Source organism: Bacillus sp. FSL R5-0576 (assembly GCF_038004765.1).
GTDB classification, from domain to species: domain Bacteria; phylum Bacillota; class Bacilli; order Bacillales; family Bacillaceae; genus Bacillus; species Bacillus subtilis.
In genome coordinates, this window is sequence record NZ_JBBORU010000001.1 from 758186 (window position 1) to 815856 (window position 57671).

58 protein-coding genes (2 of these 58 running past the window's edge) are annotated in these 57671 nt (G+C 45.0%); 40 read left to right on the forward strand and 18 right to left on the reverse strand.

Features of this window, described 5'->3' with window-relative positions:
• From acoL to NX903_RS03830, 3 genes are all read left to right on the forward strand, one after another.
• Positions 1-1108 carry the 3' portion of an acetoin dehydrogenase complex dihydrolipoyl dehydrogenase gene (acoL, locus tag NX903_RS03820; RefSeq protein ID WP_086343582.1) on the forward strand. The gene continues 269 nt to the left of window position 1, outside the view, so the window shows 1108 of its 1377 coding nt (coding positions 270-1377); its start codon lies beyond the left edge, outside the window; the stop codon is at positions 1106-1108.
• 114 nt (positions 1109-1222) lie between these two features.
• The gene (acoR, locus tag NX903_RS03825) at positions 1223-3040 is read left to right on the forward strand and encodes an acetoin dehydrogenase operon transcriptional activator AcoR (RefSeq protein WP_086343583.1); all 1818 of its coding nucleotides are present in this window, start codon (positions 1223-1225) and stop codon (positions 3038-3040) included.
• A 52-nt stretch (positions 3041-3092) separates the two neighbouring features.
• The gene (locus tag NX903_RS03830) at positions 3093-3272 is read left to right on the forward strand and encodes a small acid-soluble spore protein H (protein ID WP_024573066.1); all 180 of its coding nucleotides are present in this window, start codon (positions 3093-3095) and stop codon (positions 3270-3272) included.
• 35 nt (positions 3273-3307) lie between these two features.
• Here NX903_RS03830 and NX903_RS03835 read toward each other — a convergent pair whose 3' ends face one another.
• From NX903_RS03835 to NX903_RS03860, 6 genes are read right to left on the reverse strand one after another with little or no spacing between them, the layout of a single operon-like run.
• Positions 3308-3637 carry a YnfA family protein gene (locus NX903_RS03835; RefSeq protein ID WP_010886445.1) on the reverse strand — a complete coding sequence of 110 codons (330 nt, stop codon included), beginning with the start codon at positions 3635-3637 and terminating at the stop codon, positions 3308-3310.
• 49 nt (positions 3638-3686) lie between these two features.
• Complete coding sequence (locus NX903_RS03840) at positions 3687-4229, reverse strand: YfjD family protein (RefSeq protein ID WP_166668902.1); 543 nt, start codon at positions 4227-4229, stop codon at positions 3687-3689.
• A gap of 9 nt (positions 4230-4238) precedes the next feature.
• Positions 4239-4796 carry a YfjD family protein gene (locus NX903_RS03845; RefSeq protein WP_003244496.1) on the reverse strand — a complete coding sequence of 186 codons (558 nt, stop codon included), beginning with the start codon at positions 4794-4796 and terminating at the stop codon, positions 4239-4241.
• A gap of 31 nt (positions 4797-4827) precedes the next feature.
• On the reverse strand, positions 4828-5595 hold the full coding sequence (locus NX903_RS03850; RefSeq protein ID WP_086343584.1) for a hypothetical protein: 768 nt from the start codon (positions 5593-5595) through the stop codon (positions 4828-4830).
• A gap of 11 nt (positions 5596-5606) precedes the next feature.
• Positions 5607-6830, reverse strand: a complete 1224-nt coding sequence (locus NX903_RS03855) for a hypothetical protein (protein WP_086343585.1) — start codon at positions 6828-6830, stop codon at positions 5607-5609.
• 5 nt (positions 6831-6835) lie between these two features.
• Positions 6836-7150: a WXG100 family type VII secretion target gene (locus NX903_RS03860; RefSeq protein ID WP_042978114.1), complete on the reverse strand. Its 315-nt coding sequence runs from the start codon at positions 7148-7150 to the stop codon at positions 6836-6838.
• A gap of 335 nt (positions 7151-7485) precedes the next feature.
• On the opposite strand from NX903_RS03860, the gene glvA reads away from it, so the two are divergent.
• The 13 genes from glvA to lnrN all read left to right on the forward strand — a co-directional run bounded on the left by glvA (position 7486) and on the right by lnrN (position 24528).
• Positions 7486-8835 (forward strand): maltose-6'-phosphate glucosidase, encoded by a 1350-nt coding sequence (gene glvA, locus NX903_RS03865; RefSeq protein ID WP_086343586.1) that lies wholly within the window; start codon positions 7486-7488, stop codon positions 8833-8835.
• A 64-nt stretch (positions 8836-8899) separates the two neighbouring features.
• Positions 8900-9664, forward strand: a complete 765-nt coding sequence (glvR, locus tag NX903_RS03870; protein ID WP_024571963.1) for a MurR/RpiR family transcriptional regulator GlvR — start codon at positions 8900-8902, stop codon at positions 9662-9664.
• Between the two features lie 14 nt (positions 9665-9678).
• Positions 9679-11262, forward strand: coding sequence for a PTS maltose transporter subunit IIBC (gene malP / locus NX903_RS03875; protein ID WP_086343587.1), 1584 nt, complete (start codon positions 9679-9681; stop codon positions 11260-11262).
• Positions 11263-11384: 122 nt separating this feature from the next.
• Positions 11385-13718 (forward strand): peptidase G2 autoproteolytic cleavage domain-containing protein, encoded by a 2334-nt coding sequence (locus NX903_RS03880; protein WP_144486841.1) that lies wholly within the window; start codon positions 11385-11387, stop codon positions 13716-13718.
• A gap of 414 nt (positions 13719-14132) precedes the next feature.
• Positions 14133-15854 (forward strand): ABC transporter ATP-binding protein, encoded by a 1722-nt coding sequence (locus tag NX903_RS03885; RefSeq protein ID WP_086343588.1) that lies wholly within the window; start codon positions 14133-14135, stop codon positions 15852-15854.
• Positions 15848-17662: an ABC transporter ATP-binding protein gene (locus NX903_RS03890; protein WP_042978122.1), complete on the forward strand. Its 1815-nt coding sequence runs from the start codon at positions 15848-15850 to the stop codon at positions 17660-17662. The genes NX903_RS03885 and NX903_RS03890 overlap by 7 nt, the downstream gene beginning before the upstream one ends.
• 153 nt (positions 17663-17815) lie before the next feature.
• The gene (gene catD / locus NX903_RS03895) at positions 17816-18220 is read left to right on the forward strand and encodes a DoxX family oxidoreductase CatD (protein ID WP_003244204.1); all 405 of its coding nucleotides are present in this window, start codon (positions 17816-17818) and stop codon (positions 18218-18220) included.
• Between the two features lie 17 nt (positions 18221-18237).
• Positions 18238-19095 (forward strand): catechol 2,3-dioxygenase, encoded by an 858-nt coding sequence (catE, locus tag NX903_RS03900; RefSeq protein WP_003233597.1) that lies wholly within the window; start codon positions 18238-18240, stop codon positions 19093-19095.
• Positions 19096-19212: 117 nt separating this feature from the next.
• Positions 19213-20415, forward strand: a complete 1203-nt coding sequence (lnrJ, locus tag NX903_RS03905; RefSeq protein ID WP_086343589.1) for a two-component system sensor histidine kinase LnrJ — start codon at positions 19213-19215, stop codon at positions 20413-20415.
• Positions 20412-21074 carry a two-component system response regulator LnrK gene (lnrK, locus tag NX903_RS03910; RefSeq protein WP_015252530.1) on the forward strand — a complete coding sequence of 221 codons (663 nt, stop codon included), beginning with the start codon at positions 20412-20414 and terminating at the stop codon, positions 21072-21074. Before lnrJ ends, lnrK begins: the two co-directional genes overlap by 4 nt.
• A gap of 143 nt (positions 21075-21217) precedes the next feature.
• Positions 21218-22153, forward strand: a complete 936-nt coding sequence (lnrL, locus tag NX903_RS03915) for a linearmycin resistance ATP-binding protein LnrL (protein WP_086343590.1) — start codon at positions 21218-21220, stop codon at positions 22151-22153.
• Between the two features lie 12 nt (positions 22154-22165).
• A complete protein-coding gene (gene lnrM / locus NX903_RS03920; RefSeq protein ID WP_086343591.1) occupies positions 22166-23356 on the forward strand; it encodes a linearmycin resistance permease LnrM in 1191 nt (396 codons plus the stop codon).
• Between the two features lie 14 nt (positions 23357-23370).
• Positions 23371-24528, forward strand: coding sequence for a linearmycin resistance permease LnrN (gene lnrN / locus NX903_RS03925; RefSeq protein ID WP_086343592.1), 1158 nt, complete (start codon positions 23371-23373; stop codon positions 24526-24528).
• Between the two features lie 86 nt (positions 24529-24614).
• Here lnrN and padR read toward each other — a convergent pair whose 3' ends face one another.
• Positions 24615-25163, reverse strand: coding sequence for a transcriptional regulator PadR (gene padR, locus NX903_RS03930; protein ID WP_086343593.1), 549 nt, complete (start codon positions 25161-25163; stop codon positions 24615-24617).
• Positions 25164-25438: 275 nt separating this feature from the next.
• Between padR and estB the strand changes: the two genes are divergently transcribed.
• The 3 genes from estB to bstA all read left to right on the forward strand — a co-directional run bounded on the left by estB (position 25439) and on the right by bstA (position 28026).
• Complete coding sequence (estB, locus tag NX903_RS03935) at positions 25439-26071, forward strand: esterase EstB (RefSeq protein WP_003243184.1); 633 nt, start codon at positions 25439-25441, stop codon at positions 26069-26071.
• Positions 26072-26289: 218 nt separating this feature from the next.
• The gene (locus NX903_RS03940) at positions 26290-27378 is read left to right on the forward strand and encodes an acyltransferase family protein (protein ID WP_086343594.1); all 1089 of its coding nucleotides are present in this window, start codon (positions 26290-26292) and stop codon (positions 27376-27378) included.
• A gap of 111 nt (positions 27379-27489) precedes the next feature.
• Positions 27490-28026 (forward strand): bacillithiol transferase BstA, encoded by a 537-nt coding sequence (gene bstA / locus NX903_RS03945; protein WP_086343595.1) that lies wholly within the window; start codon positions 27490-27492, stop codon positions 28024-28026.
• Here bstA and NX903_RS03950 read toward each other — a convergent pair.
• The gene (locus tag NX903_RS03950) at positions 28023-29579 is read right to left on the reverse strand and encodes an MFS transporter (protein WP_086343596.1); all 1557 of its coding nucleotides are present in this window, start codon (positions 29577-29579) and stop codon (positions 28023-28025) included. The two genes, bstA and NX903_RS03950, sit on opposite strands and share 4 nt — an antisense overlap.
• Positions 29580-29691: 112 nt before the next feature.
• Positions 29692-30174, reverse strand: coding sequence for a MarR family transcriptional regulator (locus NX903_RS03955; RefSeq protein ID WP_003233577.1), 483 nt, complete (start codon positions 30172-30174; stop codon positions 29692-29694).
• Positions 30175-30345: 171 nt separating this feature from the next.
• On the opposite strand from NX903_RS03955, the gene mprF reads away from it, so the two are divergent.
• Entirely contained in the window at positions 30346-32916 is a 2571-nt protein-coding gene (mprF, locus tag NX903_RS03960; RefSeq protein WP_086343597.1) for a bifunctional lysylphosphatidylglycerol flippase/synthetase MprF, read from the forward strand.
• Positions 32917-32933: 17 nt separating this feature from the next.
• Here the strand turns inward: mprF and NX903_RS03965 are convergent, their stop codons facing one another.
• On the reverse strand, positions 32934-33911 hold the full coding sequence (locus tag NX903_RS03965; RefSeq protein WP_042975711.1) for an ABC transporter substrate-binding protein: 978 nt from the start codon (positions 33909-33911) through the stop codon (positions 32934-32936).
• 130 nt (positions 33912-34041) lie between these two features.
• On the opposite strand from NX903_RS03965, the gene NX903_RS03970 reads away from it, so the two are divergent.
• From NX903_RS03970 to NX903_RS03985, 4 genes are all read left to right on the forward strand, one after another.
• The gene (locus NX903_RS03970; protein WP_003233570.1) at positions 34042-35043 is read left to right on the forward strand and encodes a FecCD family ABC transporter permease; all 1002 of its coding nucleotides are present in this window, start codon (positions 34042-34044) and stop codon (positions 35041-35043) included.
• Complete coding sequence (locus tag NX903_RS03975; RefSeq protein ID WP_086343598.1) at positions 35040-36071, forward strand: FecCD family ABC transporter permease; 1032 nt, start codon at positions 35040-35042, stop codon at positions 36069-36071. The genes NX903_RS03970 and NX903_RS03975 overlap by 4 nt, the downstream gene beginning before the upstream one ends.
• Before the next feature lie 114 nt (positions 36072-36185).
• Entirely contained in the window at positions 36186-37067 is an 882-nt protein-coding gene (locus NX903_RS03980) for a PhzF family phenazine biosynthesis isomerase (protein ID WP_086343599.1), read from the forward strand.
• 87 nt (positions 37068-37154) lie between these two features.
• Positions 37155-37739 carry a nitroreductase family protein gene (locus NX903_RS03985; protein WP_086343600.1) on the forward strand — a complete coding sequence of 195 codons (585 nt, stop codon included), beginning with the start codon at positions 37155-37157 and terminating at the stop codon, positions 37737-37739.
• A 38-nt stretch (positions 37740-37777) separates the two neighbouring features.
• Here NX903_RS03985 and NX903_RS03990 read toward each other — a convergent pair whose 3' ends face one another.
• The 3 genes from NX903_RS03990 to NX903_RS04000 form a co-directional block, all read right to left on the reverse strand.
• On the reverse strand, positions 37778-37969 hold the full coding sequence (locus NX903_RS03990; protein WP_003233561.1) for a YfhD family protein: 192 nt from the start codon (positions 37967-37969) through the stop codon (positions 37778-37780).
• Between the two features lie 66 nt (positions 37970-38035).
• Positions 38036-38146: a YfhE family protein gene (locus NX903_RS03995; RefSeq protein ID WP_003223230.1), complete on the reverse strand. Its 111-nt coding sequence runs from the start codon at positions 38144-38146 to the stop codon at positions 38036-38038.
• 54 nt (positions 38147-38200) lie between these two features.
• Positions 38201-39112, reverse strand: coding sequence for a TIGR01777 family oxidoreductase (locus NX903_RS04000; protein WP_086343601.1), 912 nt, complete (start codon positions 39110-39112; stop codon positions 38201-38203).
• An 88-nt stretch (positions 39113-39200) separates the two neighbouring features.
• On the opposite strand from NX903_RS04000, the gene recX reads away from it, so the two are divergent.
• The 3 genes from recX to NX903_RS04015 all read left to right on the forward strand — a co-directional run bounded on the left by recX (position 39201) and on the right by NX903_RS04015 (position 41647).
• Positions 39201-39995, forward strand: coding sequence for a recombination regulator RecX (gene recX, locus NX903_RS04005; RefSeq protein WP_086343602.1), 795 nt, complete (start codon positions 39201-39203; stop codon positions 39993-39995).
• A gap of 1 nt (position 39996) precedes the next feature.
• Positions 39997-40311: a YfhH family protein gene (locus tag NX903_RS04010; protein ID WP_003244592.1), complete on the forward strand. Its 315-nt coding sequence runs from the start codon at positions 39997-39999 to the stop codon at positions 40309-40311.
• Positions 40312-40453: 142 nt separating this feature from the next.
• Positions 40454-41647, forward strand: coding sequence for an MFS transporter (locus NX903_RS04015; protein WP_003243500.1), 1194 nt, complete (start codon positions 40454-40456; stop codon positions 41645-41647).
• Between the two features lie 31 nt (positions 41648-41678).
• Here the strand turns inward: NX903_RS04015 and NX903_RS04020 are convergent, their stop codons facing one another.
• Complete coding sequence (locus NX903_RS04020) at positions 41679-41831, reverse strand: small, acid-soluble spore protein K (protein ID WP_003223241.1); 153 nt, start codon at positions 41829-41831, stop codon at positions 41679-41681.
• 124 nt (positions 41832-41955) lie between these two features.
• Here NX903_RS04020 and NX903_RS04025 point away from each other — a divergent pair, with 124 nt between their 5' ends.
• The 6 genes from NX903_RS04025 (at position 41956) to NX903_RS04050 (ending at position 48031) form a co-directional block, all read left to right on the forward strand.
• A complete protein-coding gene (locus tag NX903_RS04025; RefSeq protein WP_003243789.1) occupies positions 41956-42225 on the forward strand; it encodes a YfhJ family protein in 270 nt (89 codons plus the stop codon).
• 144 nt (positions 42226-42369) lie between these two features.
• Positions 42370-42888 carry an SH3 domain-containing protein gene (locus NX903_RS04030; RefSeq protein WP_086343603.1) on the forward strand — a complete coding sequence of 173 codons (519 nt, stop codon included), beginning with the start codon at positions 42370-42372 and terminating at the stop codon, positions 42886-42888.
• Between the two features lie 84 nt (positions 42889-42972).
• Positions 42973-43305, forward strand: coding sequence for an SdpC immunity protein SpdL (gene spdL, locus NX903_RS04035; RefSeq protein WP_003242803.1), 333 nt, complete (start codon positions 42973-42975; stop codon positions 43303-43305).
• Positions 43292-44152, forward strand: a complete 861-nt coding sequence (gene ephM, locus NX903_RS04040) for an epoxide hydrolase EphM (RefSeq protein WP_086343604.1) — start codon at positions 43292-43294, stop codon at positions 44150-44152. The genes spdL and ephM overlap by 14 nt, the downstream gene beginning before the upstream one ends.
• A gap of 232 nt (positions 44153-44384) precedes the next feature.
• The gene (locus NX903_RS04045; protein WP_003244113.1) at positions 44385-45374 is read left to right on the forward strand and encodes a glycosyltransferase family 2 protein; all 990 of its coding nucleotides are present in this window, start codon (positions 44385-44387) and stop codon (positions 45372-45374) included.
• A 71-nt stretch (positions 45375-45445) separates the two neighbouring features.
• Positions 45446-48031, forward strand: coding sequence for a YfhO family protein (locus NX903_RS04050; RefSeq protein ID WP_086343605.1), 2586 nt, complete (start codon positions 45446-45448; stop codon positions 48029-48031).
• Here the strand turns inward: NX903_RS04050 and NX903_RS04055 are convergent.
• Positions 48024-49007, reverse strand: coding sequence for a metal-dependent hydrolase (locus NX903_RS04055; protein ID WP_014476212.1), 984 nt, complete (start codon positions 49005-49007; stop codon positions 48024-48026). The two genes, NX903_RS04050 and NX903_RS04055, sit on opposite strands and share 8 nt — an antisense overlap.
• 215 nt (positions 49008-49222) lie before the next feature.
• Between NX903_RS04055 and mutY the strand changes: the two genes are divergently transcribed.
• Positions 49223-50332, forward strand: coding sequence for an A/G-specific adenine glycosylase (gene mutY / locus NX903_RS04060; RefSeq protein WP_015252513.1), 1110 nt, complete (start codon positions 49223-49225; stop codon positions 50330-50332).
• Between the two features lie 7 nt (positions 50333-50339).
• Here mutY and NX903_RS04065 read toward each other — a convergent pair whose 3' ends face one another.
• The gene (locus NX903_RS04065; protein WP_003233542.1) at positions 50340-50564 is read right to left on the reverse strand and encodes a hypothetical protein; all 225 of its coding nucleotides are present in this window, start codon (positions 50562-50564) and stop codon (positions 50340-50342) included.
• 82 nt (positions 50565-50646) lie between these two features.
• Between NX903_RS04065 and fabL the strand changes: the two genes are divergently transcribed.
• The 5 genes from fabL to NX903_RS04090 all read left to right on the forward strand — a co-directional run bounded on the left by fabL (position 50647) and on the right by NX903_RS04090 (position 54658).
• Positions 50647-51399, forward strand: coding sequence for an enoyl-[acyl-carrier-protein] reductase FabL (gene fabL / locus NX903_RS04070; protein ID WP_003223262.1), 753 nt, complete (start codon positions 50647-50649; stop codon positions 51397-51399).
• Between the two features lie 68 nt (positions 51400-51467).
• Positions 51468-51722: a gamma type acid-soluble spore protein SspE gene (gene sspE, locus NX903_RS04075; protein WP_003233541.1), complete on the forward strand. Its 255-nt coding sequence runs from the start codon at positions 51468-51470 to the stop codon at positions 51720-51722.
• A gap of 172 nt (positions 51723-51894) precedes the next feature.
• Positions 51895-52155 carry a YgaB family protein gene (locus NX903_RS04080; RefSeq protein ID WP_003242708.1) on the forward strand — a complete coding sequence of 87 codons (261 nt, stop codon included), beginning with the start codon at positions 51895-51897 and terminating at the stop codon, positions 52153-52155.
• A gap of 143 nt (positions 52156-52298) precedes the next feature.
• Positions 52299-52829 (forward strand): nucleoside tri-diphosphate phosphatase, encoded by a 531-nt coding sequence (gene ntdP, locus NX903_RS04085; protein ID WP_003223272.1) that lies wholly within the window; start codon positions 52299-52301, stop codon positions 52827-52829.
• A gap of 86 nt (positions 52830-52915) precedes the next feature.
• Entirely contained in the window at positions 52916-54658 is a 1743-nt protein-coding gene (locus tag NX903_RS04090) for an ABC transporter ATP-binding protein (protein ID WP_009966836.1), read from the forward strand.
• 76 nt (positions 54659-54734) lie between these two features.
• Here NX903_RS04090 and NX903_RS04095 read toward each other — a convergent pair whose 3' ends face one another.
• Positions 54735-55796 carry an aromatic acid exporter family protein gene (locus NX903_RS04095; RefSeq protein WP_014479224.1) on the reverse strand — a complete coding sequence of 354 codons (1062 nt, stop codon included), beginning with the start codon at positions 55794-55796 and terminating at the stop codon, positions 54735-54737.
• A gap of 220 nt (positions 55797-56016) precedes the next feature.
• The gene (locus tag NX903_RS04100; RefSeq protein WP_086343607.1) at positions 56017-57306 is read right to left on the reverse strand and encodes a glutamate-1-semialdehyde 2,1-aminomutase; all 1290 of its coding nucleotides are present in this window, start codon (positions 57304-57306) and stop codon (positions 56017-56019) included.
• 151 nt (positions 57307-57457) lie between these two features.
• On the opposite strand from NX903_RS04100, the gene bcp reads away from it, so the two are divergent.
• Positions 57458-57671: the 5' end (the start) of a thioredoxin-dependent thiol peroxidase gene (gene bcp, locus NX903_RS04105; RefSeq protein ID WP_086343608.1), read on the forward strand. It continues 260 nt past the right edge of the window; only the first 214 of its 474 coding nucleotides appear in the window; the start codon lies at positions 57458-57460; the stop codon falls past the right edge of the window.

The window sequence follows — 57671 nt, forward strand, 5'->3', positions numbered from 1 at the left end:
TCAGCTTGTCCAAGGCGTTCAGTACCTAATGAAGAAAAATCAAATACAGGTTGTAAAGGGAACAGCCTCCTTTCTTTCTGAAAGAAAGCTCTTGATCGAAGGAGAAAAAGGAAAAGAAATCAGAGAGGCGGACCAAGTATTGATTGCCTCCGGATCAGAGCCAATCGAGCTGCCTTTCGCCCCGTTTGACGGCGAATGGATCATCGACAGCAAAGACGCGCTTTCTCTTTCCGAGATTCCGTCTTCACTAGTCATTGTCGGCGGCGGTGTCATCGGGTGTGAGTATGCAGGGCTGTTCGCCAGATTGGGATCGAAGGTGACCATCATTGAAACAGCGGACCAGCTGATCCCGGCTGAAGATGAAGAAATTGCCCGTCTTTTTCAGGAGAAACTTGAGGAAGACGGTGTCGAAGTGCATACCTCATCCAGATTAGAGCGGGTGGATCAAACGGCCAAAACAGCAATATGGAAAAGCGGTCAGCGAGAGTTTAAAACGAAGGCCGATTATGTGCTGGTGGCGATCGGCAGAAAACCCCGTCTTGACGGATTACAGCTGGAACAGGCCGGAGTTGATTTTTCTCCAAAGGGCATTCCGGTGAATGGGCACATGCAGACGAACGTGCCTAATATTTACGCGTGCGGAGATGCTATAGGCGGTATTCAGCTGGCGCATGCCGCTTTCCATGAGGGCATCATCGCTGCTTCTCATGCTTCCGGAAGGGATGTCAAAATCAATGAGAAACATGTGCCGCGCTGCATCTATACGTCCCCGGAAATCGCGTGTATCGGAATGACAGAACGACAGGCAAGAAGCATATACGGGGATGTGAAGATCGGCGAATTTTCTTTTTCCGCAAACGGCAAGGCGCTCATTAAACAGCAAGCGGAAGGAAAGGTCAAAATCATGGCTGAACCGGAATTCGGCGAAATCGTGGGTGTCTCGATGATTGGCCCGGATGTAACCGAGCTCATCGGCCAAGCGGCAGCGATCATGAATGGTGAGATGACGGCAGATATGGCGGAGCATTTTATCGCCGCCCATCCGACTTTATCGGAAACATTGCATGAGGCGCTGTTAAGCACGATCGGCCTTGCGGTACATGCATAATAAAGGAAAAAGCAGGCACATGGATATAAGGCGCCTGCTTTTTTATGTTGAAAGCGCTTTATTTTTCCCCTACAATAGATGAAAACGGCGTGTAAGGGAGGAGCGATCAAGGAAATGAATTCGGTCCCAAACGATTTGCAAACCTGGAAACGTTTTGTGAAAGACGGTGTGCTTGACGAAGCCCGATTAAGAAAACGGATTGCAGAGTCATGGCATCGCTGCAAAAAAGCTGAGGTCAATCCTTATCTAGAAAAAGGCCCGAAGGTTTTACAGCAAACGGAGCTGGATCAGCAGTCAAAAAAACATTCATTCTTCTTGACGACCGCAAAGCCTTACCTCGAAAAACTGCTGCCTGCCATAAAAGAAATGGAAATGATGGCGCTGTTAATTGATTCAGACGGTGTTGTTCTGGCATTGGACGGCCATCCCCGCGCGCTCTATGAAGCCAAACGCATCAACTTTGTTGAAGGGGCATGCTGGACGGAAACGGCTGTCGGAACAAATGCGATTGGCACGGCGCTCCACATCAGCGAGCCGGTTGCGATACAAGGATCAGAGCATTACTCCATTGCTTCCCATCTTTGGAACTGTTCAGCCGCTCCGATTCACCATGAGGATGGCAGCCTTGCGGGTGTGATTGACATATCGTGTCCGGCGGCAGGCGCTCATCCTCATATGCTCGGTATTGCCACTGCGATCGCCTATGCAGCTGAACGGGAACTCGCAGCAAAAAGCCGTGAGAAAGAGCTCGAGCTGATCAGCCGTTTTGGAGAGAGGGCTTTATCCAGTGTGCCGATGGTGCTATGCAATAACAAGCAGCACATCATCAGTGCGAGCATACCGATTCGAACCTCAATGCCGGATTGGCAGGGCCGGCACCTGTATGAGTTGAAGGAACGGGGCTACTCAATCGAAAAAGCTATCACCATAGGAGATGGCGGCACTTGTTTTTATCTTTCGGAACAAAAGAAAAAGAAGGTGTTTCGATTCAATGGAGTGATCGGGAAAAGCGGCCGATCGCATGCGATGCTGATGAACCTTGAACGTGCAGCTGCGGCAGATGCAACGGTCTGTTTGTCGGGCGAAACTGGTACGGGAAAGGAAGTCGCAGCTCGCGCGCTTCATGAGAACAGTGAGAGACGGCACGGTCCGTTTGTTGCTGTCAATTGCGGAGCGATTCCGTCTGATTTGATTGAAAGCGAACTGTTCGGCTATGCAGAGGGCGCTTTTACGGGAGCGAAACGAAATGGCTATAAAGGCGCCTTTCAAAAAGCGAATCAAGGCACATTATTTTTAGATGAAATCGGAGAAATTTCCCACTCGATGCAGGTTGCACTTTTACGGGTGCTTCAGGAACGCAAGATAACGCCAATCGGCGGGACGAAAGAAATTCCAGTTGATATCAGAGTTATTGCCGCCACGCATTGTGATTTACGCGAGCTTGCCGAAAACGGAAAAATCAGAGAGGACTTGTTTTACCGTCTTCACGTCTATCCAATTGAACTCCCTCCATTACGCGATCGCACCGAGGATATCCCGGATCTCTTTGAGTACTACAAACAGAAGAATCATTGGCCAGGCGAACTTCCTTCTGATTTTTGTAATGTGCTGAAGCAATGGAAGTGGCCGGGGAATATCCGTGAGCTGTTTAATGTGTTTGAACGTCTTTCTATCAGATTTCCGGACGGCCGGCTGAGGGATGAATCGCTTCCCGCTTTACTGGAAGCCGCTGGATTGCCGGCCAGCTCTGCAGAAAAAAAGCCGGCTGCTGCCGGCGTGCTTACTTTTCGTGAGCAAATCCAAAAGGATATGATGATCAAAGCGCTTGAATCTGCAAAAGGAAACGTCTCTCAAGCCGCAAAAATCAGCGGGATCCCTCGAAGCACTTTCTACAAACGCCTGAAAAAATTCAACTTGTCCGCTGAATCATAAAGCATACTTCCTTCGGGAAATGGAAACATTATGTATGAAGGAGGGTGTTACGATGAATATTCAAAGGGCGAAAGAAATTGTAGAATCTCCCGACATGAAGAAAGTAACATATAACGGCGTTCCTATTTACATTCAGCACGTAAATGAAGAAACTGGAACAGCAAGAATTTATCCGCTTGACGAACCGCAAGAGGAGCATGAAGTGCAGCTGACTAACTTAAAAGAGGATTAAACAAAAATGGCCCGCTTCATAAGCAGGCCATTTTGTTATCCGCGCGGCGCAAATAAAATAACACAGACACCGATGAGACAAATGAATGCGCCGATCCAGTCATACAGATCAGGTGTTTTCCGGTCAACAAGCCATCCCCACAGGACCGCAAGCACGATGAATACTCCGCCATAAGCGGCGTATACACGGCCGAAAGATGGGAAGGACTGAAACGTCGGAAGAATGCCGTATACAATGAGAATCAGCGCCCCGGCGATTCCATAGCCGGCTGGCTTTGCCTCTCTCAGCCATAGCCAAACCAGATATCCGCCGCCAATTTCAGCAAGCCCTGCCGCGAGAAATAAAAGAATGGTAATCAGCATCATGAGCACTCCTCAATTTGCATTTATCTTTCATTATAGAGGAGGAGAGCTTTTAAAGCTTCGGATGATTCTCAAATTCCTTCAAATACGCTTTTCGCTGAACCTCTGTAAATTGGCTGATCCAATTGTTTTGAGCCTCTTCACTCAAATGGGGAAGGATATAGCGTTCAACCGCTTCGAAAAACAGCGGATTCGCGATGATGTTCCAGGTCGGGATTCGAACGATTTTGCCGTCTGTTTTCTCGATGATAATATCCTCAAAAAAGATCCCTTTCAAACTGTATTGATGGCGTCCCATATAAAGCCGCTTCACCTCGGAAAACAGCACGCTGCGCTTTCTCGAGAAGATTTCGCCACTAGGTCCGGTCTTTATGGTGAAAATGACATTTCCACGGCTTGTGAACGCAGGAAAAGCCATAAAGAATGTGATCAATCCATAAATCATCGCCAGTAATCCGCCGCCCAAATAAAGCAGGGCATATTTAGATTCAAACGTGAGGGCTTCAGACACCAGCCAGACTCCCACAATAAAGGCGCCCCCTGTAGCGAGGAACAGCCAAGCCCTTAGAAACATCATGCTTTTTACTTCAATCATGTGCTGCCCCTAAAGCTTCGGATGATTCTCAAATTCCTTCAAATACGCACTGCGTTGGATGTCTGTAAACTGTCCGATCCAATTGCTTTTCGCCTCTTCATTCAGATGGGGAAGGATATAGCGTTCAACCGCTTCGAAAAACAACGGATTCGGAATGATGTTCCAAGTGGGAATACGAATGGTCTTCTGATCAACGGTTTGGATCAATATATCTTCCTGGAAAATTCCTTTTAGACTAAATTTATGGCGGCTCATCTCAATTTTCTTGATATCAGTAAACGTAACAGACACTTTGTCAGTGAACACTTCTCCATTTTTTCCTGTTTTGATGCGGAAAATGGTATTTCCCCGCGGGGTGAAAGCCGGAAAGAAGATGATAAATAAATATAAACAAAACAAGGTGAACAGAAAGCCAGCAGGAATGGCTAATAGGTAATATTTCGTTTGAAACGTAATACCCATATAAAAGAGCCACAAACATGCTAATCCCATACCGGCAGATCCGACAAAAGCCCATATTCTCAGGAACATTTTGCTTTTGACTTCAATGATTTCTTGGTTTTTCAATGCTTTTCTCCTTTTGTTAATTCAATTCTTATCATTGTGAAATGATTTGATTTACAACATCCTTATGAGCAGGGAGGATAGAAAATTCATTCTGGGTGATGCCTGTGACAAGCCAAGTATGGTGGGCCCCCGGCAGGACAAATGCCATGTCAGCCACTTCAGGAGTGTTATCTTTGCCATATGCCAGACGCATAAGTGTATCCATTTTCCCTTTCCGCAAAGCCAGATCATTTGCAAATCGGGTAACGTCCTCTTGGTGGTCATGTTTTTCAAGGAACTCTTTTAGATATGAAGGGTTGTCTGAAGCGCCCTCCAAGAGTTTTTCAAATTCATTTGATGTCAATGTCACAATCGATTCTCTTTTATCCTCTGTATCTATTATATGTAAAAACTCATCTGTCTTAGCAAGTAACCCTTCACTTGATTCCATTTTTGTAATGCGATGGACTTGTTCATCAAAAAGGAGTTCGTGAGAGTAGGTGCCGAATTTTGATACATGGCAGGACACATTCTGTTCGGCGCCTTGCCCGTTAAATTTAGAAAGCTTCACTGTATAGTCAGCGTCGTTTAATACATGGATAAACGGACAGTACTCGTCCTTTAACCGATATTGATGGTTCCGATATTCCGCTGCATCCTTGGCTAAGAGTGAGCGGCACGCGGCTTCAAATAAGGCGCCGAGCTGTTCATCTTCTATTTCCGGAAAATAGGCCTGCTTCAAGGCCATTCCCTGTTCAAAAAACCCTTCGCTGTAAAAGCAAAACAAGAGTTCTTCTATGCTAATTGTAAACTGCTTCATTGTTTATTCTCCTATCCAAATGAAAATTTCCCTTTAAGGAAATGGGTTGCGCCGTGTATGAGCGAATCCGCTGTTTTCTTTGCTTTTTCCATTCCTTTTTTCGCGCTGTCTATCCCTTTATGTATCGATTTATTCGCCGCATCTATGCCGTCATTCACTGATTTGACGAATTTGCCGGCTGATTCCAGCCCTTTTTTGGCTGTATCAACGACAGCATGGATCGGTTCTTTCAGCTTTAAGGCTGCTTTTTCGGCAAAACCGGCTGTATATTTGGCGATTTGTTCTCCGACGACTCCGCCAATGTATGAACCTGCTGCCCCAAGAAGGACAGTACCCACAGGTCCTGCAAAGCTTCCAATTGCACCGCCGATGACAGCACCAGCTGTGGCACCGCCCGCAACAAAAATCGTGTTATTCACAGCATTTCCGACGGCCTTGGCGTTTTCACGCTTGAGAACTTCCGGTTTGTCCTGGTATTTTGCATAATTTTCAGCAATTTTCACGCCTGCTCCGAATGTTTCGGTCGCACCGGTAATCAGTGTGGCGGTAATGGCATTTCCTTTCGCGAATCTCAAGCCCGTTTTTCCCACATCCTTCAAAGTGGAGCGTACGCCGGCTTCATTAAGAAATCCTTTTGTGTAGCTTCTGACGCTGTTTGAAAAATCCACCGTGTCCTGAGGAAAGTATTTTGTAAACTTTTTATGTACCAAATCTGAAAATGGACGGTTGGTCTTTTTTAACAAATATTTAGGATTCAAAAGCACTCTTGCCGCTTTTTGATAACGTGAGCTGTCAACGGCCCTGGAAATATCCAAGAGCAGTTTTGAGTGCTGGGCTGTATGCAAGCCGCTTGGCTGTTTCACAAATTTCGTAAGCCCTAATCCGTAATATTTTCCCTGCGTCAGCATAAGAGCGGTTAAGCTTGTCATCGTACCGTATTTGTCGTAGGCATTGTAGAGCTTTCGCAAAATATCATCTTGTTCCACAAATTTATCGCCCGTTTTTCTGATGAAAATCTCATTGTCACTCAGCTTGGTGACGAGCGCCTTTCCTGAGCTCCACGCATCGCCCACTCCAGAGAAACAGCTGCTGTAGCGGGGATCGCATTGCAAAATCATCTGCCCCAGCTCCACATGCAGATCCTTATATTTGTTTTCCATATCAGTTAATTCAGTGACAACATCATTTGCAAGCTGTTCGAGCTTATCCGGATCAACTGCAATGTTTCCTGACACACCGTTCACCTCCCGAGTTTATGTCTTTCCTCTCTTGCTTTACGCTCCAGTTCTTCCATTCTGGCAATTTCAGCTTTTCGTTCTTCTATTTTGACAGCGGCAGCCTTCAGCTCTTGGCTTGTTTCAAGCAGCTCCTGTTCGAATTGATCGTAGGCGGCTTTCGTTTCCTCGAAATCCTGGTCAAACGAATCTCTTGCTTTTCCTTGCCAAGCATCTCCCATTGCAGATAACCGGGATTCAAGCAGCATTTTGGAGCTTCTGACCTCTTCTGCGGCCGCACTGTACTTGTTTGCCAGCTCAATGACTTTATATGAGTCCAACTTTTGTCCCCTGCCTTTTCTAAATTCACGCACAATTGGATGTTTTATATAAATGATTATAAATAATTCGGCATGTATCCGAATCGTACAAAAGAACCTTTTCATAAGAATTGGAAGGGCGTATATTCACTTAAAATTCACAGTTGGTGAGACTTTAAGATTACAAAAAAGGTAAAAAAAACAAATCCCTCAGACATAAGGCAAATGAGAAATTTCCCGCTCTATGGGAAAAAACACTAAAGTTGATCAAATGACCTAAGTGCGCCAAACGTGTTACGGGACGGGCTATCTCATGGTATAAATGGAATTGTAAACGTTATTAAGGAGGTCGTCATATGAAGAAAAAATCATTCTCAATCGTAATAGCGGGCGGAGGGAGCACTTTCACTCCAGGGATCGTACTCATGCTCTTGGACCATTTGGAGGAGTTTCCGATCAGAAAGCTGAAGCTGTATGATAATGATAAGGAGAGACAGGATCGAATTGCAGGCGCCTGTGACGTTTTTATCAGAGAAAAAGCGCCGGATATTGAATTTGCAGCGACGACTGACCCGGAAGAAGCTTTTACAGATGTCGATTTTGTTATGGCGCACATCAGAGTAGGGAAATACGCGATGCGTGCGCTTGATGAGCAAATTCCGTTAAAGTACGGAGTTGTCGGCCAGGAGACGTGCGGGCCGGGCGGGATCGCATACGGTATGCGTTCGATCGGCGGTGTGCTTGAAATATTAGATTACATGGAAAAATACTCGCCTGATGCGTGGATGCTCAATTATTCCAATCCCGCGGCAATTGTGGCTGAAGCTACGAGACGCCTTAGACCGAATTCTAAAATTCTCAATATCTGTGATATGCCGGTTGGGATCGAAGACCGGATGGCGCAAATTCTTGGCTTATCCTCAAGAAAAGAAATGAAGGTCCGCTATTACGGATTAAATCACTTCGGCTGGTGGACATCAATTCAGGATCAAGAGGGCAACGATTTAATGCCGAAGCTGAAGGAGCATGTATCTCAATACGGCTATATTCCGAAAACAGAGGCTGAAGCGGTGGAGGCGAGCTGGAATGACACATTCGCCAAAGCGCGTGACGTGCAGGCCGCAGATCCTGACACACTGCCGAATACGTATTTGCAATATTATTTGTTCCCGGATGATATGGTGAAAAAATCAAATCCGAATCATACGCGGGCAAATGAAGTGATGGAAGGTCGCGAAGCTTTTATTTTCAGCCAATGTGACATGATTACACGTGAGCAGTCCACGGAAAACAGCGAAATCAAAATCGATGACCACGCATCATATATCGTTGATCTTGCCCGGGCGATTGCCTACAACACAGGTGAAAGAATGATGTTGATCGTTGAAAATAACGGCGCAATTGCGAACTTTGACCCGACTGCGATGGTCGAGGTGCCATGCATTGTCGGCTCAAATGGGCCTGAACCGATTACCGTCGGCACCATTCCGCAATTCCAAAAAGGGCTTATGGAGCAGCAGGTATCCGTTGAGAAGCTGACTGTTGAAGCATGGGCGGAGAAATCGTTCCAAAAGCTGTGGCAGGCGCTAATTTTGTCAAAAACAGTGCCGAACGCGCGTGTGGCAAGACTCATTCTCGAGGATTTAATGGAGGCCAACAAAGACTTCTGGCCTGAGCTTGATCAAAGCCCGACCCGTATATCATAACTGAAATTCCCCCATTTTCGAATCTGTAATTGTATATAATAGAAAGAAAATGGGGGGATCTGATATGCAGCTCGAAGAACTGATCAATCAGCACTACAGCAAATTGAATGACAACGATTTTCATATTTTAAAATATATATTGAATCATAAGCACACATGCTATCACCTTGGAATCGACGCGCTGGCCAAAGCTTGCAGTGTATCGCGTTCCTCAATTTTACGGCTTGCCCAAAAGCTCGGTTTCAGCGGCTACAGTGAATTTCGCGTCTTTTTAAAGTGGGAAGATCAGCCGGAAGAAGGCGAGAATATGAGTTTTCAAAAGCTGCTTGATGATATTGAAGCAAATTTGAAGTTCTTACGGACAAAGGACATGACGGACATGTGCCAGCTGATTGATGCAGCGGACCGCATTTTCGTCTACGGTTCAGGAAATGCGCAAAAGATATGCGCCCGCGACCTGCAAAGAATGTTTATTCCGCGCCATCGCTATCTTATTTTAATAGAAGACACAAATGAATTTAATCTGATGCGTGATGATTTTAAAGTAAACGATCTGTTTATCATCATTTCTCTTTCCGGAGAAACACCGGAGCTGATTCCTCAGGCAAGAATGCTTTCTGCAAAGGGTATTCCCTTTATTTCCATTACGAATTTAAAAAACAATGTCCTCGCCCAGCTGACTCCGCATAATCTTTATGCGACAAGCAAACCTGTGACATTAAGCGATAAAACGGAAATTGTCGCTTTTGCACCGTTTTTTCTCGTTGGCGAAGCATTGTTCCGCGCATATGTTGATTACAAAGAGGCAGAAAAAAATGACAATGAGTAGCAGGGGGTTCTGGTATGATGCAAAAAATTCAGCGCTTTGGAAGCGCGATGTTTGTGCCTGTTTTATTATTCGCGTTCGCCGGCATTATCGTCGGTATCAGCACGCTCTTTAAAAATAAAACCCTCATGGGCCCGCTCGCCGATCCCGACGGTTTTTGGTATCAGTGCTGGTATATTATTGAGCAGGGCGGCTGGACTGTTTTTAACCAAATGCCGCTCTTATTCGCCATCGGCATCCCGGTTGCTTTGGCGAAGAAAGCTCAGGCACGCGCTTGTTTGGAAGCGCTTACTGTTTACCTGACATTCAACTATTTTGTCAGCGCGATATTGACGGTATGGGGAGGAGCATTTGGCGTCGACATGAACCAAGAGGTCGGCGGAACGAGCGGGTTAACGATGATTGCAGGCATTAAGACGCTAGATACCAACATTATCGGGGCCATCTTTATTTCTTCGATTGTCGTCTTTTTGCATAACCGCTATTTTGATAAAAAACTGCCCGATTTTCTCGGCATCTTTCAAGGCTCAACATATATCGTGATGATTTCCTTCTTTATTATGATTCCGATTGCCTTGGCTGTGTCTTATATTTGGCCGATGGTTCAATCGGGAATCGGCTCGCTTCAAAGCTTCCTGGTTGCTTCTGGGGCGGTGGGCGTTTGGATATACACGTTTTTAGAACGGATTTTAATTCCGACCGGCCTTCATCACTTTATTTACACGCCGTTTATTTATGGCCCGGCTGTAGCGGAAGGCGGGATCGTCACGTATTGGGCACAGCATCTCGGCGAATATTCGCAAAGCGCCAAACCGCTGAAGGAGCTCTTTCCGCAAGGCGGATTCGCGCTTCACGGCAACTCGAAAATCTTCGGTATTCCGGGTATCGCCCTGGCTTTTTATGTGACAGCCAAAAAGGAAAAGAAAAAACTCGTCGCAGGGCTGCTGATTCCTGTCACACTGACAGCGATTGTCGCCGGTATTACAGAGCCGATTGAGTTTACGTTCTTATTCATTTCACCTTTCTTATTTGCGGTTCACGCCGTGCTTGCCGCCACAATGTCGACAGTTATGTATATGGCCGGCGTCGTCGGAAATATGGGAGGCGGACTGATTGAGGCGGTGACCTTGAACTGGATTCCGCTCTTTGGCAGCCACGGTATGACATATGTGTATCAAATTTTGATCGGGCTCTCGTTTACAGCAATTTATTTTTTCGTCTTCAGATTTTTAATCCTCAAATTCAATATCGCTACACCAGGACGGGAAAAGGATGAACAGCAGGAAACAAAGCTATATTCGAAAAAGGAATACAGAGAACGAAAAAACAAGGATGAAACGGCCTCCGCTGCTGAAACGGCTGATGACACCGCTTTTCTGTATATTGAAGCGCTGGGCGGAAAAGACAACATCACTGAAGTCACAAACTGCGCAACCCGCCTCAGAGTCAGTGTCAAGGATGAAACAAAAGTTGAGTCCGACAGCGTATTCCGCGCGCTTGGCGCACACGGCGTTGTCAGGAACGGGAAGGCGTTTCAGGTGATTATCGGATTAAGCGTACCGCAGATGCGGGAGCGTGTGGAAAAATTACTGAATGAATAGTCAAAATTATTTTATCTTGCGCTGTTTAAAGACAGCGCTTTTTTGTTTGTCATACGTTTGCCACTTATAAGTGCAAGGGATGTTATGTTTCTTAAAAACTGAAACCAATAGGGGGAGTAAAAATGGAAAATTATACAACGTTTTTAGGTCTTTACAAACCTGAAAGCACTGAAAGTATTGAAATTGATTCCAAGCTTGCCGAGAATTTCGAAACGATTGATAGTAAAATTGGGATTGCATTAAGTAATGGAATAACAACTTTTGAAAACTTAAATGAAAGACTCAAAATGTATGAGAACAGATTTGAGTACCTTGATGAACGAAACGTAATGGATTATGGAGCTAAAGGAGACGGGGTCACAGATGATACGCAAGCATTTCATGATGCGATGGCCGAAGGCGGTTATCTCATAAAAGTCCCTGCAGGCGTATTTAGGGTATCTGGCTTGCTCGTTCCTTCGAATACAATGCTGGTTGGAGCGGGTAAAAAAAGAACCATCATCAAGTTATTAGACGATACGCCAGTTGGTCACTCTGTACTCACCAATAGTGATCATACAAATGGTAATGAAAATATCTACATTGGACATTTGACACTGGACTGGAATAAAGATACGCGTCCTGCTGGATGGAAGATCCCTAAGGGGCCCACTTCAAGCTGCTTGCTTTTTGCAAATGTGGATTACTCTTTTGTAGAGCATGTTTTTGCAAAAAATGCCGGCCTTCACGGGTTTGATGCTACAAGCCCTAATTATAACAGACACGGAGAAAATGATGATCCTACCTTTTATCAGCCTGGTGGCTGCAACTTTGTAACCTTCTCATATTGCGAAGCAACAGGCTCTGGCGATGATAATTTCACATGTCACTTTGGAAAGCATACGACTTTCAGTCATTGTCTTTCTTACCATCCGATGGGGTTAAATGATGGGTCTTCAAATACAAACTGTTTTGAAATCGATGATGGCTCTCAGGATGTAATGATTGATAGCTGCATCGCAATTGGAGGAGTTCGAGGATTTGAAATTAAAGCTCATGATTATGCTCCGGCTGCAAAAAGAGTTCAACTTGTGAACTGCCGTGCCTATGAAAATGCAATTAGTTTTTGCATTCGGCATATAGGACACCACACAGCAAGTGATCCTCAATCAGCATCAGCTCATGACGTTCAGCTGGCTAACTGTATCGCATATAACCCTAAGCCGAGTGATCTGTACAAAGGGGCAGGGCCGAATGCATTGCAAATTTCAGGTTACGATGGCGTCAATGTGGTTAATTTTCATGCTATATGCGATGATTCCTCCATTAACTATAAGGGAAATTCAGTCGTAAGCGTGTATTATAAAGGGCGTCTAATCAATTTAAAGAATATAACGATTCGAGGATTTAAAACTGCTGATAATGATCTTTATATTGTAGGTGGCGACAATTCTGTCGGCAAGGTAATGATTGATGGTGTGACATTGATCGATTCAGCCGAAAAGGGTGTTGTTTTTGGGAGCGGTATGTACGAGTCTGTAGTTAGTAATGTATGGGGGCAAAGATCGCCTAAAAATAACAGCGGTACAGTTGGGATTTTTTCTGTTGACCCTGATCTTAATGTTTCTAATTGTGACTTTTCAGGCTACGAAACAGATTTTAAGATTGGCGGCGTTGTGACGCCGTACTTTTTGTTTAAACATAAAGGAAGCGGGATTATTGGCTCTCGTGATTCCCACGCTACTGGAAATAATAATTTTGTAGCAGGATCTGTTCGAAGCAGAGCAACTGGGGCTGCTCAATCTTCTGTGATAGCCTCATATAATACGATCAATCCGAACTCAGACTCAGTTGCTCTAGGATGGGCAAGTGGGAGCACACCATCCTCATCAAACAGAAAGATAGAATTTCATGCAAAAGATGGAACGATTAAGGCTTCAGGAAGCATAAAAAGTTCCCAAACGTTCTCGGATTACGCTGAATATTTTGAGAGCCTAAGCGGTGAGAAAATTCCGGCAGGAACCCTAGTTACTTTGGAGGGTGATAAAATTAGACCTGCAAAAAAAGGTGACTTTATGCTTGGAGTTATTTCTGAAACAGCTGGTGTGATACTTGGTGAGTCAAGCTTCCATTGGTCTGGAAGATACCTGAAGAATGATTTTGGCGGGTATATTTATGAAAAACAGAAAGATGCCAATGGCCAAATCGTCATGGCGCCTATGGAAAACCCTGATTATAAGCCAGATAAGAACTATGCCTCTAGGGAAGAGAGGGATGAATGGAATGTTGTGGGCCTTGTAGGACAGGTTTATGTAAGATGCGACAGCACAGTAGAAGCCGGAGACTTTATTCAAGCGCATAACAACGGAATTGCTACAAAAACGGTATCTCCTAAACAAAGGTGGCAGGTCATGAGAGTCATCAAAGAGTTTGACAAAAGTAAGGGATATGGAGTGGTTTTAGTTTTTATTCGGTAACATTAAAATGTACAGATTCTAAATAGAGTGCTTAACAATGCACTCTATTTAGAGTTTTAATTAGATTTTAGAAATTTTTCACCGCATTTTTATCAGATTATATTCCTCGCAAAAAGGTCTTCGTTTTAAAATTTATCTTTTTCATTATTCCTACGGTTCCAGCAATCTTCCTAATTTATCTAAGTCTATCCAGCGCCTCAACTTTAGTAGAGTAAAATCTTTGATATTTTTTAATGAACGCAGATCAGCAGTGAATAGCTCTCGAATAAAAGATAAAGTGATTTTGGTTATCGATAAATTCAGTGCTTTTCTATGCTTTCATAACACTTCATGACAGTAAAATTCTTTCATCAAGCCTTATAAACAATTAAAATAAAAAGTACATATTGCTAAAAGGGGTTTGGAGGCTTTTACATGCAAAAGGCTTTGTCGTTTTTAAAACCATATTCATTGCTGGCGGGAATTGCTCTGATTCTTATGCTGACGGAGCTTGCAGTTGAACTTATACAGCCTTTATTGATTGCAAAAATCATCGACGATGGGATATTGAAGCAAGATCTGCGGCATGTATGGATATGGGGCGCGGTCATGATCGGGCTGACCGTGTTATCCTTTGCGGCGGGGATGCTGAATTCCTTTTATGCCGCCCATGTCAGCCAAAGCTTTTCCTATGATACGAGAAAAGGGCTTTTTCAAAGAATCCAGTCCTTCTCCTATTCCACATTTGGACAGTTTTCGTCCTCTTCTTATATTACAAGGCTGACAAACGACGTCACACAGGTTCAAAATATGATTTTTATGAGTTTGCGGTTTATGCTGCGGGCTCCCTTAATGATTGCAGGCGGCATTGTGCTGTCGCTTGCCGTTAATGTGAAACTCGGCTTTTTTCTGCTTGTGACCATTCCGATCCTGATCTTGTTTTTGCTGTGGGTATTAAGGAAAGGCGGGGCGCTGTTCCGCTCAGTGCAGAAAAGGCTGGATCAAGTGAACACCATCATGCAGGAAAATTTAATCGCAATCAAGCTGATCAAAGCGCTGCTTCGCGGCAGCCACGAAGTCAAACGATTTATCAAAGCCAACACAAGGCTGATGGAAAAAACGGTTTCGGCCTTTCAGCTTGTGGAATTCACGATGCCTGTACTGATGCTGCTGATGAATCTCTGCATTCTTTTGATTTTGTGGGCGGGGTCCTACAGTATCACGAGCGGAAGCACTCAGGTCGGCGATGTTGTTGCGATAATTAACTACGCAACACGAATTACAGGCGCGCTTTCGATGTTTCCGTTTTTGATTATGATTTTCACCAGGGCGAAGGCTTCAGGGGATAGAATCGGCGAGGTGCTTGAAACAGAAGGAGATGAGCGGGAGGAAGGCATCATATCTGATCGTTTGTCAGGACGGATTGAGTTTCAGCATGTATCCTTTCGCTATCCTGAAATGGACAGAGAAGCGCTCAGGAATGTCTCATTTTCCGCAAAGCCAAGAGAAACGATCGCGATTCTCGGTGCGACGGGCTCGGGCAAGTCCACGCTTTTTCAGCTCATTCCGCGGCTTTATCAGCCGGATTCAGGCTGCATTTACATAGATGAAAAGCCGGTTCAAGATTTTCCGGCTGAAGGGCTGCGCAGGCAAATTGGATATGTACCGCAGGAAGTCCTCTTGTTTTCCGGCACAATCAAAGAAAACATCGCTTGGGGCAAAGAAAATGCTTCACTAGATGAAATAATGGATGCGGCCAAACATGCGCAAATTCATGAAACGATTTTGAAGCTCCCAAATGGATATGATACAGTTTTGGGGCAAAGAGGCGTCAACCTGTCCGGCGGCCAAAAGCAGCGAATTTCCATTGCGCGGGCGCTGATTCGAAAACCGGCTATCCTTCTTTTAGATGACAGCACAAGCGCGCTTGACCTGCAAACGGAGGCGAAGCTGCTTGAAGCAATCAGCACATACCATTGCACAACTTTGATCATTACACAAAAAATAACCACGGCGATGAAAGCTGATCAGATTTTGCTGCTTGAGGACGGCGAACTGATTGAAAAAGGCACTCACAGTGAGCTGCTTTCTGAATCTCAGTTATACAAGCGCATTTACGAGTCACAATTCGGAAGGGAGGGGAGCGAGTCATGCTAAAAGACATCCGCAAGCCTTTCCAATATCCCAAACTGCCAATTGACAAAAAAGAAGGCGCGAAAAAGCGGGCGAAAGCAAAGGATACAAAGGGCACACTGAGACGAATCTGGTCTTACTTGGCTGAAAGAAAAGGACTGCTCATACTTGTCATGCTAATGGTTGTCATCAGCGCCATATTCGGGCTCCTTGGCCCCTTTGTGATCGGAAAGGCCATCGACCATTTTATCGTCGGGAAAACGGTCAGCGGCTTGATTCCCGTTTTGCTTCTTCTGCTCGCTATCTATATCATTCAGTCTCTGTCGCTTTGGTTTCAAAACTATTGGATGATTACGATCTCGCAGGGCACGGTTTTCAGAATGAGAAGCGAATTGTTCACCCATCTGCATGAGCTGCCGATTCCATTTTTTGATAAACAGCGGCACGGCGAGCTGATGAGCCGGGTGACGAATGACATTGAAAATGTCAGTTCTACCTTAAACACGTCAGTCATTCAAATTTTGTCAAGCGTGATCACCTTTGTTGGGACCATTGCAGTGATGCTGTACATGAGCCCGCTCCTTACATTGATTACGCTGACCATTATTCCGGTGATGGCAGCGAGCCTGAAATGGATCACCAACCGAACGGGAAAGCTGTTTAAAGAACAGCAGAAAAACCTTGGTGATCTGAATGGGTATATTGAGGAATCTGTTTCAGGCGCAAAGGTCATCAAAGCATATTCACGTGAGAAGCAGATTACTGCTGAATTTCTCGAAAAAAACGCTGCACTCAAGACGTCGGGCTTTTGGGCGCAGACGATTTCCGGGTTTATCCCGAAGGTCATGAACTCTTTGAATAACTTAAGCTTTACAATGATAGCGGCAATCGGCGGTTTGTTTGCGCTGAAAGGCTGGATCTCGATCGGCTCCATCGTCGTCTTTGCCGAGTATTCAAGACAATTTACACGCCCTTTAAACGATCTGGCCAACCAGTTTAATACGATGCTGTCCGCAATCGCCGGCGCTGAACGGGTGTTTGACGTGCTTGATGAAAAAGAAGAGCGCGAGGATGAAAAGAACGCCGTGCATCAGCCCATCCAAACAGGCAGCATTGAATTCCGGGATGTGTCCTTCGGTTACGATAAAGGGCAGCAGACACTGAAGCATTTACAGTTTACCGTGCCTGCGGGGCAGTCCATCGCTTTTGTCGGACCGACGGGGGCCGGGAAGACAACCGTCACTAACCTTCTCGCCCGTTTTTACGAGCCTAACGAAGGAAAAATTTTAATCGACGGTACAGATATTAAAACCCTTACTAGAGCAAGCCTCAGAAAAAACATGGGGTTTGTTCTTCAGGATTCTTTCTTATTTCAGGGAACGATCAGAGAAAACATTCGCTATGGCAGGCTCGATGCTTCTGATCAGGAAGTCGAAGCCGCTGCAAAAACAGCGAATGCCCATAGCTTTATTGAAAGGCTGCCAAAAGGGTATGACACCGTGCTGACGCAAAACGGTTCGGGCATCAGTCAAGGACAGAAGCAGTTGATTTCTATAGCGCGGGCGGTGCTTGCCGATCCGGTTCTTCTCATTTTGGATGAAGCGACAAGCAACATTGATACCGTAACAGAAGTCAACATTCAAGAAGCGCTCGCCCGTTTAATGGAAGGAAGAACAAGCGTCATCATTGCCCACAGGCTGAACACCATTCAAAGAGCGGACCAGATTGTGGTGCTAAAAGACGGTGAAATGATTGAAAAAGGCAGCCATGACGAGCTGATTCGGCAAAAAGGATTTTACAGTGACTTATATGAAAGCCAATTTGAGAAATAGACCTTTGTCCTGCACAGAGGTCTTTTTTGTTACAGTTTTATAGTACTTTTATTTCATTTTCGTGAAATGTAACAAAATTACTTGACGTAAACAAGTTATGTATATATACTAGCTTACATTAAGTAAGTGATAACATTTATCAAGGAGGATAAAATGAATAAATCATTTGAAATTGGCACATTACTTTTAAGAGTTATTACAGGTATTATCTTTTTTGTTCACGGTTTATCAAAGTTTCAGGGAATGGAGGGCACCATCCAATTTTTCGGCAGCATAGGCCTTCCTAGCTTTATGGCGTATGTCATCGCAGCGATTGAACTCATTGGCGGAGTGCTTGTCTTCTTCGGATTGGCTACACGTATTGTCGGTGTACTGTTCGCTCTTACACTGATCGGTGCCATCATCACTGTTAAGCTGAAAGCGCCATTCATGGGCAATGCAGAATTTGATTACCTTCTGCTTTTGACATCCATTCACCTGGCGCTTACTGGAAGTCGATTCCTGGCGCTGGACCCATTTGTGTTTAAAGGAAAAAAGAACGGAAACGTTTCAGCATAAGAAAAGAGGCATGCAGCATGACCAGCATTCATGAGGATACACACATTGGCTATGCCAAACTCACAATTCGCAGTCTGGAGCGTTCGCTTCAGTTCTACTGTAACGTCATCGGTTTTCAAGTCTTAAAAAAGACGGATCGCCAAGCGGAATTAACGGCTGACGGAAAACGCGTACTGCTTATTCTTGAAGAAAATCCGAGCGCTGTCGTCTTGCCTGAACGGTCTGTGACAGGCCTTTATCACTTTGCGATTCTTCTTCCGGACAGGAAAGAACTTGGGATCGCGCTCGCCCGCCTGATTGAACACGGCATTGCTATCGGACATGGAGACCATGCTGTCAGCGAAGCGCTCTACCTGTCTGATCCTGACGGAAACGGCATTGAAATGTACGCTGACCGCCCCCGCAGCACGTGGCAGCGTGATCGGGAAGGAAACTACGTCATGACGACAACCGCTGTTGACATTGAGGGCCTTCTGGAAGAGGCAGGAGATGAGCGGAAAACATCGCTTCCGAACGATACAATCATCGGACACATTCATCTGCATGTCAGTGATTTGAAAGAAGCAAAGGCGTTTTATACAGATGTACTGGGCTTTGACATTGTCGGAAACTATGCGGGCATGTCCGCCCTCTTCGTTTCAGCCGGGGGGTACCACCATCATATCGGCTTAAACATTTGGGCGGGAAGAAATGCGCCGCCTAAACCGACAAATGCCAGCGGACTAGACTATTACACTGTTGTCCTGCCTCACCAAGAGGAGCTGGATTTAGTGGCAAACCGAGTCAAACATGCCGGGTATTCGATTGAAGAGACGGAAAACAGCTTTCGTGTGAAAGACCCTGTTTCCGGCGCCTATATTACATTTGTGATTTAACTGCAATCCCCTTGCCGAAAAAACGGCAGGGGGATTTTTTATTTTCCAGAAACTCCTGTCAAAAATGCCCTGAGGCAGGTATGATAAGAAGGGAATTGGGTATCGGGAGTGATGAGCGTGAAGGCTCTTTTTTTTACGAGAATGTTCACCTTGATGGTGAGCTGTTTAATGTATCTGTCCATTGTGAAAGAGGATGACTGGTTTGGATATGTATTTATAGCAGCAGGTGCTGCCATGTATGCAGCCAATCATGTTTTGCTGACAAAAGAGACAAATGCCATCTGGTTTTGTCTGATTGATATTGCAATCGGCTTTTCGTTCGGATTTATATTTCCCGGCACAGGTTTGTTCATTATTATGCTTTGTCCGGTTGCGGTCGCTTTTTTTCTGCGGGGGTTTCCTAAAAGAACAGCATGGTCTGTCTTATGTCTTTCCTCTATTTTATTTTTGACCGTCCTCATCCGTACATATGCGATGTTCGGCAATGAATTTGTCATTGATCATTTGACTAGCATGACATTCGTTGTCTTCTGCGGTGTCGTGGGCAAATTAATCCGCAAGCTGTTGGATGCGCAGGATACGGCAAAACAGCAGTTTCAGGAACTGACGGAGTCCCATCTGGCGCTGTCTGCTGCACATCAGGAGCTGCATTTATATGCGAAGCAGGTTGAAGAGCTGACCGCCATTTACGAGCGGAACAGAATGGCGCGGGAAATCCATGATACAGTGGGGCATAAAATGACGGCCCTTCTCGTCCAGCTGCAGCTTTTGCGTGAATGGCAAAAAAGAGACAGCCAAAAAGCGGATGAGACAGTAGGTGTCTGTGAAACACTTGCCCGTGAAGCGCTTGATGATGTCCGCTTATCAGTACGCACTCTGCAAACTGAAAACGATCCTTCGCTAATCGAATCGCTGAAACAGCTGACAGAGGACTTTTGCAAAAATGCAGGAGTCACAACAGAATTTGCGGTCAGCGGTGATCCTGCAATCATTCCGCTGTCTCTTCATCCGACCCTGATCAGAACGGTGCAGGAAGCACTGACCAATGCCAAACGGCACGGCGGCGCCACAGCTTGTTCGATACAGCTTGCCTGCACAACGGACAGCATCAGCCTTGTCATTAAGGATGACGGAAAAGGCAATCCCGAAGCGGCACTTGGCTTTGGCCTCTTGAATATGAAAAAGCGGGCAGCGGAGCATGGCGGAACGATCCGCTTTGAGAGCGAACGGGATCAAGGGTTTACTGTAATCGCCGAATTTTCACTGGCTAATAAAAAATGGAGCTTCGGGCCCGCACAGCAAAAGGAGAATTTATCATGATTAAGATCATCATTACCGACGATCAGGATATCGTCAGAGAAGGGCTGGCATCCCTGCTCCAGCTCCGAGAAGAGCTCGATGTGATCGCAACGGCGCGAAACGGACAGGAAGCCTTCGAAAAGGCGAAAGAGCTGGAGCCGGATATCGTGTTAATGGACATCCGCATGCCGGTTTCCAACGGGGTGGAGGGAACAAAATTAATCACAAGCTCGCTGCCCGGCGTAAAGGTTTTGATGCTGACAACCTTTAAGGATTCAGCGCTGATTGCTGAAGCGCTTGAAGAAGGAGCAAGCGGGTATCTGCTGAAGGATATGTCGGCAGATACGATTGTAAAAGCGGTGATGACTGTTCATTCTGGCGGAATGGTGCTTCCGCCGGAATTGACTGCCCAAATGCTGAATGAATGGAAGCGTGAAAAACAGCTGAAAGGAATAAATGAGATAGAAAAACCTAAGGAGCTGCTCGACCTGACCGAGCGCGAAATCGAAGTTCTGGCTGAGCTGGGGTACGGGCTGAATAACAAAGAAATTGCCGAAAAGCTTTTCATTACAGAAGGCACAGTCAAAAACCACGTTTCAAATATTATCAGCAAGCTGGCTGTCAGGGACAGAACCCAAGCCGCCATTTACTCGGTCAGATATGGTGTATCTGTCTTTTGACATATGACGTTTTGCATATACGCTTCTCTGAAAAGGCCTTTTACAGGCCTTTTTTTCATGCCCTATGTTCTATCTGCCGCTACATGCCGCACGCCTTTCTTTCTTCTACAATGGCAATGGATCAAAAAAAGGAGTGAGACGACGTGCTGCAAGCAGAAAACATCAAAAAGGCATATGAAAAAAAAACAATCGTGAAAGGTATTTCTTTTTCCCTTCAAAAGGGGGAGTCGTTCGGTCTGCTCGGGCCAAACGGTGCGGGGAAATCCACAACCATTTCGATGATTTCCGGCCTTGTACCGCATGACAGCGGGAACATCACGGTGGGCGGCTATGTCATCGGAAAAGAAACGGCCAAAGCGAAACAAAAAATCGGCATTGTTCCGCAGGAAATTGCATTATATCCGACGCTGACGGCTCATGAGAATCTTATGTTTTGGGGGAAAATGTACGGACTTACGCACGGTGCGGCCAAAAAAAGAGCGGCAGAGGTCCTTGAATATGTCGGTCTGACTGAGCGGGCTAAAGATAAGATTGAAACATTTTCCGGGGGGATGAAACGAAGAATCAACATCGGTGCGGCTTTAATGCATAAGCCCGAGCTGCTGATTATGGATGAACCGACTGTCGGTATTGACCCTCAATCGAGAAATCACATTTTAGAAACGGTCAAACAGCTCAACGAAACGGGCATGACGGTGATCTATACGAGTCATTACATGGAAGAAGTTGAGTTTTTATGCGACCGGATCGGGATAATTGATCAGGGGGAAATGATTGCGATTGGCACAAAAACTGATTTGTGCAGCCGCCTTGGAGGCGATACCATCATTCAGCTCACGGTCAGCGGGATCGATGAAGCGTTTCTTTTGGCGATCCGTTCCCTGGCTCATGTGAATGATGTAACAGTCCAAGAGTCAGAGCTCAAAATTGACATTTTTGCTGCTCATCATGAGAAAGTCGTCACCAGCCTGCTTGCTGAAGCTGCTACTCATCATATAAACCTGCTGTCCCTTCAGGTGCAGGAACCGAATCTGGAGCGCCTGTTTCTGAATCTGACCGGCCGCACGTTGCGGGATTGAGGAGGGACGGCAATGAAAAAAAGCATATGGATCGCATGGAAAGATGTCAAAATCAGAATCACGGACAGAAAAGGGTTTATGATGCTTATCCTAATGCCGCTGATCCTAACGTGTATTTTAGGGGCGGCGCTCGGATCAGTTGTTGACGGAGGCAGCCGGATTGATGACATCAAAGTCGGCTACATTCAATCAGACCAGTCAGATGCAGCGAACATGTTTGCAAAAGATGTTCTCAAAAAAATGAAGTCGATAAAGGCCACAAAAGCCGGCAGCGAAGACAAGATGAAGAAGCTGATTGATGAAAAGAAAATCGAAGTAGGCATCGTCATCCCGAACCATTGGGAAGCCGGCAAAACCTCAGCTGTTGTTTATGCCGCACCTGATCAAACATTGAAAAGTTCCATCATCGAAACAGCTGCCAGCTCTTTTATAGAGCAATATAAAGCGGTAAAGGAAGCCGCGTCAGCCTCAATGGACTACATCAGCAAAACGGAAGCTGTAAAGCAAGGAAAACTTGACCCTGCACAGTTTGCAGAAAAGCTGGCAAAGACGCTAGAAAAAGAAACAGGTGACAAGCTGACTATTGCGGAAAAATCTGTCGGCAGCAAAGCCGTTACCAGTTTTCAATACTATTCGGCGGCAATGCTTTGCATGTTTATGCTGTTTCATATCACAGTCGGGGCAAAATCGTTTTTACAGGAAAAGGATACGGAGACGCTTGCCAGAATGCTGATGACGCCTGCGCAAAAATCCGTCATTCTCTTCGGAAAATGGCTTGGGACGTATCTGTTTGCCATCATACAATTTTTCATATTTCTGATCGTCACAATCAATGCATTTGGTGTGGACTGGGGAGGTAATTTGCTGTTTGTGAGTGTACTCGGGCTTTCTTACGCTGCCGCTGTATCTGGCATTTCAATGCTGCTTGCGTCGTGCATCAGCGATATGAAATCTGCAGATGCGATAGGCGGCTTCGGTATTCAATTGCTTGCGGTTCTCGGCGGATCCATGCTGCCGCTGTATCAATTTCCGGACGTCTTGCAGTCCGTATCCAAAGCGGTGCCAAATCGCTGGGCGCTTGACGGCTTTCTTTCTTTAATGGAAGGAGGAGGCTGGTCTGACCTTCAAAAGCCTGTGCTTCTTTTTGCGGCGATCGGCCTTTGTTCACTTGTAATTGGTATCAGACGGCTTCATACAAGATAAGGAGGGTACAAAAGGTGAAAAAAATCATAGCCATTTGCGGCATTGAGCTTTCTCTCATTTTTAAGAAGCCGCAGAACTATTTGATCATGTTTGCTGCCCCGCTTTTGCTTACCTTTGTATTTGGGAGTATGCTCGGCGGCAATGATGATAAGGTGCGGCTTGCAATCGTTGATCAGGACGATACGATTCTCTCACAGCATTATATTCGGCAGCTGAAGGCACACGATGATATGTATACATTCGAAAACGTGCCTGAAAACAAAGCGTCAGAAAAGCTGAAACAAAAGAAAATTGCCGGGATCATCGTCATTTCTCGCTCGTTCCAGACACAGCTGGAAAAAGGCAAAAATCCTGAGCTGATTTTCCGTCACGGCCCCGAGCTGTCGGAAGCGCCGATGGTCAAACAATATGCAGAAAGCACATTGGCAACGCTCAATATTCAGGTGACCGCGGCAAAAACGGCATCTCAGACAGCGGGAGAGAACTGGAAGGCGGCGTATAAAACGGTTTTCGCCAAAAAACATGAAGATACAGTTCCGGCTGTAACACGACAGACGCTCAGTGATAAAAAAGAGGGTGTGGAAGCAAGTGACACAGCCTCCAGAGCAGCAGGGTTTTCCATCCTGTTTGTCATGCTGACCATGATGGGAGCGGCTGGAAGCATTTTAGAAGCAAGAAAAAACGGCGTCTGGTCCAGATTGCTTACAGCCTCTGTCAGCCGAGCCGAAATCGGTGCTGGGTATGTGCTTTCCTTCTTTGTTATTGGCTGGGTTCAATTTGGCATATTGCTTCTTTCCACCCATTGGCTGTTTGGCATCAACTGGGGGAATCCGGCTGCGGTTATTGTATTAGTGTCACTTTTTCTATTGACCGTTGTCGGCATTGGATTGATGATTGCGGCCAATGTCAGAACGCCAGAACAGCAGCTTGCGTTCGGCAACTTGTTCGTCATTGCAACATGTATGGTTAGCGGGATGTATTGGCCGATCGACATTGAACCGAAATTTATGCAATCCATCGCTGAATTTCTTCCGCAAAAGTGGGCGATGAGCGGGCTGACGGAGATTATCGCTAACGGTGCCCGCGTCACAGATATTCTCGGGATCTGCGGCATCTTGCTTGCTTTTGCGGCAATCACTTTCGCAGCGGGGCTTAAGGCGCTCCGAGCCTAAAAAACATCTGCCTAATGGCAGATGTTTTTTTGCATGTGGGTAAACCCACGCATTACGTATGAATGCAGCCTGAAGGCCGCTCCCGGTTAATCCTTATCGATCATAGCTAATATCGATTCCAGCCAAGAAACGTAATTTTTCTCCCGCTCCAGCGCTTTCGTCAGCACGAGGTAGTGGCCGAAGTCCGGTGAAGAAAACGACATCGGCTCTGCTGAAGCCATAAGCTTTTCATAGCTTTCCTGCAGGTCAGACAGCTTGGCCTTGCGTTTTAGAAGCTGGTCTGTAAACAATTCTGAAGCCTCCTGCCGTGATAGAGAAGAAATAAAGTATGCCTTCAGCATAAATTCATCCTTCACCGTCTCCGGTATCGGATGATGGCGGATCAGCCAGTCATGCAGTTCCTGCTTTCCGCTGTCTGTCAGGGTGTACATCTTTTTCTCCAGCTTTGTGCCCTGAATCGTTGTCCGAAACGTGATAAATCCTTCATCCGTCAGCTTTTTGAGCTCAGGGTAAATCTGGCTGTGCTTGGCGCTCCAAAACTGGCCGAGCTCCTCTTTAAAATAACTCGTAATATCGTATCCACTCAATTCGCCTTTTCGCAAAAGCCCTAATATGGCGTATTTTAATACTCTCATGCTATCCTCCGTGTCTGGCTGTTTCGCAAAACAGATGAGCCGGTGCTCAACTGTGATTCTAACTGCCTATTCCCCTTATTATAGAAAAGGGAGGAAGGGAACACAACCGGGCTCTTTGGAAATGAAAATAAAAGGTTTGTCAGAAGGTATCCGATTTATCTCCGTCAATGATATAAAAGAGATTTAAATTTAATTTTCAGAAAAAATATTAACTATATTGATTTTTTATGTATAATAGGAAATTGGTGGTATCAGCATTTTAAGGGGGAATAAACGTGAAAAAAGTACTTATGGCATTCATTATTTGTTTATCGCTGATTCTATCTGTTTTAGCCGCTCCGCCGTCTGGCGCAAAAGCTGAATCAGTACATAATCCTGTCGTTCTTGTTCATGGAATAAGTGGTGCATCATACAACTTTTTCGCTATTAAAAACTACTTAATTTCTCAAGGCTGGCAAAGCAACAAACTGTACGCAATTGATTTTTATGATAAAACAGGAAACAACCTAAATAACGGCCCGCAGCTTGCTTCATATGTTGACCGTGTTTTAAAAGAGACGGGGGCAAAAAAAGTAGATATTGTGGCTCATAGTATGGGAGGCGCCAATACGCTGTACTATATTAAATATTTAGGCGGGGGCAATAAGATTCAAAATGTCGTAACGCTTGGAGGGGCTAATGGTTTAGTGTCATCAACGGCGCTGCCGGGTACAGATCCTAATCAAAAGATCCTCTATACATCTATTTACAGTCTCAATGATCAAATTGTCATCAATAGCTTGTCTCGGTTACAAGGAGCGCGAAACATCCAGCTTTATGGCATCGGTCATATTGGCTTGCTCTCTAATAGCCAAGTGAACGGCTATATCAAAGAAGGGCTGAATGGCGGAGGCCTCAATACAAATTAATATCTTCATAAAAAACCTGCAGTCTCCGTTACGGCAGGTTTTTTGCATTTTTCTAGCAATCTCGTCTGAGAAAGATACACCAATAAGGCAGAGGGGTTTATGACCTTAGTCTATCATGCATACGTCAATTTATGACATCAGGCACTTTTTCAAATAGAGCGGACATGTTAAGGTACAACCATCGATTTCTATCAATTTGAAATAAAAGGAGCGGTGTTATGCAAATTAAAGAAATTTTTATGATCCGCTGCATTTCGTGCTTAAGTGTCGTCTTGCTCCATATCATTTCAATGGTACTGATGCTTCAGGCAGAAGCTCTTGCAGATATTTCTCACACTGTTGATTCTTTCCGAACACTCCTGATGTTCAGCACGCCCGCTTTTATTTTCATCTCTGAATTTTTACTGGCCCGTTCTTATCCTGATGGGGTGCCTGACGGTTTTTTAAAGAAGCGGGGAAAAGTGATTTTTGTTCCTTTTTTATTTATCGCGGCCATCGATGCGCTGCTGATGACCAGTGCGATGGGGGGAGAGGTAACCTTTCTCGCGTTTGTGCAAAAATATCTGGCGAACGTATTCTTAGGAAACTTTATCGGATACTTCATTCTCGTCATCTTTCAATTTTACATGCTGCATATGATGTTTCATGAGTATTTGAAAAAAGCATCGCCGAAATGGGTGCTGTTTATCTCATTTGTGGTGACAGCCGCTTATTTAGGCTATTTCTCCGCAGCCAGCCCGGCTCCTGCTTCTGAAGAGGGCGGGGCATTTCCGTTCTTCTGGGTTCCGTTCGCAGGCTGGCTTTTCTACTTTTGTCTAGCCTACTATTGCGGAAAAGAATACAAGCGTTTTTTAGCGCTGCTGAACCAATACCGCTGGGTCGTATACGGTTGCGCAATTGCTTCTGGGGCGCTGGTTGTCACTGTTTCTTATGTGGGTGAAATCGGCATGATCAGCTCGAAGCGGCCTGATATCATGCTGTATTCAACAAGCATGATTTTCCTGTGTTTTCACTTGTTTTCCAAAATGAAGCATGTGCCGAAAATCATGATGTTTATCAGCAACTATTCCTTTTCGATTTATCTGCTTCATGCCTATTTTATGATTATAGGCTACGTGTTGCTTTTGAATATGCCCGAAATTCCCGCCGTACCGGCTGTTCTCCTGCTGTTTGCCGTGTGCACAGCCGGCCCGATTCTGACCTCGTGGGCACTGAATAAATTCAAATACGGGTATTTATTTGTGGGGAAAATTTATCAGCCAAAACAGAAGAAGGTAACAGTCGAAGTGCGTGATCACGCAGGGTGAAAAACAAGCGGCAGGAGGGCTCCTGCCGCTTGTTGTGTATTAAATCATACAGTATACACAATCTTTTTCTTGTAAAATAAAGGAGAAGAGTGAATAGAAGGGAGAACATTCATGACATCAGTCAATCTAAGCTACCCAATAGGAGAATACAAGGCGAGGGAATCCATATCGAAGGAGCAAAAAGATAAATGGATTCAAGTACTTGAAGAAGTGCCGGCAAAATTGAAGCAAGCTGTAGAGGGCATGACGGACAGCCAGCTTGACACACCGTACCGGGACGGTGGATGGACCGTTCGGCAAGTTATTCATCATCTGGCTGACAGTCATATGAACAGCTATATTCGTTTTAAATTGAGCTTGACGGAAGAGACACCGGCTATCCGTCCGTATGATGAAAAAGCATGGTCGGAGCTAAAAGACTCGAAAACGGCAGATCCGAGCGGCTCACTCGCGCTTTTGCAGGAGCTTCACGGAAGATGGACGGCTCTGCTCCGCACTCTGACGGATCAGCAATTTAAGCGCGGATTTTATCACCCTGATACAAAGGAGATCATTACCCTGGAGAACGCGCTCGGCCTGTATGTCTGGCACTCACATCACCATATCGCTCATATTACGGAGCTTTCCAGACGGATGGGGTGGTCTTAACGCTTTTGCCGGTGGAAAGCCGGAATACTGATAGCAGCAATCACCAGAAGTGAGATCACAGCAGCCGCTGCATATAACTGATCATAGCCGCTGGCGACACTCGCATGAATGGCGTCGCTTATCGCGGTTTTGACTTCAGGAACGGGAATGCGTTCGATTTGTTCTTGTAAAGAAGAAACATCAGAACTGTCGATCTCCGGAATCATCTGCATCGCCTTTTCTGAATATCCGCTGTCCGATAAGCGGCTGTTGATCTCATCACCTATTTGGTCAAACCCGGCTGTGATAAAACCTGCATAAAGAGTAGGCGCCAAGGTCAGTCCAATTTGCCTTACTAATGAAAGCGTGCCAAGAGCTGTACCCTTATTTGTTTTTGCCGCTTCTGATACAAGGACGTTCAGCGGAGCGCCTAACAGAAAGCCAAAACCGATCCCAGCTGCCACACTTGCGATCATAAACTCCCATTTTTCCGTCACCCAGAACGGAAATAAAGCAAACCCCGCACATGAGATGATTCCCGAAAGAATAACGGTTTTTACAGGACCTTTTTTGTCGGTAAGCGCTCCGCCAAGCCAAGCGCCGATTCCGGAAGCCAACGCAAGCGGTGTCATCCAATAGCCTGCTTTTGCGGCAGGGACACCCAAATACTGCTCGACATATGACGGGATAAAAATGACTGCCGCCAAGAGCCCCCCGGATAATAAACCAATGATAAGCGTGCGCTGAAACATATGGTTTCGCAGCAGAGAATACGCCAAAATGGGATCGCCTCCTCGCATTTCAACTCTCTTTTCATACGAGATAAGCGCTGCAAAACAGAGTAGGCCAAAAATAATACATCCATAAACCTCCGGATTCCCCAAGCTGTGTAAGAGATTTGCCCCGTCAAGGTTCGTCATGCCGTACATCACGGCTAAAATCGACAGGGATAGAAGGAAGATTCCGGCCGCGTCGAGGCGCTTAGCTTCAGGTGCTTTTGTTTCCGCGATAAAGTATGAGCCGAAAACAACCAATAGCACGGCAATCGGCAAATTAATCAAAAACAGCCAATGCCAAGACCCGGTCCAATCAAGCAGAAAGCTTCCGATATTTGGCCCGAGCACAGCGGCCATCCCGTTCATTGCGCCAAGCAGCCCAAGCGCCTTCCCCTGTTTTTCCTTTGGAAGGGTCGCGAGAATGTGAGAGCTGCCGATGATGAAAATCCCGCCGCCTCCAAGCGCCTGAATCAGCCGCGATATCAGAAAGAGCGGGAAGCTTTGGCTCAAAGCAACAAGCAAAGAACCAAGTCCGAACAGGCAAACCTCAATGAGAAAGAGTTTTTTTCTGCCGTAGCGGTCGGAAAGCTTTCCGACGATTGGCACACTGACGCTAAGACCGAGCGTATAAAGGGTAATGCCCCATGATCCCCAGGAAGGGGAAACGGCAAACGACTCGTTTATCGTTGTTAAGGCAGCTGAAATAATTCCGTTATCTAGCGCAGCCATAAATACACCAACCGTAAACAGGCTGATCGCCCACTTTTGGCCTTTCTGCTCTGTTAATGCTTCAGACATATTCATCAACCCCTTTTTTTATTCACTCAAAGTATATTATTCATTTTAAATGAACTAAATGTCAAATAAAAAAAGCCTGCTCCCGCAGTTTGCGGATGACAGACTTACAGATTTATTCTTTTTTCGCTTTCTCTAATGCTCTTGAAAGGATAGACAGCCCTTCGGAAACCGCCTGCTTTTCTTCAGGGGACAGCAGCTCTAATGAACGCTTCAATTTCAGGTGGCCTTTTTCATATAAACCCCGGAAAATCTTTTTCGCATTTTCTGTCAACTGAACAACTACAGAGCGGCGGTCCTCTTCAGAATGTGAGCGTTTGACAAACCCTGATTTCTCAAGGCGGTCAAGCAGCCCAGTTGTATTGGACAGGGAAGCCCCCATTTTTTCAGCAATGTCGCTCACTTTCAATGTTCCATGGTTGTTTAATAGCATCAACACCTTCATTTGCGGCATGCTCATATCCAGCTTCATCCACTCGGACACATCACCGAGGCCGGCGGAAGTTAAGACTTTCATATAGAGCACCCATATTTCCCGTTCCTCCGATGAAAGAATGTTTTCGTTTAATACTGTTGTATCGTGTAAATTATATTCCATTTCATCACTTCCTCATCATTCACTCCTCTTACCATATTACTCGATTTTCACTCCTGAAAGAAAGTGAGCAGAAACCGCATGCGGGACTTTGTCCGAAAAATAACGGTAGTGTATAATGAGTTGGAGATTATTGGGGGAGAGGATCGAACTAGAATATGATTGGAGAGACCATTGCTGATTAAAAAGAATGCTTTATCAATATTAAAAATCGTTTTTCCTATTGCTGTTTTGCTATTTGTTATTTATCAATCGAAAAAAGAACTGACAAATCTGTCATTCAAACGTACGCTCATGGTCATCAACGGACTGGAACGAACGGACTTATTCATGCTTGTGTTGATCGGCTTGCTGGCTGTTGCGGCTATGTCGCTGTATGATTACGTCCTGAAATACTCACTGCGCCTATCGATCACAAACGGAAAAGTATTCAGGGTTTCCTGGATCGCCAACTCATTTAATAATGTGCTGGGATTCGGCGGTTTAGCCGGAGTCGGGTTAAGAATGATGTTCTATAAGGAGCATACGAAAGACCATAAGGCACTCGTGAAAGGAATCGCCTGGCTCACATCATCTATGCTGCTCGGATTATCTGTTTTCAGCATTTTCGTCGCTGCGAGAGTGCTGCCAGTGGATGAAGTGATTCATGAGAAGCCTTGGCTGTGGGCGGTCGTTATCGGTTTTGCGCTGATATTGCCGTTATCTTTAGCGGTGTCCAAAATAAAAGGGCGCAAAGCTGGGGACGAAGAGAATGCGGACAAAGTGAAAAATCCGATTTTCGCGTATATTGGAGCTTCAGTTGTTGAATGGCTCATGGCCGGGATCGTCATTTATTTTGCTTTGTTCGCTATGGGCATTCATGCAGATATCAGGTATGTGTTCGGGGTGTTCGTCATTGCGGCGATCGGAGGAATGATCAGCCTCGTGCCGGGCGGCTTCGGCTCGTTTGACCTTTTATTTTTGCTGGGGATGGAGCAGCTTGGCTATCATCAGGAGGCCATCGTTACTTCTATTGTGTTGTACAGGCTCGCCTATTCATTTATCCCATTCATCTTAGGCCTGTTCTTTGCCGCAGGCGACCTGACGGAAAATACAATGAAGAGGCTCGAAACGAACCCGCGCATCGCACCGGCAATTGAGACGACAAACGTTCTGCTTGTTGTTCAGCGTGCGGTATTAGTGAGAATTTTGCAAGGCTCGCTTTCCCTTATTGTGTTCGTAGCAGGTCTGATTGTCCTGGCCTCAGTTTCCTTGCCGATTGACAGGCTGACGGTTATACCGCACATTCCGCGCCCGGCGCTTTTGCTGTTCAACGGCCTGTCCTTAAGCTCAGCGCTCATTCTGCTGATTTTGCCGATCGAGCTTTATAAACGGACAAAACGTTCCTATACGATGGCCATTACAGCGCTTGTCGGCGGCTTTGTGTTCAGCTTTTTAAAAGGGCTTAACATCAGCGCGATATTTGTACTGCCGATGATTATCGTATTGCTTGTGCTATTGAAAAAACAATTTGTTCGCGAACAGGCATCCTATACACTGGGACAATTGATATTCGCTGTGGCGCTGTTTACTGTGGCGCTCTTTAACTACAATCTGATCGCGGGCTTTATTTGGGACCGGATGAAGAAGGTGCTGCGTCACGAGTATTTCGTCCACAGCACCTCGCATATTACACATGCAACCATCATGGCGATCATCATTGTGCCGCTGTTCTTCTTGATATTTACAGTGGTCTATCATAAGAGAACGAAACCGATCGGAGAGAAAGCTGACCCTGAGCGTCTTACTGCGTTTCTCAATGAAAAAGGCGGCAACGCGCTGAGCCATCTTGGTTTTCTTGGAGATAAGCGGTTTTATTTTTCTAGTGATGGGAATGCACTGCTTCTGTTTGGAAAAATCGCCAGAAGGCTGGTCGTGCTCGGCGATCCGTCTGGCCAAAGAGAATCATTCCCGCTCGTGCTGGAAGAATTTCTGAACGAAGCGCATCAGAAGGGATTCAGTGTTTTGTTCTATCAAATTGAACGAGAGGACATGGCGCTGTATCACGATTTTGGCTACAACTTCTTTAAATTGGGCGAGGAAGCATATGTAGATTTAAATACATTTACCTTGAGTGGGAAGAAAAAAGCCGGCCTTCGGGCAATCAATAACCGCTTTGAGCGGGAGGAGTATACTTTCCATGTGGATCATCCCCCATTTTCTGATGCGTTTTTGGAGGAGCTGAAGCAAATCTCAGACGAATGGCTCGGCTCGAAAAAAGAGAAGGGATTCTCGCTCGGATTTTTTGATCCTTCCTATTTACAGAAAGCGCCGATCGCCTATATGAAAAATGCAGAAGGAGAGATCGTTGCATTCGCAAATGTCATGCCGATGTACCAGGAAGGAGAGATATCGGTCGATCTGATGCGCTATCGCGGCGACGCTCCAAATGGCATTATGGACGCATTGTTTATCCGTATGTTTTTATGGGCAAAGGAAGAGGGCTGCACGTCATTTAATATGGGGATGGCACCCTTGGCCAATGTCGGCACTGCCTTTACATCCTTCTGGTCCGAAAGGTTTGCCGCTGTCATTTTTAATAATGTCAGATACATGTACAGCTTCAGCGGCCTAAGAGCCTTTAAAGAAAAATACAAACCGGAGTGGCGAGGGAAATACTTGGCGTATCGGAAAAACAGATCTCTTTCTGTCACCATGTTCCTCGTTACACGTCTAATTGGCAAAAGCAAAAAAGACTCCGTCTAATAAGACGGAGTCTTTTTTTATTTCGTTTTTAAGAAGTAGGTTTCAATATCATCAAGCAGATAGTTTGCGGCTTTAATTCCGCCTGCGGTTGTCCACACGACGTCATCGACTTCATGTGCATTACCTGACTTCACGGCCTTCAGGTTTTTCCATAGTGAACTGCTTGTCCACTGATTGGCCCATTTTTCATTTTCCTTTGCATTATCGGCTTTATAAGTGAAATAAAACAGCACATCAGCATCCATATCAGGAATGGATTCTTTACTGTCGGTTGAGAACGTAAATTGGTCCTTTTGTTTCTTGAACAGTTCTACTTGTTTTTCAGGGCGTTTGAAGCCAAGCTGGTCTAAAATAATCCCAGGAAATGAATCGGTATAATAGATTCTTGATTCACCGGATAAAAAGCGTACGACAGAAACGGTTTTGTTTGTCTGGTCGCCCAGCTTGTTTTTTAAATCAGAAACGCGTTTATCAAAATCGGCAATGACTTCCTTGCCTTTGTCAGCCTTATTCACCGCGTTGGCGTATAGAGTCAGGTTATCCTTCCAGTTCCCAGCCAAAGATTCAGCGAAAACAGTCGGCGCAATCGCATTTAACTGATCATAAATTTTTTCTTGGCGCACTTTGTTTCCAATAATCAAATCAGGCTTTAATTCTGCGATGGCTTCCACATTCGGTTCCGTTTCAAGACCGACGTTTTTAACGCCTTTCATGTCATCTTTCAGATAGTCATACCACGGGTCGCCCTTCCATGACTTTACGGCTCCGACCGGCTTAATGCCAAGCGCTAAGAGCGCCTCTGTTCCTTCATTAGTTAAAACAACAATCCGTTTTGGATTGGCGGGAATGTTGTCTGATGTCCCCATTGCATGTTTGACCGTTCTAGTTTTGCTGCTTGACCCCTCACTGTTACTTGAACTTTCTGAACTATTACAGGCAGAAAGTACTATAACGGCCATTAAAAATACGAATAGCATGCTGATATGCTTTTTCATCTTTTTCCTCCCAATATTGAAATTCATTATCATTTAGATCATAATAAGCAGTGTTAAGAGTGTCAATCCCTAATTGAGGATTATTCTCAAAAACAAACATTACATAGTAAATAACTAGGAGAATTAGATCATGATCTGCAAAAAGGCATCTTCAAAATGGATTGTGTTAGTATGTCTGATTTTCATTTTACTGGCGGCTGTCTGCGCAAGCGTCGTGTACGGCTATACAGGTACGTCATGGAGACAGGTCTATCAGGCGTTTACTTCCTTCAACGGAACAAATGAGCATGTCATCATCAAGGATGTCAGGCTTCCGCGCGCTTTGGTTGCCACAGTTGTCGGCGCCTCGCTTGCAGCCGCGGGCGCTCTCATGCAGGCGCTCACAAAAAATCCGCTTGCGTCACCGGGCATTTTCGGGATTAACGCCGGTGCAGGTTTTTTTATTGTTGCCGGATCGTTTTTTCTGCATATTCAGTCACCTCAGGCATTAGTATGGAGCTCGTTTCTGGGGGCAGCATTTACCGCCGCGATCGTCTATGCAGCAGGCTCGCTTGGGAGGGAAGGGCTGACGCCAATCAAACTGACGCTGGCGGGAGCTGCCATGGCGGCTATGTTTTCTTCTCTGACACAGGGCTTGCTTTCTGTTAATGAACTCGAGCTTGCCCAGGTGCTTTTTTGGCTGACCGGCTCTGTGCAGGGCCGGAGTCTGGATCTGCTGATGACGATGTTTCCATATGCAGCGGCAGCGCTGGTAATCTGCTTCTTTCTCGGCCAAAAAATTAACCTCCTCGTTATGGGAGAAGATGTGGCAAAAGGACTTGGCCAAAAAACAGGCCTGTTGAAATTTGTGATGGCGCTTTGTGTTGTCATGCTTGCAGGGTCCGCTGTCGCCATTGCCGGGCCGATTTCTTTTATCGGCATCATTATTCCGCATTTTGCCCGCTTTGTCGTTGGTAATGATTATCGCTGGGTTCTGCCATTTTCCGCTGTTTTAGGTGCCATTTTGCTTGTTTGTGCGGATATCGGTGCGCGATATATCATTATGCCTCAGGAAGTTCCTGTCGGGGTCATGACCGCCATCATCGGAATGCCTGTGTTTGTGTACATCGCAAGAAGGGGGGCGAAGCTATGAAACTTCGTTTTGGCGTTACTGCGGCTGAAAAGAAAGCATGGATCGTATTTTTGGTTTTACTGGGGTTAACAGCTGCTGTACTCATCATAAGCGCTGGTCTCGGACAAAGGTTTATTCCTCCCTGGGATGTAGCAAAAACATTCTTTGGTGCAGATTCCAAGCTGGATGAACTGATGATCATGTCGTTCCGCATGCCAAGAATTTTGACGGCTTTATGCGCCGGTGTCTGCTTGGCAGCGGCAGGCGCGATATTGCAGGGGCTCGTCAGAAACCCTCTCGCATCTCCGGATATTATCGGAATAACAGGAGGAGCGGCGGTAGCGGTCGTGCTTTTAATGATGTTCTTCTCAGACCGCAGCAGTTCACTTACGATCAGTCTGTCATGGCTTCCGGCAGCCGCATTTATCGGCGCATCGGCTGTCGGACTCATCGTCTATTTACTGGCATACAAAAATGGTGCCTCCACATTTCGGCTGGTGCTTATCGGAATCGGATTTTCAATGTCGGCGCAGGCGATGACTACCCTGCTAATGATCAAAGGTCCGATTTACCGGGCATCACAAGCCAATGTGTATATCACTGGGTCAGTTTATGGGTCAAACTGGCAGCATGTAAAAATAGCTATTATCTTATCTGTCATTCTCTTATTCATTTGTTTTGTCGCGCTAAAAAATATGAATATACAGGTGCTGGGTGAAGATATTGCGGCGGGTTCAGGAAGCGCTGTGCAGCGAAATCGTTTTTTCTTGCTCCTTTTGAGTACGGCTCTTACGGGTTGTGCAGTTTCAGTTGCCGGCACAATCGGTTTTGTCGGGCTGATGGCGCCCCATATTGCAAGACGGCTTGTCGGCTCATCTTATGGCGCGCTGCTCCCAACGTCGGCACTTATTGGAGCTCTGCTCGTTTTAACAGCTGATATCGTCGGCAGAACCTTATTTGCTCCGGTGGAAGTGCCGGCCGGCGTCTTTACAGCGGCTATCGGCGCACCTTATTTTATTTATTTGCTCTATAAAACAAGAAATTCTTGATCGTTACACCCATTTTCTTAAAAAAGAAAATGGGTTTTTTTGATAATGACTGAAGGTTCGTAATTATTTTTGCTATACTGACAGAGACATTGATAAAGAAAGGGCGGCAGATGAATGAAAGAAGCAGAGGTATTAAAATATGAAGCATTTACAAGCAGTCCCGGCAAAGGAAACCCCGCAGGCGTCGTTTTGCAGGGAGACGATTATACGGAAGACGAGATGCAGATCATAGCTGAACGTGCCGGGTATTCAGAAACCTCCTTTATCCGAAAAAGCGAGTCGGCCGATCTTGAACTCCGTTACTTTACCCCTGGACACGAAATGAATTTGTGCGGTCATGCGACAGTTGCTTCTCTTTACGCATTATGTGAGAAAGGAATGCTGGAGAGCGGTAAAACGTACAGCATCCAAACGAAAGCGGGTATCCTGCCTGTGAAGATTTCTGAAAAAGATGGCCGTATTCATATCACGCTTGAACAGGCCTCTCCGCAATTCAAACCATTTACAGGCGATCGGAAAAAACTTGCGGACGCACTGGGTATCACCGATGAAGATTTTCATGAAGACCTTCCGATTGTGTTTGGCAGCACTGGGATATGGACAGCCATCGTTCCGCTTAAATCATTGGAGGCTTCCAAAAAAATGGTACCAGATAACAAACAATTTCCGGAAGTGTTAGTTGATCTGCCAAAAGCTTCAGTCCATCCGTTTACCTTTGAAACCGTCCATCCCGACAGCGACCTGCACGGGCGCCACTTTTCATCCCCATATTCGGGAACGATTGAAGACCCCGTGACCGGCACAGCATCCGGCGTGATGGGGGCTTATATGAAACATTATGGCAATACCGAGCAGCATAAATTTATCATTGAACAAGGGCAGGAAATTGGAAAAGACGGAAAAGTGGAGATCGAAATGAACGAAGCCGGCGGCCATGTGAAAGTGAACATGACAGGAACAGCCGTTTACTCAGAAACCCGTATTCTTAAAATCTAATACGGATGATGGTTTACAAAAAGATGCACTTTCCGTTATCATTATGAAATGATAATCATTTTCAATTGCATAGGAAGGTGAGACGGTATGCCTCAAACCGAACAAATACATCAGCATTCAGTACTGCGGGACATCATACGCAGCAGAAGATCGATTCGAAAGTTTAAACAAGAGCCAGTACCTTCAGCAGTCATTCTTGACATGCTTGAAACGGCAAAATATGCGCCAAATCACAGAGTGACAGAGCCATGGAGATTTATTTACGTTTCCAGTGAGACAGGTAAAGCGAACCTCATTAATACATTTGCAGCGTTCTCTAAGAAATCCAAGCCGGATATGACAGAGGAAAAGCTTCAAAATTTCAAAAACACACTTGGGCGCGTTCCGGGATTTCTCCTCGTCGTGTTTCAGGAAGATGAAAACGACAGAGCGCGGGACGACGATTTTGCGGCAACAAGCTCGTTGATTCAAAACCTTCAGCTTCTCGCTTGGGAAAAAGGAATCGGCATGGTTTGGAAAAGCGGAAAAATCCTTTATGACAAAGAAGTCCATCAGGCCTTTGGTTTGCAGGATAATGAGCGTTTCGCCGCTATCATACAAACGGGTTATCCTGACGAGGCGCCGGAAGTGAAAAAACGCACACCGATCCGCGACCGATTCACTGAAATGTAAAAAACCCCTTGTCTCAAACGGAGACAAGGGGTTTTTCATTAACGAGATTTCTTTTTCGCTCTGTTGTCGGCTGCTTTCGCACGCTCTTGCGCTTCGCGGTCATCTGCATCAGCAAGCTCGGTTGAATATTCTTCGTAAACGCCGTCAGTTTCCCTTTTTAATGCATCGGGAACTTGTGGAAGCTTTTGTTTGTTTTTATCACGGTTTTTGTGGATATGATTTCTGCCCATATCAAATTCCCCCTAAAAAGTGATATCAAACAAATATAGTATTTGGTTTTAAGGGGCTATGTATTCCTACTTCCGCTTAGCAGCTTTTTCCGCTTTTTTAAATTCGCCTGAATAAAGAACTTCCTGCATTTTCTTCAGGTTGGCGCCTTGCTGGTGCTTCTCCCTCTTTTTTTCCATAAAAAGGACCTCCTTCAACCATGTTATTCTTAAGGTTGACGCTTCCTGCTGTTTTTATACAGTCTTTCGGTCCGCTATCAGCTGTGAGAGTGCAAATTCAAGATCCGAATATGTAAAACGAAATCCAGAGGTTATCGCTTTTTTAGGAAGAGCGCGCTGTCCTTTCACAATCAAAAGACTCATTTCACCCAATGCTTTTGATAAAAAGAAATCCGGGACGGGGAGCCAGTGCGGGCGGTGCTTCACCCGTGCAATCGCTTTTCCGAATTGCTTCATGTCCACAGGATTGGGCGCGGTGACATTCATTGGGCCTGAGATGCCGGCATTTTCCACCGCATATCGGATCATCTGGGCCGCATCCTCGACATGAATCCATGACAGCCACTGCCTTCCCGTTCCGATCGTTCCGCCGGCCAGAAACTTATAGGGGAGAACCATAAGCGGTAGAGCACCTCTTTCTCCAAGCATCACGCCAAATCTTGCATAAACCGTCCGGATGCCCATCGCTTCAATATTCTGTCCTTCCTTTTCCCACAGGTGTGCAGTATGGCTGAGAAAATCCTCATCTGACGTTGCAGAATCTTCTGTGAAAGTTTTCTCAAGGCTTGTCCCGTAAATACCCACGGCACTGGCTTGGATCAATGTCTTCGGCTTCTCCTTCTGTTTCTGAATAAGCCGCTGCACTTCACGCGTCGCATTGATACGGCTGGAGAGAATGTGCTGCTTCGTTTTTTCTGTCCAGCGGCCAAAAATCGATTTTCCCGCAAGGTTTATCCAGACATCAATATGAGGAAGTTCCTGCTCCGGGGCGGCTCCTTCCGTCAGCCATTGCACATATGTCATATTTTTTTGTTCAGTTTCTCTTGCGTTTCTTGATAAAATATAAACATGGTGTCCCTGGCGGATAAGAACGCCTGTCAGATGCTGGCCGAGAAAACCGGTTCCGCCCGTCATTGCGATATTCATGAACATCTCTCCTCATCGTTCTAATAAATATACTTTACCTCATTGTAATAAAAGAAAACGCGTTTCAGGCCTGAGAAGGGAGATTAAGATGCCGTTTATTACAAAAATATCAACGCAAAAAAAGAATACGGAACGCTTCAATATTTTTCTGGATGATAAATACGCCTTCAGCGTGGACGCGGATGTGCTCGTGAAATTTGAGCTCAAGAAGGGAAAAGAACTCGATGATCTTGACATCATTGAGATTCAATACGGCGATGAAGTGAAGAAAGGCTTCAACCGTGCGCTTGACTTTTTATCCTATCGAATGCGGTCGACGAAAGAGGTCGAGGACCACTTAAAGAAAAAAGAAACCTCGCCCCCCGTCATTGCGGAAGTCATCCATAGGCTTAACGATTACAAGTACTTAAACGACCAGGAATTTGCCTCAGCCTATGTCAGCACTCACAAAAAAACAAACGGAAAAGGCCCTGATGTTTTGTTCAGAGAGCTAAGAGCGAAGGGAATTGATGACGATACAATTAAGGAGGTGCTAAGTTCCTTTTCCTTTGAAGATCAGACAAGAGAAGCGGTCAAGCATGTTGAAAAGCTTCTCAAAAAAGATAAAAAGCTTTCGACGAAAGAACTCAAACAGCGCGCCCAGCTGCAGCTTCAGCGCAAGGGCTTCTCATTTGATGTTATCAGCGCGGCGATGGATCAGATTGAATATGAAAATGATGAAGACACAGAGAAAGAAGCGCTGCGCCTTCACGCGGAAAAAGCGTTTAGAAAATACCGCTATGACGGCTCATATGAAAGCGCCATGAAGGTCAAACAATTTTTATTCCGCAAAGGATTCTCACTCGATTTAATCGAGCAATTACTGCAGGAAGAGGAGTACTGAAATGGAGAAACGATACAGTCAAATGACACCTCACGAACTCAATACCGAAATCGCATTACTTTCTGAAAAAGCAAGAAAAGCCGAACAGCATGGAATCATAAACGAACTGGCAGTGCTCGAACGGAAAATTACGATGGCAAAAGCATATTTGCTGAACCCGGAAGATTACTCACCGGGAGAAACATATCGTGTGGAAAACACTGAGGACGAGTTTACCATCAGTTATTTAAATGGCGTTTTCGCATGGGGATACAGGACCTCTTCCCCTCAGCAAGAGGAAGCGCTGCCAATCTCAGTATTGCAAGAAAAAGAATAAAGCGTAACAGGAGGCTGATGATCAGCCTCTTTTTGTTTGCAGCACATTTACACGAATTCTTAAAGAAAAAATCATTGAATTCACTTGAAAAATCTTTTAAGATGAAACTCGTTGTTTTTTAAAATCAAAGGAGGCGATGACGTTGAGTATCAAAAACCCATCTGTAAAATTTATTATATTTGTTCTTATGATTTGTACATTTTCAATCGGCTATACAGAATACGCGGTGATGGGTATTTTGACGTCGATTGCCAATGACTTTCATATACAGGTTTCATCCGCAGGGCTTCTTGTCACGGCTTATGCGGCAAGCGTTTGTTTGACAGGGCCGCTCGTCACCATCATTTCCGTCAAGCTTCCGAGAAAGCCTGTGCTTCTTGGGCTGATGGCGATATTTATCCTTTCCAACCTGATGAGCGCACTGGCGCCGAATTTTGCGGTATTGGCCATTTCAAGAATTTTATCTGCGTCCATTCACGGCGCTTTCTTCGCGATTGCCATGGTATTCGCAAGTGAAATGGTTCCGCCGGAAAAGCGTGCTGCAGCTGCTGCTTCAATGAACGGCGGACTGACAGTGGCTCTAATGCTTGGTGTTCCATTCGGCTCTTATCTCGGAGATGTCCTGAATTGGAGAGCGGTGTTTTCCATCATTACGGCACTTGGTGTCATCGGATTTTTAGGCCTTATGGCTGCCGTGCCGAACAGAAAACCAAAAGTGATCCCAATGCTTATGAATGAGTGGGGGGTTTTTAAACACAAACAAGTGCTGTTTTCCTTCGCGATTACCATTTTAGGCTATTCCGGTGTCTTTATCGCCTACACCTTTATCGAACCCATTTTGAGGCATTCAGCCGGATTCAGCACGGTTGGCATTACAGGTGCTCTCTTTGCGTATGGATTGGGAGGCGTTGCCGGGAATTTCTTTGCTGGAAAGGTACCGCTGCCTTTGCTGACTCGGACGATGATCGGCGTAATGATCGGTTTAATCGGTGTTCTGGCTGTATTTCCTTACATTGCCATTTACCCGGCTGCAGCCATTGTGGCAACGTTCCTATTCGGGGCATGCGCATTCGGCACGCCGCCTCTTCTGCAAACAAAGGTCATTTCCTCATCTGAGGGCGGCACAACCATTGCCGCAGCTGTCAGCGTATCAGCATTTAACCTTGCCAATGCCCTTGGTGCATGGATCGGCGGAATGATTTTAAACGGAACAGGCTCTTATTCCTGGCTGTTTGCAGGAGGTGCGCTTATGACCGCATGCGGACTTGTGCTTTCTACCTTCGCACACTTATCAGAAAAGAAGAGCGTCTACGAATATCAAGTCAATAAAGGGTAAAAACAGCTGCAGTGTATGCAGCTGTTCTTCTTTACCGTTTGCCTGAGGCTCTCATTCTTTCTTGAGGATGCTGATTGATAGATCCGTCAGCACGCTTTGAAGCATAATCGTCCTTTGCTCTCGGTTCACCCTGAAATTTGTTTTCGTTTTCGTAAGGAAATCCTTTTTCTTTATTTCGGACCATGTCATATCCCCCTAGATTCGAGATCAAAAAGTTGCGTCTTTCCAGATGAAGACGTAAGGTTAGTATATGGAGAACACTACGTAATAAAGCGTTATTTTTTTCCTGAAGAAAGGAGACTGCACACATGAATATGTACATTGAGAAACTGACTAATCTGCTTCTGGAAAAGAACGAGATGATCAGCTATATACAGGCAAAAACGTGGGTGGAATTGTTATGGAGCGATTTCGAAGCAACCTATGCAAAAGCCGGACACGCCTATCAAGGTGAAAAAATGACTGAAAAAATCGTCACACAATGGATTGAAAACTATGGCGGCCAGCTCCACCTTTTTCAAAGCTCCCGTAACGACGTGAATGATTACTTAAATCAAAGCAGAGGCCTTTTGCATTAAAAACCTGCCGTTAACGACCGGCAGGTTTTTTCATTTTCTTAAAATTACCTTAACAGGAAGAAATCATAAACAAAACATGTTTCACCAGCCTGTCAATCAGGGAATACCACTTATATCTTGTCAAAATGCGAGGAGGAGCTTTATATGAAAAAGAAACAAGTAATGCTCGCTTTAACAGCTGCCGCAGGACTGGGTTTGACAGCACTTCATTCCGCTCCCGCAGCAAAAGCTGCGCCCCTTCACGACATATCTGTCAGCATGCCATCATCCGATACTTACATCATAAAAGCAGGAAAACTGAATGTCCGGACTGAGCCAAATCATGAAGGTGATATTCTCGGCACTGTATCATCAGAACAAAAGGTAAAAGTCGATAGGTTCGTAAATGCCGATTGGGCTCAAATTTATTTCAAAGGAAAGAAAGCATATATTTCAACTCACTTTTTAATGAAAACCGCAAGCCAAGCGAAAACAATGAAACAGACAGCCTTCTATGCACCGACGCCCGAAAATGGAAAAGCTAAACAGCTCTCATCTGGAACAGAGGTGACAATACTTGGGTGGGGATTCAGTGAAAACGGCGGATTTGACTTCACTTGGGCGTTCGTGGATTATGGCGGAGTTAAAGGCTATATTCACACAAAGGATTTACAAATGCGATAAAAAGGCAGGCCGAGGCTTGTCTTTTTGCCTATGCATGAAACATTTCTTCTTTCTGCACGTAACAATGAGAAAGGAGATGATGATATGACGGGTTTAGTCGGCGGAGGGCTTATGATCATTGCGGGCATACTGATCAAACTGTTTCCTCCCAAATCGATCAACAGTGTGTACGGGTACAGAACGAGACGCTCAATGTCAGATCAAAGATTATGGAATGAAGCGAACCGTTACAGTGCATCATTAATGATCCTGTCAGGCTTGGTGATTGCGGGAATGGGTTTGCTGCTGGGATCAAACTTGTTTATTCTTCAGCTTATCCTGCTGATTGCCGCCTGTGTCATAACATTTATGCTGACGGAGAAAAGGCTGAAAATCATGACGCACAGTCAAGGAGGAGATAGAAGTGGACGGAGTTAAATGCCAGTTTGTCAATACGAACGGAATCACGCTTCACGTTGCAGCCGCAGGACGGGAAGATGGCCCGTTAATTGTCCTGCTCCATGGATTTCCTGAGTTTTGGTACGGCTGGAAAAATCAAATCAAACCGCTTGTTGATGCGGGTTACCGGGTCATTGCTCCTGATCAGCGGGGCTACAATCTCAGTGACAAACCGGAAGGAATTGATTCGTATCGGATTGATACATTAAGAGATGATATCATCGGGCTTATTACGCAATTCACTGATGAAAAAGCAATTGTCATCGGGCATGACTGGGGAGGGGCTGTTGCATGGCATTTGGCTTCCACACGCCCGGAATATCTTGAAAAACTGATCGCGATCAATATTCCGCACCCGCACGTCATGAAAACCGTAACGCCGCTTTATCCGCCGCAATGGCTGAAAAGCTCGTATATCGCATACTTCCAGCTCCCCGATATACCGGAGGCATCACTAAGGGAAAATGATTATGAAACATTAGACAAAGCGATTGGATTATCCGACCGTCCCGCGCTTTTTACATCCGAGGATGTCAGCAGGTACAAAGAAGCGTGGAAACAGCCGGGCGCGCTGACAGCTATGCTGAACTGGTACAGAGCCCTCAGAAAAGGAAGCTTGGCAGAGAAACCCTCTTACGAAACAGTACCTTACCGAATGATCTGGGGAATGGAAGACCGCTTTTTGAGCAGAAAGCTTGCGAAAGAGACGGAAAGGCATTGCTCGAATGGACATCTCATCTTTGTTGATGAAGCTTCCCATTGGATTAACCACGAAAAGCCAGCCATCGTCAATCAGCTGATTTTGGAATATCTTAAGAACCAATAAGCTAAAATTTCTCTCCATCCGTCTGTCATAATGGCAGACTTTTTCTGTGCGTTTTTTTTCATAGTCTGTTTTAAACATGACAAAATAACATTAAAAATCATGAATGTCACCATAAAATTGTAACAAAAAACAGGTTTAAACGACTTTAAAAAAAGGAATAGCCTTACTGAAGATTTGTGTAAAACTCCCCTAAGGCAATACTTAAAAAGAATAATAAAAAGAAGGTGCCTTAATGAAGCAAGGATTAATCTCGATTATTATCCCGTCTTACAATGAAGGGTATAATGTTAAACTCATTCATGAATCTTTAAAAAAGGAATTTAAAAACATTCATTATGACTATGAAATATTCTTCATAAACGACGGAAGTGTTGATGACACGCTTCAGCAGATCAAAGACTTGGCAGCGACGTGCAGCCGGGTAAAATATATATCTTTTTCTCGAAACTTTGGAAAAGAAGCCGCAATTTTGGCGGGCTTTGAGCATGTTCAGGGCGAGGCGGTTATTGTCATGGATGCCGATCTGCAGCATCCGACATATTTGCTAAAGGAATTTATCAAAGGCTACGAAGAAGGGTATGACCAAGTCATTGCCCAAAGGAACAGAAAAGGGGACAGCTTTGTCCGCTCACTCTTATCATCTATGTATTACAAGTTCATTAATAAAGCGGTGGAAGTCGATTTGCGTGACGGTGTCGGTGACTTCAGATTGTTAAGCCGCCAAGCTGTGAATGCACTTTTGAAGCTGAGCGAAGGAAACCGCTTCTCAAAAGGCCTTTTTTGCTGGATTGGCTTTGATCAGAAAATTGTATTTTATGAAAATGTCGAACGAAAAAACGGCACCTCCAAATGGTCGTTCAGCAGTCTGTTTAACTACGGAATGGACGGCGTCGTTTCATTTAACCATAAGCCGCTGAGATTATGTTTTTATACAGGCATTTTCATCCTGCTGCTTTCCATCATTTATATCATTGCCACATTCGTTAAAATTCTGACTAACGGTATTTCTGTGCCTGGGTATTTCACCATTATCTCAGCAGTGTTATTTCTCGGCGGAGTACAGCTGTTAAGCCTTGGAATTATAGGGGAATATATCGGCCGAATCTATTATGAAACAAAAAAACGCCCGCATTATTTGATCAAAGAAGCGAATATCCCGAACAAAGACCTGCCTGAAACGAACGAATTAAAAAGCATGCGGCGTCTGACAAAAATGCACTGAAAATACCAAGCGCCATTGGCAGTGCTTTTTTTGCGTGTCTATTATCTTAAAAGCAAGACTGGAGAATTTATATGAAAAGAAAACATATCATGATCTATGCGGCCAGTTTGCTGGTGTCCGTTCTGGCACACGCTTTTTTTGTGAAAGAATGGGCGGAAGGCAGGTATATGACAGGTCCGGGTGACGGGCTTGCGCAAATGATCGTATTTAAAAAATTATTATTTGACCAATATACACACGGGAATTTTTTCTACAATTATTCATTCGGACTTGGCGGCGGCACATTCAGTCAGCTCGGCTATTATTTTTCTGCGTCTTTTCTTTTTCTTGCTGTGTCCGCCGCTGTTTGGCTGCTTCAAGCCGTCCAGCTGATCGGAGAAGCGGATACGCTTTTTTGGGCAGAGTCAGCTGTTTTTATCAGTATTTTCAAATTGAGCTTGATTATCTTTACGTCCGCTTCTGTTTTTCATTATCTTCTCAAGCACAGGGCGGCATCGTTCACGGGAGCTGTGTTATACGGCGTCTCAATTATTTATTTCCGTCACGAAGCGTATTGGGAATTTTTCACCGATACAATGGTTTGGCTTCCGCTGCTTGTGCTTGGCGCAGAAAAAATTATTAGAGAGCGGCGTCCGGCGTGGTTTATCGTTGCGTGTTCGCTGACGTTAATCAATAATTTTTACTTTGCATACATAAACCTTATATTCATCGGAATCTATGTGCTGTTCAGATGGCTGATCCGATTGGAACCACATGAAGAGAAAAGATGGATTCAAATCAGATTATTTCTGGTTTCAGGCTTCATTTCTTTTGGCATCAGTGCGGCGGCGTTTGTGCCGGTGGTATACGGTTTTTTAAACAACCTGCGCCCTCCATACAGCCAGAAAATAGAGTGGCTCAATTTCGATGATAATATCTTATTTTCGAGCCGGATCATCATTGTGCCGGCCGCTTTTCTGCTGTTTTTGTTTATTATTTCTTTTTACAAAAACCGTGTGTTTCGTCTCTTTGCCGGATTGAGCCTGCTGTTTATTCTTTTTCATTTCAGTCCGTATGCGGCAAGCGTCTTTAACGGTTTTTCCGCCCCGCAAAACCGGTTTGAATATGTTCTGGCCTTTACCATTGCGGGAGCAGCTGCGGCTGGTTTGTCACAGCTGTCTGATTTGAAACGGAAAGAACTGCTCCCGGCCGCAGCTGTCGTCCTGCTTCTTTACTTGTATCATATCCAAAGGTATAAGCTCGATATATGGAAGCCTGCGAATGAAAGTATTCTATTGCTCTTACTCATGACAATCGCAGCCTTGTTTGCTGCAGCTTTTGCGAAAAAACGGGCAAACATGGCTGTGTACGGCATAATCATTCTTTCTTCGCTGTTTGTCGCCAACTCCTATCAAAAATACGCGCTCTCAGAAGGCGGCGATTTGGACAGTGTGACAAAAGAATATCTTACAAGTGAGGAATACAGAGGGCGGGAATCATCTGAGCTCATTAGACGTTTACAGAAGGAAGACGATGATCCGCTCATGAGAATCGACTGGATGAACGGGGTCCGCAATAATACGCCAATCATTTACGGGTTTAATGGCTTCAGCGCGTATTCCAGCATTTTAAACAAAGATCTGCTGGCCTTCTATTGGAATGATTTAAGCATCGATATGGGCAGGGAAAGCGTCAGCCGTTACGCGTCATTGGGAGACAGGGCGAATTTATACAGCCTGCTTTACGGCAAATATTATATGACCGAAAAAACAAACGAAGCCAGCGTCCCGTACGGCTTCAAAAAGCATTTAGAAACAGAGCATTATGCAGTTTATGAGAATCAGTACATGCTTCCATTCGTCAAAACAGCGGATGCCATATACAGCGAAAGTGAGCTGGACCGATTGCCCGCTCTTGCGAAAGAACAGGCGATGCTGAAAGGAATTATATTAAAAGATCCATCAGGAAAAACGGAGCAGACACCAAAACCGTCCAATTTGATCACCAAGTCGGACATCACCGCAAAACAAGCCCAGTATCAAAAGGGGCTGCTAACCGTAACTGGAGAAAACGGAGGAGAGCTGATCATCACCCCGAAACAGCCATCATCCGCTCCGGGAGACTACTATGTCAGCTTTTATTTGAAAAGCAAAGCAAAAGACAAAGGATTTACGTTAAAGGTAAATGATTATGTCACAACAAGGAAATCGAACAAATCGATATATAAAACCGGAGTAAATAATATAACGGTAAGAGTGCCTAAATCACGCCATATCTCAATCAATCTTCCGAAAGGAACCTATGAGCTGAGAAACATAGCGCTCTATGAAGAAAATTACCAAACGCTGAAAAACGCTGTAATGCAAAATAAAACAGAGAAAGCAGACAAACTGAATTGGAACAAAAATCGACTGACCTTTGCCTATCATCTGTCAAAAGACCAGTACATCATGCTTCCGATCCCATATGAAAAAGGCTGGGAGCTGAAGATCAATGGAAAAACACAGAAGATCGAAAAAGCGGATTATGCTTTTATAGGCTTCAAGGCGCAAAAGGGAGACAATCACATTGAGCTGACTTACTATCCGCCATACTTCAAAATATCGGCGATCATATCTCTCGTCAGTCTGCTGCTTGCTGTTTTTTATATAAGACGTAAAAAGCCCGGCTCTATATAGAGCCGAGCTTTAATTTTTTCTGTAGTTTTTCTTCGCTGAATATCCATCCCGTATAGGATGAACGAATTGTGAGATCATGGCCGATATGAACAATTGCGACAAACGGATAATGGCCTTTGCTCCGATAACGCAGGTCGATAAATCTCACCTCATAATGATCTTTAAACGTATCCACTTCCCACCGGTAAACCGGAGAAAAGGACAGAAACGCCGCGATGTTATCATCCTGCTTTGCCGCATGCATTACATCGGTTTCAGGAACAGGCACCCGATTAAATGTATCCAGAATCACGACATGTCCTTCCATGCTTCTTCCTACATAGAAAGCATGTGCTGTCGTCACTGCGATTCGCCATTGCCTGAATTTCATCGTTGGAGAAATAATAATGCTTTCGATCTCATCATGAATCATCTCATGAAGCTTCCGTTTAATTCTCAGCTGCATGATCAGGCGCACCAAGTAATAGCCTGCCAATATGATATATAAGCTGAGAAACGTGATGCCGGGACTCCCGCCTGCATACCAAATCGCGATAGCTGCTAGATGGCTGATAAAAATAAACGGATCAAACGTATTAATCAGCCCGAGCGCAACCCATTTTTTCGAAAACGGACGAATGGCTTGTGTTCCATAGGCGTTGAATATATCAACAAAGACATGTAGAACGACTGCCAGCAGTGTCCACAGCCACAGGTGCAGAAAATCGGCCTGAGGATAAAATAAATACAGAATCGCCGGGATGATGACAGACCAAAACAAAACGGCGGGAATTGAATGGGTAAATCCTCTGTGATTCCTTATATAAACAGCATTGTTTTTAAGCTTTAACACAGTATCAATATCCGGAGCCTGAGAGCCCGCAAGCGTTGCGATCATAACAGCGTGAGCCATTGCCGGATCTGATCCGACAACAGGATCAAGCGTCGCAATACCGCCCAGTGCGATGCCCATAACGACATGTGTGCCCGTATCCATAGGTGACCTCCTTGCAGGATGATCCTGCACATTCACTTTGTAAGAAATTCCCCATTTTCATATACCCAATTTTTAAACTGATTCAATCGTTCTCATATGTTTCCGCTTTTTCTTTATTACTATTTAATGTAACATATTATCGTACTGTGCCCTTAGTGTACAACAAAAAACAGTCTAAAGAAAAGCGGGGCGCGAAAGACTGGGGAGAAACACATATGAACGTACTTGAAGACAAATTAAAACAAAAAGACATACAGCAATTTCGCGATGATTTAATCTCATGGTTTGAACGAGAGCAGCGCGTTCTGCCGTGGAGAGAGGACCAAGATCCTTATAAGGTATGGGTATCTGAAGTGATGCTGCAGCAAACGAGAGTAGAGACAGTGATTCCTTACTTTCTGCGGTTTGTGGAACAATTCCCGACAGTGGAAGCGCTCGCTGATGCTGATGAAGAAAAGGTGCTGAAAGCATGGGAAGGGCTCGGCTATTATTCGCGAGTCAGAAACCTGCAAAGCGCGGTAAAAGAAGTGAAACAGGAATACGGCGGCATTGTCCCTCCAGACGAGAAAGATTTTGGCGGGTTAAAAGGCGTCGGCCCTTATACAAAGGGAGCGGTGCTCAGCATTGCCTACAATAAACCCATTCCCGCGGTTGACGGAAATGTGATGCGTGTCATGTCCAGAATTCTTTCTATTTGGGATGATATTGCCAAACCAAAAACAAGAACGATCTTTGAAGACGCCATACGAGCTTTTATTTCCAAAGAAAAACCATCTGAATTTAATCAGGGCTTGATGGAGCTTGGAGCCTTGATTTGCACGCCAAAATCACCCTCATGCCTGCTATGCCCGGTTCAGCAGCATTGCTCAGCATTTGAAGAAGGCACTGAACGGGAGCTTCCGGTAAAAAGCAAAAAGAAAAAGCCCGGGATCAAAACCATGGCCGCGATCGTACTGACTGATGAAGACGGACAAGTGTATATCCACAAACGGCCGTCTAAAGGTTTGCTCGCCAACCTGTGGGAATTCCCTAATCTTGAAACACAAAAAGGGATCAAAACTGAGCGTGAACAGCTCATTGCTTTCTTAGAAAACGAATATGGCATACAAGCTGATATCAGTGATCTGCAAGGTGTAGTCGAGCATGTTTTCACCCACCTGGTATGGAATATTTCAGTGTTTTTCGGTAAAGTAAAACAAGTGTCGGATACCAGCGAGCTGAAAAAAGTAACGAAAGAAGAGCTCGAACAATTTGCGTTCCCGGTGTCACATCAAAAAATCTGGAAGATGGCAGTAGAAGCAGCCGCCATCTCGGCTGCTCCGTAAACCATTCTTAATCGTAAGAGACGCGCGTGCCGTGGCTGTAGTCCGCTTCATTGCGCTTCATTCCGCCGCGCGCTTCAATTTCTTGCGTTAATTCCCGGTATTTTGATTGGCCTTCTTCGTTCAAATAAGGCATAATTTGCTGAAAGGCATGATGAAAATAAGCGAGTTCACTGTTCTTCCAATCTTTTTTGGAAACCATGTTCAATTCGCTCATATCACGTCCGACATACATAACAGAAGACCCCCCTTTAAAGTTCTTGCCATTATTGTTTGTGGAAATAAAAGAACTATACGCTACAAGGAGATGAGGAAAAATGGAACAAAATAAATGTGCACTCGTAACAGGAAGCAGCCGCGGTGTCGGAAAAGCGGCCGCGATCAGACTTGCTGAGAACGGCTATAACATCGTCATTAACTATGCACGCAGCAAAAAAGCAGCATTAGAAACAGCGGAAGAAATCGAAAAGCTTGGCGTTAAAGTGCTTGTCGTAAAAGCAAACGTAGGACAGCCTGCAAAAATCAAAGAAATGTTTCAGCAAATTGATGAAACGTTCGGCAGACTTGATGTTTTTGTCAATAATGCCGCTTCAGGAGTACTAAGACCTGTCATGGAATTAGAAGAAACACACTGGGACTGGACGATGAATATTAATGCGAAAGCATTGCTTTTCTGCGCTCAGGAAGCTGCCAAGCTAATGGAGAAGAACGGAGGCGGGCATATTGTCAGCATCAGTTCATTAGGCTCTATCCGCTATCTTGAAAACTACACCACGGTCGGTGTATCAAAAGCAGCGTTAGAGGCTTTAACCCGTTATCTTGCCGTTGAGCTTTCACCAAAACAAATTATCGTCAATGCTGTTTCAGGCGGAGCGATCGACACAGATGCGCTGAAACACTTCCCGAATAGAGAAGATCTGCTTGAGGATGCGCGCCAAAACACGCCGGCGGGACGCATGGTCGAAATTAAAGACATGGTTGATACTGTTGAGTTTCTAGTGTCTTCCAAGGCTGACATGATCCGCGGACAGACAATTATCGTTGACGGCGGACGCTCACTGCTCGTTTAAAAATTTTTAAAAAAGAGGAATAGCTATACGATCACCTGCACATTCTAATGACCGTGGAGGTGATAACAATGGCTAACTCAAATAACTTCAGCAAAACAAACGCTCAACAAGTTAGAAAACAAAACCAACAATCAGCTGCTGGTCAAGGTCAATTTGGCACTGAATTTGCTAGCGAAACAAACGCTCAGCAAGTCAGAAAACAAAACCAGCAATCAGCTGGACAACAAGGTCAATTCGGCACTGAATTCGCTAGTGAAACTGACGCACAGCAGGTAAGACAGCAAAACCAATCTGCTGAACAAAACAAACAACAAAACAGCTAATCACTGAAACAGAAAAAAGCACTTCATCTTCGGGTGGAAGTGCTTTTTTCTGTTTGAAAAACGACAAAACTTGTGGAAGGTCTACAGAATGAGTCAAAGGGTTTGCTTTACGGAGATCGAAATGATTAAAGGAGGAAATGTTTATACTTTCATCAGGCTGAAGGAGGAACCGATGACCGAATTTGAAAAGCTGGTAAGTGAACAGATGAAAACGATGGATAAGCTTCTCGATCTCCAATCAGAGCTCGACCGCTGCAAACAAATTGAGGCGGAACTCCGGCATTTGGAAAGGGATGCAAGGCTGCGTGGGATTCAGGCTGAAATTGCGGTAAAACGGAAACACCTTGCCGATATACAGGATATGTTTCAAAAGCAGACAGAGCAGGTCATTCGTTCTTATCGCAGCTCAGAAAAGCCGTCTTCCTTTGTGTAGTGCAGGAATGTGCCATTCCCCGGCCGGAATGGCTCTTTTATTTTCATTTTTCAATTTGTAACGTTATAATAGGTAAAAGACGTTGTCGGTAAGCAAATTTGGACATACTAACTGTAGGGCTTTATAGAAAGTAGGGGAGAAATATGGGCTATCCCAAGGAAGGAGAAACCATTCAAATTCACAGCTATAAGCACAACGGGCTGATTCATAGAATTTGGAATGAGACAACAATCTTAAAAAGTACAGAAATGTGTGTCATCGGAGCCAATGACCGGACGATGGTAACCGAATCAGACGGCCGGACATGGATAACCAGAGAGCCCGCAATCTGTTATTTTCACGCAAGACAATGGTTTAATGTCATCGGGATGCTGAGGGAAGACGGGGTTCATTATTATTGCAACATCAGTTCTCCGTTTGCCTATGATGGCGAAGCAATTAAATATATTGATTATGACTTAGATGTTAAGGTTTTTCCTGACATGACCTACAATATTCTCGATGAAGACGAATATGATGATCATCGGAAAGCCATGAATTATCCAAAAGAAATCGACAGTATTTTAAGAGACTACTTAAATACGCTGCTCCATTGGATTCACCAGCGTCAGGGACCGTTTGCGCCCGAGTTTGTCGATATGTGGTATGAACGGTATCTGCGCTATACAAAATAATGGTTACGTAAAAACCTGTTGCGGGGTACAACAGGTTTTTCACATGGGCTCACACACATCATGAGAAAGAGAGAGGGGGAATCAACGTGGGGGTTATGAAACGCTATATGCAATTCGTCAAACCTTATAAGAAGCAAATTTTCGTTACAGTGTTAATCGGGATCGTCAAATTTTCCATTCCGCTTGCTCTCCCATTGCTTCTGAAGTACGTAGTTGACGACATTATTCAAGGAGGCGGCACGGCCAGTGACAAAACCACGTCATTGTTCACGATTATGGCGATCATGTTCGCCTTATTTTTAATTTTGCGCCCGCCTGTTGAATATTACCGGCAATATTTTGCCCAGTGGACTGCCAGCAAGGTGCTTTATGATATAAGAGCTAAGCTGTTTGACCATATACAAAAACTGAGCCTTCGTTTTTACGCGAACACAAGAACAGGAGAAGTCATTTCCCGAGTGATTAATGATGTAGAACAAACAAAGGATTTCGTCATCACAGGGCTGATGAATATATGGCTCGATATGCTGACGATTTTGATTGTAATCTCTATCATGCTCACACTGGACGTTAAATTAACGCTGATTTCTATCGTATTATTCCCATTATACGGAATATCAGTGAAGTATTTTTACGGCCGTTTACGAAAGCTGACAAGGGAGCGCTCACAGGCTCTTGCTCAAGTGCAGGGGCATTTGCACGAACGCATTCAAGGCATGCCTGTCATCAGAAGCTTTGCGATAGAAGATCATGAACAGGCTCAATTTAATGAGAAAAACGGTCATTTCTTAGATAAAGCCATCCGACACACGAATTGGAACGCCAAAACCTTTGCGGTCGTTAATACCATTACAGATTTGGCGCCGCTCATCGTCATAGCGTGCGCCGGGTATTTTGTCATTAATGGACCGCTGACAGTCGGAACAATGGTCGCGTTTGTCGGATATATTGACAGAATGTACAACCCTGTTAGAAGGCTGATCAATTCCTCTACAACTTTGACACAGTCAATCGCATCAATGGACAGGGTGTTTGAATTTATTGACGAGCCCTATGAACTCACTGACAAACCAAATGCGATAAAGGCCGATCAGATTCGCGGAGGAGTGGAGTTTCAAAACGTTTCGTTTCAATATGAGAAGGACAAAGAAAATATTCTTCATGATGTATCCTTAAAAGTAAATAGAGGAGAAACTGTAGCTCTCGTCGGCATGAGCGGAGGAGGAAAATCAACGCTCGTCAGCCTGATCCCAAGATTTTATGATGTAACAAGCGGCAGACTGCTGATTGATGGGACGGATATTCGCGATTATGAAGCAAGAAGCCTTCGCAACCAGGTTGGTATGGTGCTTCAGGATACCTTTTTATTTAGTGAAACGATTCGGGAAAATATCGCGATCGGCAAGCCTGATGCCACACTTGAAGAGATAATCGAAGCCGCCAAGGCTGCAAATGCCCATGAATTTATCATGAGTTTTCCAGAAGGATATGAGACCCGAGTGGGAGAACGAGGCGTTAAGCTTTCAGGCGGACAAAAGCAGCGGATCTCAATTGCGCGGGTATTCCTGAAAAATCCGCCGCTCCTCATTTTAGATGAAGCTACATCAGCTCTGGATTTGGAAAGTGAGCATTACATTCAAGAAGCGATGGACAAACTGGCGAAGGATAGAACAACTTTTGTTGTCGCCCACCGTTTATCGACAATCACCCATGCGGATAAGATTGTTGTCATGGAAAACGGCACAATCATTGAAATCGGAACCCATGATGAACTCATGGACTATGAGAGCCAGTACAAGCATTTATTTACCATTCAAAATTTGAACTAAAACATCAATCTTATATCCTTTTAACGAAGGATATAAGATTTTTTTGTGTATAAAAAAACCCGGCTGTTTAACCGGGTTACTCTTCTGTTTCTATTTCGCAGTCTTTCGGATGATACGTTTGAAAACTTGTGATAAGTGTTTCCAAATGTTCAAGCTGCTCGCGATATTCCACGGCGCTTGCCATAATATTGAGCATGTTGTAATCAATAAGCTCCTCATCCGTATTCTGCTGATTTTTTAAAAATGACTTTGTTAAAAGCTGCTTATACTGGATGCCTTCTTCAACCGCGTCATCATGCGGCTTGATTTTTCCGACAAACCTCATCAAAATCCGTTCGTGCCAGTAAAGCAGGTAATCAAGTTCTTCAGTCAGTGTTTCCTGAAACTCTTCCGGCATATGATAGATCTCGTTTTCCAGACGATGCAGCTTCTTCAATGTATCAAGCGCCCGATTTGCCGTAATAATGGCCTGTCTGAACAGGACAAGCTTTCTTGATTTCACATAAGTCGTTTTCTTAAAGTAACTTCTTTCTTCTTTATATAGAAGATATGTCTGATCAAGCTTGATCATTTTTTCTTTCAGTTTTTCAATATCCTCTTTCAAAATCGAATGCTCTGTCGACTGCCGCATGGACAATCTGATCCACTTCATAATTTCTTCGGTGTTTTCGACGGTATTATGAATCAGCTTTGTTTCGTACTTAGGAGGCAAAAACACAAGGTTGACGATAAAGGAAGAAAGCACCCCTAAGATGACTGTGCTTGTTCTGATCAGCGCGAACATTAAAAAGTCGTCACCGGCAGATTCTAATATCGCAATGACTGTTACAAGAGCAATTGAAATTGTATGTTCAATTTTAAGTTTCAGCATGATTGTAATGACAATAACTGCTGTTAACCCGATCATAATCGGGCTGGGTCCGAAAATAAGGCCGAACACTGTGGCAATCACAGCTCCGATGATATTTGCTTGAACCTGATCAATAATAATGAGAAAAGAGCGGTAAATCGACGGCTGGATCGCAAATATCGCTGCAATTCCAGCGAAAATCGGCGCGGGAAGCCCGATCCACGAAGCCAAATAAAGGGCAAGTGTAATCGCAATCCCGGTTTTGAAAATGCGGGCACCAAGTTTCATTGGTTTGTGCGTGCATTCCTTTCTATAGTAAATTGTGTGACGTAGCAAATGGGCTAATCCTTAAAATTCCCGGTTAGTTTATTTGCTAAACAATTAAGTAATATACAGGGATCGATACAAATATTCAAGCTATTTTTCTAGAAAAAGACCAAAATCTTACACGTTGTTTGATTCCATAAAAAAAACAGGAGCTCAAAGCTCCTGTTCAAGGTATTTGATTCTAGTTTTTTAGATGTTTAAATGCATCCTCGACCGCTGCAAGCGTGTCTTTAATATCCTGCTCTGTATGTGCTGTGGTAATAAACCAAGCTTCATACTTAGAAGGTGCTAAATTAATTCCGCGTTCCAGCATCAGCTTAAAAAACGTAGCGAATGTTTCTCCGTCACTCCGTTCAGCCTGCTCGTAATTTTCCACTTTCTCATCAGAGAAATATACCGTGAGCGCACCTTTTAACCGGTTGACCGTAATGGTGATGCCGTGTGTTTCTGCGTGCTTCAAAATGCCTTCCTCAAGCATAGCGCCAAGGTGATCAAGCTTTTCATACACGCCTTCCTCTTTAAGCACTTCCAGACAAGCGATGCCTGATAGGATGGAAGCGGGGTTCCCTGCCATTGTTCCTGCTTGATAAGCAGGCCCTAGCGGAGCTACCTGCTCCATGATTTCTTGTTTGCCGCCATAGGCGCCAATCGGAAGTCCGCCGCCGATAATTTTCCCGAGTGCTGTTAAATCTGGTTTCACCTGTAAGAGATCCTGCGCGCCGCCATACATAAAGCGGAAAGCCGTAATGACTTCATCGTAAATAACGAGAGCGCCTGCATTATGTGTCAATTCATTTACTTTTTCTAAGAAGCCCTCTTTCGGCTCGACGATACCGAAGTTGCCGACAATCGGTTCAACGAGAACTGCCGCGATTTCACTGCCCCATTTATCAAGAGCCGCTTTATAGCTATCGATATCATTAAATGGTACTGTGATCACTTCGTTTGCAATGCTTTTCGGTACACCGGCTGAGTCTGGTGTGCCGAGAGTAGACGGGCCGGAGCCTGCGGCGACAAGCACAAGGTCCGAATGCCCGTGATAGCAGCCCGCAAATTTAATGATTTTTGTCCGGCCTGTATATGCGCGAGCCACGCGGATGGTCGTCATAACGGCTTCTGTACCCGAATTGACGAATCTTACTTTGTCCATAGCGGGAATGGCTTCTTTGAGCATCTTTGCAAATGTAACCTCGTGTTTTGTTGGTGTTCCATACAGTACACCTTTCTCTGCCGCTTTTTTAATCGCTTCTGTAATATGCGGGTGGGCATGTCCTGTAATAATCGGACCGTACGCCGCTAAATAATCGATGTATTTGTTGCCGTCCACATCCCAAAAATAAGCGCCGCTTGCTCTCTCCATTGCAACAGGAGAACCGCCGCCGACTGCTTTATATGATCTAGACGGGCTGTTTACACCGCCGACAATGTGCTGTAATGCCTCATTGTGAAGTTCAATTGATTTTGTATGCAAGAATAAAAACCTCCTATATCTCCATGCGTCCTTTCTATTGTAGCATGCTTCCGAACAAGAACAATGGCTTCGGGCTTCAGATTCAGCTGAGATGGTTGTAATCTGGACAAGAATTGGATACGCTTAATAAAAAACATCCGGAGGTAACGTAATGACTATAGAAATCGGACATAAAGCGCCTGATCTTGAGTTAAAAGGTGATCATGGGGAAACAGTAAAATTATCGGATTATAAAGGAAAGTACATCGTGCTTTATTTTTATCCAAAGGACATGACACCGGGGTGTACAACTGAAGCATGCGATTTTCGGGACAGTCACGAAAGCTTCGCTGAACTGGATGCCGTCATTATCGGCGTCAGCCCGG

Bases quoted from the DNA above. Each gene is read 5' to 3' on its own strand.
- fabL (WP_003223262.1), top strand. From the start codon at position 50,647: ATGGAACAAAATAAATGTGCACTCGTAACAGGAAGCAGCCGCGGTGTC.
- recX (WP_086343602.1), top strand. From the start codon at position 39,201: ATGCCGTTTATTACAAAAATATCAACGCAAAAAAAGAATACGGAACGC.
- lnrM (WP_086343591.1), top strand. From the start codon at position 22,166: ATGAAAAAAAGCATATGGATCGCATGGAAAGATGTCAAAATCAGAATC.
- NX903_RS03990 (WP_003233561.1), bottom strand. From the start codon at position 37,969: ATGGGCAGAAATCATATCCACAAAAACCGTGATAAAAACAAACAAAAG.
- NX903_RS04080 (WP_003242708.1), top strand. From the start codon at position 51,895: ATGACCGAATTTGAAAAGCTGGTAAGTGAACAGATGAAAACGATGGAT.
- mutY (WP_015252513.1), top strand. From the start codon at position 49,223: ATGAACGTACTTGAAGACAAATTAAAACAAAAAGACATACAGCAATTT.
- padR (WP_086343593.1), bottom strand. From the start codon at position 25,163: ATGAGAGTATTAAAATACGCCATATTAGGGCTTTTGCGAAAAGGCGAA.
- NX903_RS03970 (WP_003233570.1), top strand. From the start codon at position 34,042: ATGATCTGCAAAAAGGCATCTTCAAAATGGATTGTGTTAGTATGTCTG.
- NX903_RS03955 (WP_003233577.1), bottom strand. From the start codon at position 30,174: ATGGAATATAATTTACACGATACAACAGTATTAAACGAAAACATTCTT.
- lnrK (WP_015252530.1), top strand. From the start codon at position 20,412: ATGATTAAGATCATCATTACCGACGATCAGGATATCGTCAGAGAAGGG.
- ntdP (WP_003223272.1), top strand. From the start codon at position 52,299: ATGGGCTATCCCAAGGAAGGAGAAACCATTCAAATTCACAGCTATAAG.
- NX903_RS03980 (WP_086343599.1), top strand. From the start codon at position 36,186: ATGAAAGAAGCAGAGGTATTAAAATATGAAGCATTTACAAGCAGTCCC.
- acoR (WP_086343583.1), top strand. From the start codon at position 1,223: ATGAATTCGGTCCCAAACGATTTGCAAACCTGGAAACGTTTTGTGAAA.
- malP (WP_086343587.1), top strand. From the start codon at position 9,679: ATGATGCAAAAAATTCAGCGCTTTGGAAGCGCGATGTTTGTGCCTGTT.
- NX903_RS03890 (WP_042978122.1), top strand. From the start codon at position 15,848: ATGCTAAAAGACATCCGCAAGCCTTTCCAATATCCCAAACTGCCAATT.
- NX903_RS03950 (WP_086343596.1), bottom strand. From the start codon at position 29,579: ATGTCTGAAGCATTAACAGAGCAGAAAGGCCAAAAGTGGGCGATCAGC.
- NX903_RS04095 (WP_014479224.1), bottom strand. From the start codon at position 55,796: ATGAAACTTGGTGCCCGCATTTTCAAAACCGGGATTGCGATTACACTT.
- catE (WP_003233597.1), top strand. From the start codon at position 18,238: ATGACCAGCATTCATGAGGATACACACATTGGCTATGCCAAACTCACA.
- NX903_RS04010 (WP_003244592.1), top strand. From the start codon at position 39,997: ATGGAGAAACGATACAGTCAAATGACACCTCACGAACTCAATACCGAA.
- NX903_RS04045 (WP_003244113.1), top strand. From the start codon at position 44,385: ATGAAGCAAGGATTAATCTCGATTATTATCCCGTCTTACAATGAAGGG.
- NX903_RS03995 (WP_003223230.1), bottom strand. From the start codon at position 38,146: ATGGAAAAAAAGAGGGAGAAGCACCAGCAAGGCGCCAACCTGAAGAAA.
- sspE (WP_003233541.1), top strand. From the start codon at position 51,468: ATGGCTAACTCAAATAACTTCAGCAAAACAAACGCTCAACAAGTTAGA.
- NX903_RS03985 (WP_086343600.1), top strand. From the start codon at position 37,155: ATGCCTCAAACCGAACAAATACATCAGCATTCAGTACTGCGGGACATC.
- NX903_RS04055 (WP_014476212.1), bottom strand. From the start codon at position 49,007: ATGGATACGGGCACACATGTCGTTATGGGCATCGCACTGGGCGGTATT.
- NX903_RS03940 (WP_086343594.1), top strand. From the start codon at position 26,290: ATGCAAATTAAAGAAATTTTTATGATCCGCTGCATTTCGTGCTTAAGT.
- NX903_RS03885 (WP_086343588.1), top strand. From the start codon at position 14,133: ATGCAAAAGGCTTTGTCGTTTTTAAAACCATATTCATTGCTGGCGGGA.
- NX903_RS04050 (WP_086343605.1), top strand. From the start codon at position 45,446: ATGAAAAGAAAACATATCATGATCTATGCGGCCAGTTTGCTGGTGTCC.
- glvR (WP_024571963.1), top strand. From the start codon at position 8,900: ATGCAGCTCGAAGAACTGATCAATCAGCACTACAGCAAATTGAATGAC.
- NX903_RS03965 (WP_042975711.1), bottom strand. From the start codon at position 33,911: ATGAAAAAGCATATCAGCATGCTATTCGTATTTTTAATGGCCGTTATA.
- NX903_RS04000 (WP_086343601.1), bottom strand. From the start codon at position 39,112: ATGAATATCGCAATGACGGGCGGAACCGGTTTTCTCGGCCAGCATCTG.
- catD (WP_003244204.1), top strand. From the start codon at position 17,816: ATGAATAAATCATTTGAAATTGGCACATTACTTTTAAGAGTTATTACA.
- NX903_RS03830 (WP_024573066.1), top strand. From the start codon at position 3,093: ATGAATATTCAAAGGGCGAAAGAAATTGTAGAATCTCCCGACATGAAG.
- NX903_RS04065 (WP_003233542.1), bottom strand. From the start codon at position 50,564: ATGTATGTCGGACGTGATATGAGCGAATTGAACATGGTTTCCAAAAAA.
- NX903_RS04030 (WP_086343603.1), top strand. From the start codon at position 42,370: ATGAAAAAGAAACAAGTAATGCTCGCTTTAACAGCTGCCGCAGGACTG.
- NX903_RS03880 (WP_144486841.1), top strand. From the start codon at position 11,385: ATGGAAAATTATACAACGTTTTTAGGTCTTTACAAACCTGAAAGCACT.
- NX903_RS03850 (WP_086343584.1), bottom strand. From the start codon at position 5,595: ATGAAGCAGTTTACAATTAGCATAGAAGAACTCTTGTTTTGCTTTTAC.
- glvA (WP_086343586.1), top strand. From the start codon at position 7,486: ATGAAGAAAAAATCATTCTCAATCGTAATAGCGGGCGGAGGGAGCACT.
- NX903_RS04020 (WP_003223241.1), bottom strand. From the start codon at position 41,831: ATGGTCCGAAATAAAGAAAAAGGATTTCCTTACGAAAACGAAAACAAA.
- bstA (WP_086343595.1), top strand. From the start codon at position 27,490: ATGACATCAGTCAATCTAAGCTACCCAATAGGAGAATACAAGGCGAGG.
- spdL (WP_003242803.1), top strand. From the start codon at position 42,973: ATGACGGGTTTAGTCGGCGGAGGGCTTATGATCATTGCGGGCATACTG.
- NX903_RS04025 (WP_003243789.1), top strand. From the start codon at position 41,956: ATGAATATGTACATTGAGAAACTGACTAATCTGCTTCTGGAAAAGAAC.
- NX903_RS03975 (WP_086343598.1), top strand. From the start codon at position 35,040: ATGAAACTTCGTTTTGGCGTTACTGCGGCTGAAAAGAAAGCATGGATC.
- NX903_RS03840 (WP_166668902.1), bottom strand. From the start codon at position 4,229: ATGATTGAAGTAAAAAGCATGATGTTTCTAAGGGCTTGGCTGTTCCTC.
- NX903_RS03835 (WP_010886445.1), bottom strand. From the start codon at position 3,637: ATGATGCTGATTACCATTCTTTTATTTCTCGCGGCAGGGCTTGCTGAA.